At 36.5% G+C, this 57,671-nt stretch carries 51 protein-coding genes and 1 tRNA gene (2 of these 52 running past the window's edge); 40 read left to right on the forward strand and 12 right to left on the reverse strand.

What is annotated here, in order from left to right:
• A protein-coding gene (locus tag JHT90_RS05215) for an SLC13 family permease (protein ID WP_201094893.1) crosses the window boundary here: on the reverse strand, positions 1 to 1,282 show its 5' portion. It extends 563 nt beyond the left edge of the window; 1,282 of the gene's 1,845 nt are visible here — the first part of the coding sequence; its start codon is at positions 1,280 to 1,282; its stop codon lies off the left edge, out of view.
• 284 nt (positions 1,283 to 1,566) lie between these two features.
• Between JHT90_RS05215 and JHT90_RS05220 the strand changes: the two genes are divergently transcribed.
• The 4 genes from JHT90_RS05220 to JHT90_RS05235 all read left to right on the forward strand — a co-directional run bounded on the left by JHT90_RS05220 (position 1,567) and on the right by JHT90_RS05235 (position 7,098).
• The gene (locus tag JHT90_RS05220; protein WP_201094899.1) at positions 1,567 to 2,313 is read left to right on the forward strand and encodes a disulfide isomerase DsbC N-terminal domain-containing protein; all 747 of its coding nucleotides are present in this window, start codon (positions 1,567 to 1,569) and stop codon (positions 2,311 to 2,313) included.
• An 85-nt stretch (positions 2,314 to 2,398) separates the two neighbouring features.
• Positions 2,399 to 2,845 carry a hypothetical protein gene (locus JHT90_RS05225; protein ID WP_201094901.1) on the forward strand — a complete coding sequence of 149 codons (447 nt, stop codon included), beginning with the start codon at positions 2,399 to 2,401 and terminating at the stop codon, positions 2,843 to 2,845.
• A gap of 121 nt (positions 2,846 to 2,966) precedes the next feature.
• A complete protein-coding gene (topA, locus tag JHT90_RS05230) occupies positions 2,967 to 5,576 on the forward strand; it encodes a type I DNA topoisomerase (RefSeq protein WP_201094904.1) in 2,610 nt (869 codons plus the stop codon).
• A gap of 343 nt (positions 5,577 to 5,919) precedes the next feature.
• Complete coding sequence (locus JHT90_RS05235) at positions 5,920 to 7,098, forward strand: type IV pilus assembly protein FimV (RefSeq protein ID WP_201094905.1); 1,179 nt, start codon at positions 5,920 to 5,922, stop codon at positions 7,096 to 7,098.
• A gap of 98 nt (positions 7,099 to 7,196) precedes the next feature.
• On the opposite strand, the gene yhbY is transcribed toward JHT90_RS05235, so the two are convergent.
• Positions 7,197 to 7,514: a ribosome assembly RNA-binding protein YhbY gene (gene yhbY / locus JHT90_RS05240; RefSeq protein WP_201094907.1), complete on the reverse strand. Its 318-nt coding sequence runs from the start codon at positions 7,512 to 7,514 to the stop codon at positions 7,197 to 7,199.
• Positions 7,515 to 7,575: 61 nt separating this feature from the next.
• Here yhbY and rlmE point away from each other — a divergent pair, with 61 nt between their 5' ends.
• The 5 genes from rlmE to JHT90_RS05265 all read left to right on the forward strand — a co-directional run bounded on the left by rlmE (position 7,576) and on the right by JHT90_RS05265 (position 12,736).
• Positions 7,576 to 8,205: a 23S rRNA (uridine(2552)-2'-O)-methyltransferase RlmE gene (gene rlmE, locus JHT90_RS05245; RefSeq protein WP_201094908.1), complete on the forward strand. Its 630-nt coding sequence runs from the start codon at positions 7,576 to 7,578 to the stop codon at positions 8,203 to 8,205.
• Between the two features lie 221 nt (positions 8,206 to 8,426).
• Positions 8,427 to 10,310, forward strand: coding sequence for an ATP-dependent zinc metalloprotease FtsH (gene ftsH, locus JHT90_RS05250; RefSeq protein WP_407926489.1), 1,884 nt, complete (start codon positions 8,427 to 8,429; stop codon positions 10,308 to 10,310).
• Between the two features lie 3 nt (positions 10,311 to 10,313).
• Positions 10,314 to 11,168, forward strand: coding sequence for a dihydropteroate synthase (gene folP, locus JHT90_RS05255; protein WP_201094919.1), 855 nt, complete (start codon positions 10,314 to 10,316; stop codon positions 11,166 to 11,168).
• On the forward strand, positions 11,165 to 12,508 hold the full coding sequence (gene glmM, locus JHT90_RS05260) for a phosphoglucosamine mutase (protein ID WP_201094922.1): 1,344 nt from the start codon (positions 11,165 to 11,167) through the stop codon (positions 12,506 to 12,508). The genes folP and glmM overlap by 4 nt, the downstream gene beginning before the upstream one ends.
• Before the next feature lie 27 nt (positions 12,509 to 12,535).
• Entirely contained in the window at positions 12,536 to 12,736 is a 201-nt protein-coding gene (locus JHT90_RS05265) for a heavy-metal-associated domain-containing protein (protein ID WP_201094923.1), read from the forward strand.
• Positions 12,737 to 12,781: 45 nt separating this feature from the next.
• Here JHT90_RS05265 and JHT90_RS05270 read toward each other — a convergent pair whose 3' ends face one another.
• Positions 12,782 to 13,987, reverse strand: coding sequence for an aminotransferase-like domain-containing protein (locus tag JHT90_RS05270; RefSeq protein ID WP_201094925.1), 1,206 nt, complete (start codon positions 13,985 to 13,987; stop codon positions 12,782 to 12,784).
• A 403-nt stretch (positions 13,988 to 14,390) separates the two neighbouring features.
• Between JHT90_RS05270 and JHT90_RS05275 the strand changes: the two genes are divergently transcribed.
• Positions 14,391 to 14,819, forward strand: coding sequence for a hypothetical protein (locus JHT90_RS05275; RefSeq protein ID WP_201094927.1), 429 nt, complete (start codon positions 14,391 to 14,393; stop codon positions 14,817 to 14,819).
• On the opposite strand, the gene JHT90_RS05280 is transcribed toward JHT90_RS05275, so the two are convergent.
• Positions 14,809 to 16,335 carry an EAL domain-containing protein gene (locus tag JHT90_RS05280; RefSeq protein ID WP_201094929.1) on the reverse strand — a complete coding sequence of 509 codons (1,527 nt, stop codon included), beginning with the start codon at positions 16,333 to 16,335 and terminating at the stop codon, positions 14,809 to 14,811. The two genes, JHT90_RS05275 and JHT90_RS05280, sit on opposite strands and share 11 nt — an antisense overlap.
• A gap of 467 nt (positions 16,336 to 16,802) precedes the next feature.
• Positions 16,803 to 17,351, reverse strand: coding sequence for a type VI secretion system-associated protein TagO (locus JHT90_RS05285; RefSeq protein WP_201094931.1), 549 nt, complete (start codon positions 17,349 to 17,351; stop codon positions 16,803 to 16,805).
• 199 nt (positions 17,352 to 17,550) lie between these two features.
• On the opposite strand from JHT90_RS05285, the gene JHT90_RS05290 reads away from it, so the two are divergent.
• The 11 genes from JHT90_RS05290 (at position 17,551) to JHT90_RS05340 (ending at position 26,557) form a co-directional block, all read left to right on the forward strand.
• On the forward strand, positions 17,551 to 18,984 hold the full coding sequence (locus tag JHT90_RS05290) for an NAD-dependent succinate-semialdehyde dehydrogenase (RefSeq protein WP_201094933.1): 1,434 nt from the start codon (positions 17,551 to 17,553) through the stop codon (positions 18,982 to 18,984).
• A 27-nt stretch (positions 18,985 to 19,011) separates the two neighbouring features.
• Positions 19,012 to 19,461, forward strand: coding sequence for a DUF4124 domain-containing protein (locus tag JHT90_RS05295; RefSeq protein ID WP_201094934.1), 450 nt, complete (start codon positions 19,012 to 19,014; stop codon positions 19,459 to 19,461).
• 91 nt (positions 19,462 to 19,552) lie between these two features.
• A complete protein-coding gene (gene ubiG, locus JHT90_RS05300) occupies positions 19,553 to 20,257 on the forward strand; it encodes a bifunctional 2-polyprenyl-6-hydroxyphenol methylase/3-demethylubiquinol 3-O-methyltransferase UbiG (RefSeq protein WP_201094936.1) in 705 nt (234 codons plus the stop codon).
• A gap of 13 nt (positions 20,258 to 20,270) precedes the next feature.
• Entirely contained in the window at positions 20,271 to 20,942 is a 672-nt protein-coding gene (locus JHT90_RS05305; protein ID WP_201094939.1) for an HAD family hydrolase, read from the forward strand.
• Positions 20,943 to 20,975: 33 nt separating this feature from the next.
• Entirely contained in the window at positions 20,976 to 21,902 is a 927-nt protein-coding gene (metR, locus tag JHT90_RS05310) for a transcriptional regulator MetR (RefSeq protein ID WP_201094941.1), read from the forward strand.
• 3 nt (positions 21,903 to 21,905) lie between these two features.
• Entirely contained in the window at positions 21,906 to 22,925 is a 1,020-nt protein-coding gene (galE, locus tag JHT90_RS05315) for a UDP-glucose 4-epimerase GalE (protein ID WP_201094942.1), read from the forward strand.
• 93 nt (positions 22,926 to 23,018) lie between these two features.
• A complete protein-coding gene (locus JHT90_RS05320; protein ID WP_201094943.1) occupies positions 23,019 to 24,113 on the forward strand; it encodes a glycerol dehydrogenase in 1,095 nt (364 codons plus the stop codon).
• 255 nt (positions 24,114 to 24,368) lie between these two features.
• On the forward strand, positions 24,369 to 25,145 hold the full coding sequence (gene fpr, locus JHT90_RS05325; RefSeq protein ID WP_201094947.1) for a ferredoxin-NADP reductase: 777 nt from the start codon (positions 24,369 to 24,371) through the stop codon (positions 25,143 to 25,145).
• Between the two features lie 81 nt (positions 25,146 to 25,226).
• A complete protein-coding gene (gene tpiA / locus JHT90_RS05330; protein ID WP_201094949.1) occupies positions 25,227 to 25,982 on the forward strand; it encodes a triose-phosphate isomerase in 756 nt (251 codons plus the stop codon).
• 3 nt (positions 25,983 to 25,985) lie between these two features.
• Positions 25,986 to 26,444, forward strand: a complete 459-nt coding sequence (secG, locus tag JHT90_RS05335; RefSeq protein ID WP_201094951.1) for a preprotein translocase subunit SecG — start codon at positions 25,986 to 25,988, stop codon at positions 26,442 to 26,444.
• A 27-nt stretch (positions 26,445 to 26,471) separates the two neighbouring features.
• Positions 26,472 to 26,557 (forward strand) — tRNA-Leu (locus JHT90_RS05340).
• Between the two features lie 54 nt (positions 26,558 to 26,611).
• Here the strand turns inward: JHT90_RS05340 and JHT90_RS05345 are convergent.
• Positions 26,612 to 27,517: a LysR family transcriptional regulator gene (locus JHT90_RS05345; RefSeq protein WP_201094953.1), complete on the reverse strand. Its 906-nt coding sequence runs from the start codon at positions 27,515 to 27,517 to the stop codon at positions 26,612 to 26,614.
• Between the two features lie 235 nt (positions 27,518 to 27,752).
• Between JHT90_RS05345 and JHT90_RS05350 the strand changes: the two genes are divergently transcribed.
• Positions 27,753 to 28,559 (forward strand): SDR family NAD(P)-dependent oxidoreductase, encoded by an 807-nt coding sequence (locus JHT90_RS05350; RefSeq protein WP_407926490.1) that lies wholly within the window; start codon positions 27,753 to 27,755, stop codon positions 28,557 to 28,559.
• A 31-nt stretch (positions 28,560 to 28,590) separates the two neighbouring features.
• Entirely contained in the window at positions 28,591 to 29,112 is a 522-nt protein-coding gene (locus JHT90_RS05355) for an NAD(P)H-dependent oxidoreductase (RefSeq protein ID WP_201094956.1), read from the forward strand.
• Positions 29,113 to 29,322: 210 nt separating this feature from the next.
• On the opposite strand, the gene JHT90_RS05360 is transcribed toward JHT90_RS05355, so the two are convergent.
• Together JHT90_RS05360 and JHT90_RS05365 are read right to left on the reverse strand one after the other, a co-directional pair.
• On the reverse strand, positions 29,323 to 29,811 hold the full coding sequence (locus JHT90_RS05360) for a (R)-mandelonitrile lyase (RefSeq protein WP_201094957.1): 489 nt from the start codon (positions 29,809 to 29,811) through the stop codon (positions 29,323 to 29,325).
• A gap of 32 nt (positions 29,812 to 29,843) precedes the next feature.
• Positions 29,844 to 30,239, reverse strand: coding sequence for a (R)-mandelonitrile lyase (locus JHT90_RS05365; RefSeq protein WP_201094958.1), 396 nt, complete (start codon positions 30,237 to 30,239; stop codon positions 29,844 to 29,846).
• Positions 30,240 to 30,351: 112 nt separating this feature from the next.
• Between JHT90_RS05365 and JHT90_RS05370 the strand changes: the two genes are divergently transcribed.
• The 3 genes from JHT90_RS05370 (at position 30,352) to JHT90_RS05380 (ending at position 33,354) form a co-directional block, all read left to right on the forward strand.
• Positions 30,352 to 31,248: a LysR family transcriptional regulator gene (locus JHT90_RS05370; RefSeq protein ID WP_201094959.1), complete on the forward strand. Its 897-nt coding sequence runs from the start codon at positions 30,352 to 30,354 to the stop codon at positions 31,246 to 31,248.
• A gap of 269 nt (positions 31,249 to 31,517) precedes the next feature.
• Positions 31,518 to 32,576, forward strand: a complete 1,059-nt coding sequence (locus JHT90_RS05375; protein WP_201095776.1) for an NAD(P)-dependent alcohol dehydrogenase — start codon at positions 31,518 to 31,520, stop codon at positions 32,574 to 32,576.
• Between the two features lie 40 nt (positions 32,577 to 32,616).
• Positions 32,617 to 33,354 (forward strand): carboxymuconolactone decarboxylase family protein, encoded by a 738-nt coding sequence (locus JHT90_RS05380; protein ID WP_201094960.1) that lies wholly within the window; start codon positions 32,617 to 32,619, stop codon positions 33,352 to 33,354.
• A gap of 100 nt (positions 33,355 to 33,454) precedes the next feature.
• Here JHT90_RS05380 and JHT90_RS05385 read toward each other — a convergent pair whose 3' ends face one another.
• A complete protein-coding gene (locus tag JHT90_RS05385; RefSeq protein WP_201094961.1) occupies positions 33,455 to 34,384 on the reverse strand; it encodes a LysR substrate-binding domain-containing protein in 930 nt (309 codons plus the stop codon).
• 136 nt (positions 34,385 to 34,520) lie between these two features.
• Between JHT90_RS05385 and JHT90_RS05390 the strand changes: the two genes are divergently transcribed.
• The 3 genes from JHT90_RS05390 (at position 34,521) to JHT90_RS05400 (ending at position 36,475) form a co-directional block, all read left to right on the forward strand.
• Positions 34,521 to 35,267 carry a YqcI/YcgG family protein gene (locus JHT90_RS05390; RefSeq protein ID WP_236254098.1) on the forward strand — a complete coding sequence of 249 codons (747 nt, stop codon included), beginning with the start codon at positions 34,521 to 34,523 and terminating at the stop codon, positions 35,265 to 35,267.
• Between the two features lie 5 nt (positions 35,268 to 35,272).
• Positions 35,273 to 35,917, forward strand: a complete 645-nt coding sequence (locus JHT90_RS05395) for a LysE family translocator (protein ID WP_201094964.1) — start codon at positions 35,273 to 35,275, stop codon at positions 35,915 to 35,917.
• Positions 35,918 to 36,046: 129 nt separating this feature from the next.
• The gene (locus tag JHT90_RS05400; protein ID WP_236254050.1) at positions 36,047 to 36,475 is read left to right on the forward strand and encodes a hypothetical protein; all 429 of its coding nucleotides are present in this window, start codon (positions 36,047 to 36,049) and stop codon (positions 36,473 to 36,475) included.
• On the opposite strand, the gene JHT90_RS05405 is transcribed toward JHT90_RS05400, so the two are convergent.
• On the reverse strand, positions 36,472 to 37,188 hold the full coding sequence (locus JHT90_RS05405; RefSeq protein WP_201094974.1) for a 4'-phosphopantetheinyl transferase family protein: 717 nt from the start codon (positions 37,186 to 37,188) through the stop codon (positions 36,472 to 36,474). The genes JHT90_RS05400 and JHT90_RS05405 overlap by 4 nt on opposite strands.
• Before the next feature lie 159 nt (positions 37,189 to 37,347).
• Here JHT90_RS05405 and bacA point away from each other — a divergent pair, with 159 nt between their 5' ends.
• From bacA to glpK, 11 genes are all read left to right on the forward strand, one after another.
• Positions 37,348 to 37,962, forward strand: coding sequence for a biofilm formation regulator BacA (bacA, locus tag JHT90_RS05410; RefSeq protein WP_201094976.1), 615 nt, complete (start codon positions 37,348 to 37,350; stop codon positions 37,960 to 37,962).
• Positions 37,963 to 37,979: 17 nt separating this feature from the next.
• Positions 37,980 to 38,684 carry a PspA/IM30 family protein gene (locus JHT90_RS05415; RefSeq protein ID WP_201094978.1) on the forward strand — a complete coding sequence of 235 codons (705 nt, stop codon included), beginning with the start codon at positions 37,980 to 37,982 and terminating at the stop codon, positions 38,682 to 38,684.
• Between the two features lie 100 nt (positions 38,685 to 38,784).
• A complete protein-coding gene (locus tag JHT90_RS05420) occupies positions 38,785 to 39,477 on the forward strand; it encodes an OB-fold-containig protein (RefSeq protein WP_201094980.1) in 693 nt (230 codons plus the stop codon).
• Between the two features lie 12 nt (positions 39,478 to 39,489).
• Entirely contained in the window at positions 39,490 to 40,248 is a 759-nt protein-coding gene (locus tag JHT90_RS05425) for an SPFH domain-containing protein (RefSeq protein ID WP_201094983.1), read from the forward strand.
• A gap of 204 nt (positions 40,249 to 40,452) precedes the next feature.
• Positions 40,453 to 42,618 carry a flotillin family protein gene (locus JHT90_RS05430; RefSeq protein WP_236254052.1) on the forward strand — a complete coding sequence of 722 codons (2,166 nt, stop codon included), beginning with the start codon at positions 40,453 to 40,455 and terminating at the stop codon, positions 42,616 to 42,618.
• 124 nt (positions 42,619 to 42,742) lie between these two features.
• The gene (locus JHT90_RS05435; RefSeq protein ID WP_201094986.1) at positions 42,743 to 48,202 is read left to right on the forward strand and encodes a DNA repair ATPase; all 5,460 of its coding nucleotides are present in this window, start codon (positions 42,743 to 42,745) and stop codon (positions 48,200 to 48,202) included.
• Entirely contained in the window at positions 48,192 to 48,764 is a 573-nt protein-coding gene (locus JHT90_RS05440; protein WP_201094994.1) for a rhomboid family intramembrane serine protease, read from the forward strand. The genes JHT90_RS05435 and JHT90_RS05440 overlap by 11 nt, the downstream gene beginning before the upstream one ends.
• A gap of 293 nt (positions 48,765 to 49,057) precedes the next feature.
• A complete protein-coding gene (locus JHT90_RS05445) occupies positions 49,058 to 50,335 on the forward strand; it encodes an ATP-binding protein (protein WP_201094996.1) in 1,278 nt (425 codons plus the stop codon).
• Between the two features lie 10 nt (positions 50,336 to 50,345).
• Positions 50,346 to 50,906, forward strand: coding sequence for a response regulator transcription factor (locus tag JHT90_RS05450; protein WP_201094998.1), 561 nt, complete (start codon positions 50,346 to 50,348; stop codon positions 50,904 to 50,906).
• 2 nt (positions 50,907 to 50,908) lie between these two features.
• The gene (gene ybaK, locus JHT90_RS05455; protein WP_201095007.1) at positions 50,909 to 51,385 is read left to right on the forward strand and encodes a Cys-tRNA(Pro) deacylase; all 477 of its coding nucleotides are present in this window, start codon (positions 50,909 to 50,911) and stop codon (positions 51,383 to 51,385) included.
• Positions 51,385 to 52,872, forward strand: a complete 1,488-nt coding sequence (gene glpK, locus JHT90_RS05460) for a glycerol kinase GlpK (RefSeq protein WP_201095016.1) — start codon at positions 51,385 to 51,387, stop codon at positions 52,870 to 52,872. The genes ybaK and glpK overlap by 1 nt, the downstream gene beginning before the upstream one ends.
• Before the next feature lie 94 nt (positions 52,873 to 52,966).
• Here glpK and JHT90_RS05465 read toward each other — a convergent pair whose 3' ends face one another.
• Positions 52,967 to 56,689 (reverse strand): translocation/assembly module TamB domain-containing protein, encoded by a 3,723-nt coding sequence (locus tag JHT90_RS05465; protein ID WP_201095018.1) that lies wholly within the window; start codon positions 56,687 to 56,689, stop codon positions 52,967 to 52,969.
• Positions 56,686 to 57,671: the 3' portion of an autotransporter assembly complex protein TamA gene (locus tag JHT90_RS05470; RefSeq protein ID WP_201095020.1), read on the reverse strand. The gene runs 730 nt beyond the window's last position; the window shows 986 of its 1,716 coding nt (coding positions 731–1,716); its start codon lies beyond the right edge, outside the window; it ends in the stop codon at positions 56,686 to 56,688. The genes JHT90_RS05465 and JHT90_RS05470 overlap by 4 nt, the downstream gene beginning before the upstream one ends.

A 57,671-nucleotide genomic window follows, 5' to 3' on the forward strand; every position in this document is an offset into this window, starting at 1 on the left:
CAGTAATTAATAGGGTAATAATCGCATAAGGTGCTTTACTTAAGGCAGGTGCGACATTATCAATTTCAGCAGGTAAACTTAACACTAAGAAATCTTGGTTATTAGTTTGTAAGTTTTTAATGGCTTTCCATGTACCTATTACTAATAGGGTATCGCCTAGTTTAAGACTTTCATTGGTAATATCATTTTCTAAAGATTCGCCATTGCGTCGTAATCCAACCACATTGAGACGATAGGTTGAGCGGAATCCTATTTCTAGAATATTTTTACCAATTAACTTTGACTCTGGTGGCAGAGAAACTTCAGCCATACCAATAGAACGTGACTGGTCTGTAAAGTAATCACCTTTAAAGGCTAGTTTAGTGAGCTGAAAAGCATTACAAAAGTCATCCACCGTTTCTTTATAAAAGAAATCTACCAATAAAATATCGCCTATTTTGATTTCTAAGTTAGAAGAGGCGTCTAGTACTTTATGAGTGATACGCTTTTCTCTTTCAACACCAATGATATTAGCGCCAAAACGTGCTCTAAGTTGTAATTCTTCAATGGTTTTGCCTATCATCAGTGAACCTGAGTTGACGCGTAACCTTCTGTTTCTGCCAGAAAGCTTATAATCTTTAATCAAGTCAGTTAAATGGCGTTTACCTGAGTTTGATGAAATTTCGGCATCTTGTGGAGCCATCAGTAAACGACGAGCAAAAAGCATATAGCCAATGCCTACAACTAAAATAATTAAACCAATAGGAGTAAAAGAGAAAAAGCTAAATGCTTTAAATCCCATTTCTTCTAACTTACTGCTCACCACTAGATTAGGTGCGGTAGCTACTAAGGTCAACATGCCACTAATTAAGGCAGCAAAACTAAGTGGCATCATAAGTCGTTTAGGATCGGCTTTCATATGGCTTGCAATACTTAATACAATGGGTATAAAGATAGCTACAATACCTGTGGAGCTCATCACGGAACCAAGTAAAGCAACCGATCCCATTAACAAAACGATTAGCCGAGTTTCGCTGTTTCTAGCTTGTTTAATTAGCCATTCACCCACACTATAAGCAATGCCTGTGCGCACTAGACCTTCGCCAATCACAAAAAAGGCAGCGATTAAGATAACACTACTATCACTGAAGCCTGATAAAGTTTCGTTAACAGTTAAAATACCTGTTAATGGAAAGACGACAATAACTGTTAATGCTACAAAGTCCATCCGTGGTTTATTCATCATAAAAGCAACAATCGCGATTGCTAATAGGCCAAGCACAACAATTAAATCGATATTCATAGTGACAGTATCTGCATCTTGTAACAAAAAATTAGATAAACTAACGGATATTATACTGTTTTCAGTATCTATGGTAGTTTAATTATATTAGGATGCTATTTTTCTGCAGCAAAGCTCATGGTATGTGTGTTTTTGTTTGCAATAAACGCTATTTAGTTGTAAAAGCAACTAGCTGATTTTGATTGAATATGGAATACTTTGCGTTTTTATAAAAATATGCAGTAATCTGAGTTTGAGTTTTAAAGCAAGGTAGCTTGATTTGTTATTGATATGAGGACTAATAAATGATGTTAAAGAAAGTATTATTAGGATTAACAGTTAGCCTAGCTGTTTTTATAAATCTAGCTAATGCAGCAGAGAAAACGGTAGAAAGCAAATTTAAAACAATGTTACCTGATGTTGTTATTAAAGAAGTTGTAAAAAGTCCAATACAAGGTTTTTATCAAATTCAAGTAGATAGTGGTAAAGTTTTTTATATGTCAGAAGATGGTAAATACCTTATTCAAGGATATTTATTTGAATTAAATAATAAAACACCTAAAAATCTCACATTAGAAACTGAAGAGAAATTTGTTGCTAAGTTAATTAATAATATTGATAAATCATCAATGGTTATATTTAAAGCAAAAGATAATCAACCTAAAACACATATTACTATTTTCACAGATACTAGCTGTCCTTATTGCCATCGATTACATGAAGGAGTTCCTGCATTAAACGAAGTTGGGATTGAAGTACGATATTTGGCTTTCCCAAGGGAAGGATTTGCTTCCCGTGGTTTTGAAGAGTTACAAAAAGTATGGTGCTCTGATAATCAACAAGAAGCGATGAATCAACTAATGCAAGAAATTCCTGTGAAAAGTGTTAAAAAGTGTAATACACCTATTGTTGAGCAGTATGTATTAGGTCAAAAAATAGGGATTAGAGGAACACCAGCAATTATTTTAGAAAATGGACATATAATTCCAGGTTATCAACCAACCTCGCAATTGATTAATGAAGCATTAGCCGCAAAACCTGCCACTAAATAGCATTTGTTGTTTTAGAGGTTTGTAATAAGCTATTTAAGTTTTAGTACTATGATTGAAGTGTTTTATAACAGGTTTGGATTATTTTGTGATTAAATGGGTTCGCTTTATTCTCCGTTTGCTGCTATTGGCAATAGCTGTAGGTGCTGGAGTTTTAAGTGTTATATTTTTTTATCAATTTCATACGCTTACGATTGATCAGGTTTCTGAGTTGCTATCATTGCTTTCTCATGAGCCTATTTTAACGATTGCCGTGGGAATTGGTTTATTGTTGTTTGCTTTATCAATATTAGGATTGATTATGTTGCTTCAATACCAAGTGTGGCGTTATCCATTTTCAATTTTTCTAGGCTATATTGCGGGTGCTTTTATTTATTATCAATTTTATTTGATGCACCCGTTTGAAGAAAATATTTTACAGTTAAATGATGATGCTTGGTATTATCCATTTATATTGGCAACAGCATTGCTACTTAGGGCTATCCTTGGATTTAAAATTCCAAGAATAAAAAATCAGGTAGAATCAACTACTTAACTTTAAGTATCCATATGTCTATTTACTATTTATTAGAGAGTGTGGTAACACTATAAATAGTAAAGAATTTTTATTATCACTTTTTAAACTACAGATTAACCTCCAAGGAAATAATAGCTATATGGGTAAGTCACTGGTCATTGTAGAATCTCCAGCTAAGGCTAAAACGATTAATAAATATTTAGGCAATCAATATGTTGTAAAATCAAGTATTGGTCATATTCGTGATTTGCCTACAGGAACTACTAAAGCGACCTCAACAGCGAAAGGTAAGAAAGTAGCAGATAGTACTTTATCGCCTAAAGAACGAGCCAAGCAACAACTATTCAAGCGTATGGGAGTAGATCCAGAACATGGTTGGAAAGCTCATTATGAGATTCTACCTGGCAAAGAGAAGGTAGTAGATGAGTTAAAAAAATTAGCCAAGGAGGCTGATACTATCTACCTAGCAACCGACTTGGATAGAGAAGGAGAAGCAATTGCATGGCATTTAAGAGAAGCCATTGGTGGAGATGATAGCCGTTATAAGCGAGTAGTTTTTAATGAGATTACCCAAAAAGCAATTCAGAGTGCCTTTGCTGAACCAGGTGAATTAGATCTTAACCGTGTAAATGCGCAACAAGCACGTCGTTTTCTAGATCGCGTGGTTGGTTTTATGGTTTCGCCATTATTGTGGCAAAAAATCGCTCGAGGTTTATCTGCGGGGCGAGTCCAATCAGTAGCTGTGCGCTTAATTGTTGAACGAGAAAGAGAAATTCGTGCTTTTGTTCCAGAAGAGTTCTGGCAAATTGCAGCTGATTTGGCAACGGCTAAAAAAGAAAATATCAATTTTGATGTTGTTAAGCAGCATGGCCAAGCATTTCGTCCTGTTAATAAAGAGCAAACTGATAAAGCTTTACAACTTTTAGAAAAAGCAGCGTATAAAGTTGTTAAACGTGAAGATAAGCCTACCATTAGTAAGCCATCAGCACCTTTTATTACTTCTACTTTACAGCAAGCGGCTAGTACTCGTTTAGGTTTTTCGGTTAAGAAAACAATGATGATGGCGCAACGCTTATATGAAGCAGGTTATATTACCTATATGCGTACTGATTCAACTAACTTATCTGCAGATGCTATAGATATGGTGCGTGGCTATATAGATAGTGAGTTTGGTAAAAAATATTTACCTGCTAAGGCCATTACCTATTCTAGTAAAAATAATGCACAAGAGGCACATGAGGCTATTCGTCCTTCTGATGTTAATTTAAGAGCTACTCAATTATCAGCAATGGAGCGAGATGCTGAACGTTTATATGAGTTAATCTGGTGCCAGTTTGTAGCTTGTCAAATGCCACCTGCTGAATATTTATCCACAACAGTTACTGTTGAAGCAGGTGATTTTGAATTAAAAGCCAAAGGCCGTATTCTGAAATTTGATGGTTATACAAAAGTGCTTGCTGCTGTGAGTAAAACAGCAGAAGATCAAGTATTACCTGTGGTTAATGAAGGTGAAATATTAGATTTAATTAAACTTAATCCTTCACAGCACTTTACTAAACCTGCACCTCGTTATTCAGAAGCAAGCTTAGTAAAAGAATTGGAAAAGCGTGGAATTGGTCGTCCTTCTACTTATGCTTCCATTATTTCCACTATTCAAGAGCGTGGTTATGTTACTTTAAATAATCGTCGTTTTTATGCAGAAAAGATGGGCGATATTGTTACTGAGCGATTAACGGAAAGTTTTAATGATTTAATGGATTATAACTTTACGGCCCATATGGAAGAAAATCTTGACCAGATTGCCGAAGGTGATATGCCTTGGAAAAAACTATTGGATAGTTTTTATAAAGGATTTAGTCAAAAATTAGCAAAGGCAGAGCAGACTGATGAAGGCATGCGTGCCAATACACCTACCTTAACACCTTTAATTAAATGTAAAGAATGCGGTCGAGATATGATGATCCGTACCGCTTCAACAGGTGTGTTTTTAGGTTGTTCTGGTTATAACCTTCCACCTAAGGAGCGTTGTAAAGCAACCATTAATTTGATTCCTGGTGATGAAATTGCACAGGATGATGAGGGCGAGTCAGAAGCTCGTGTATTACATAATAAACATCGCTGTACTAAATGTGGTACTGCAATGGATGCTTATCTAATGGATGAGCATCATAAACTGCATATTTGTGGCAATAATCCTGATTGTGATGGTTATCAGATTGAAGAGGGTACCTTTAAGATTAAAGGCTATGAAGGGCCTGTATTAGAATGTGATCGCTGCGGTAGTGAAATGCAGTTAAAAACAGGGCGTTTCGGAAAATTCTTTGCATGTACCAATGAGGACTGTAAAAATACTCGTAAGTTATTGGCAAATGGCCAACCTGCACCACCGAAAATGGATGCAGTACCTATGCCTGAACTTAAGTGTGAAAAAGTGGATGATACTTATGTGTTACGTGATGGTGCCTCAGGATTATTTTTAGCGGCTAGTCAATTTCCTAGAAAACGTGAAACAAGAGCGCCTCTCGTTAAAGAATTGATTCCTCACAAAGCAGAGATTGATCCTAAATACCATTATCTTTGTGATGCACCTATCAAAGATCCAGATGGGAATTTTAGTATAATCCGTTTTAGTAGAAAGACTAAAGAGCAATATGTACAAACAGAAGTAAATGGCAAGCCAACGGGTTGGAAAGCCTTTTATGATGGTAAAAAGTGGCTAGTAACTGATAAAACCACACCGAAAAAGTAATGCTGAAGGTTAGAGAATATATTATTAATATTCTCTAATATTATTATATTTCAGTATTATAGTAGTTGAATAACAATATATTAATAATATAAACTGTTAGTTACACTGATATTATATTGTTTGACTATAAAGAAATTTTTAATAAATGCAGGTAAATTTGGTAACTTAGATCAATAGATGGCCTGTTAATAGTAAGTTTTTCTTTATAACTTGTAATTTTTTGTTGTGGTTGTAAGAAAAGTTATTAGATAATAAGTCAAGTGTTCTATATTTTTAGACACTTGTGTGAGGTTTACACGAATAGAAGTGTTCTATTCAATAGTGAAGGTATTAGGGATTAATCATGGTGCAATTTCATAAATTAGCAGCAGTGGGTTTAGCAGTAACATTATCATCAATGGGCAGTGCGTTTGCATTAGGATTAGGCGAGGTCACTTGGAAGTCCACATTAAATCAACCACTTGATGCTGAGATAGCTCTTTATGACGTACAGAACATAACCAATAAAGAATTGGTTGTAAAAATAGCTTCTCCAGAGGATTTTGCAAAGGCAGGGATTGATAGACCGCACGCATTGAATGATTTGGTTTTTACACCTGTTATTCGTGGTAATAAGAGCGTTATCAAAATTACCTCTAATCAGCCAATTAAAGAACCTTATCTGGATTTCTTATTAAGTGTATCTTGGGCTTCAGGTCAAACCTTGCGTGAATATACCTTGCTTATAGATCCGCCTGCATATGAGCCTGCCAAAGTTGTAACTTCTAAAGTTGTTGCTCAGCAGCAGACTCCAGTTAAGCAAACTCAGACTAAAACAGTATCTAGACCATCTCAAAAAAAAACTAAGCCAACAGTAGCCGCTGCACCAAAAGGTACAGTGAGAGCGCATAGGGGTTCTAGTTTATGGCTATTCGCTGAGAGAACACGTGGTAATGCGTCTGTACATCAAGCGATGCTAGCTATCTATGAAGCGAATCCTGATGCATTTATTGATGGTAAAATGAGTTTATTAAAAGAGGGTGCAGTATTACGTATTCCTTCTAGAGAACAAATGCGTCAAACAGGACGTGCAGAGGCATTATCTCAAGTGTTAGCCAATGTAAATGGTACAGCATCTACTACACAACGACAAATGGTTGCAAGTAAAGTTGATCAACAGCCAGCAACTAATCAACCTGCACAAGATCAGTTAAAGTTATCAGGTGTGACCGAAACAAATACTCCTTCTGGTAACGCTTCTGATAAAGCCATTATTGCTGATTTAAATAATAAGGTAGTACAGTCTGAAGAAGAACTTGATGCCACACGTCGTAAAAATAACGAATTACGTAGTCGCATGTCAGATTTGGAAGCACGTTTAGCTGATATGAAGAAGTTAGTTGAGTTAAAAGATAACCAATTAGCATCATTACAGCAAAATATGTCTAATGCTCAAAAAGTAGTTAATCCTGATGCAGAAGATCAGTCTAATGAAATAATTGAGATTAATGAAGAAGTTGAAGAAAAGACAATCCAACAGTAAATGATAATGTTGTATTGAGATTTAAAAAAGCAATCTAATTAAGATTGCTTTTTTTATGTTATAGATAAATTTAAGTGATGTGGAGACCTTAGGATAAATTATAGGGTATCCTGATAACGCAAAATATTAGAAAGTTTACGGTTAGGTTTAGCAGCTTTTTTATAGATTAGTGCTGTTTTACCAACATTTTGTACTATTTCACAAGCAACCGCTTGGATTATTTCATCAATTAATTGTTTGCGATCTTCTGGTGTAGCTACAGCTAATTTGACTTTTATAAGTTCATGATCATTTAACGCACGCTCTAATTCAGAAATAACTCCTTCTGAAAGACCATTTTTCGCTATAATGACAATAGGTTTTAAATGATGACCAATCGCTTGAAAATGTTTTTTCTGTTGCTGATTGATTGACATGATAAGGTTCTCCACTTAAAAGTGGTATAGTTTACCTGACTTTTTATAAATGAGGTATAGTGTGGCGCGTTCTAAAAGCAGTCAACGTTGGCTTAAAGAGCATTTTGATGATCCTTATGTGAAACAAGCGCAAAAAGATGGATATCGCTCAAGAGCAAGTTATAAATTACTTGATATTCAAGAAAAAGACCGCATATTACGCAATGGTATGACTGTAATTGATTTAGGCGCTGCGCCTGGTGGTTGGTCACAGGTTGTTAGTAGAGTGATTGGTGAAAAAGGCAAATTAATCGCTTCAGATATTTTACCAATGGATAGTATTGCTGATGTAACATTTATTCAAGGTGATTTTACTGAAGATACTGTTTTTCAAGAATTATTGTCTGTAGTAGGTGATGCACCTGTAGATTTGGTAATTTCAGACATGGCACCTAATATGAGTGGGTTGCGTTCTGTGGATCAAGTGAAAGCTATGTTGTTATGTGAGTTGGCGTTTGATTTTGCTGCAAGAGTATTAAAGCCAGGGGGTGATTTTTTAATCAAAATATTTCAGGGTGAAGGCTTTGATAGTTATTTGCAATCAATACGTCAAGCTTTTGATAAGGTACAAATGCGCAAGCCAAGCTCTTCGCGGGATCGTTCTAGGGAACAATATTTATTAGCGAGAGGATTTAAAGGTACTGAAGTTTAATGGATTTCCATGTAAAATCTATAAACATTTATTTAAAGAAATTAAATGCTGTTAGGGGCTATTTATAGTAGACTCAAATAGTAGGAATTGGATACTGTAAATTTGTTATAGAGTTTGAGCTAAATGAAGTATGTAGTTGTTAAAAGAAGGGTGGCTAATTGAATAATACAACCAAAAATATAATATTGTGGGTTGTTGTCGTTGTTGTGTTTGTTTCAATAATGAACAACTTTTCAATATCAAATGATACCCAAGCATTAAATTATTCTGAGTTTGTTAAACAAGTTCAAGATAAAAAAGTGGAAAGTGTTACTGTTGAGGGGTATACCATTTCAGGTAAGCGAAAAGATGGTAGTACTTTTAAAACTGTTCGACCATTGATTCAGGATGATCAGTTAATGGCCGATTTACTCAATAATAATGTCACCGTTATTGGTAAACAGCCAGAACAGCAAAGTATTTGGACACAACTACTGGTTGCTTGTTTCCCTATATTAATTATTATTGCGGTATTTATGTTCTTTATGCGTCAGATGCAAGGGGGTGCTGGCGGTAAAGGTGGCCCAATGAGCTTTGGTCGCAGTAAAGCACGTATGCTATCGCCTGATCAAGTTAAAACGACTTTTGCTGATGTAGCGGGTTGTGATGAGGCCAAAGAAGAAGTGGCAGAAATGGTAGAGTTTTTGCGTGATCCAGGTAAATTCCAACGCTTAGGTGGTCGTATTCCACGTGGTGTATTAATGGTTGGTCCTCCTGGTACAGGTAAAACATTATTGGCTAAAGCCATAGCTGGTGAAGCAAAGGTACCATTCTTTACGATTTCAGGTTCTGATTTCGTAGAAATGTTTGTAGGTGTAGGTGCTAGCCGTGTGCGTGATATGTTTGAACAGGCTAAAAAACATGCACCATGTATTATATTTATTGATGAGATTGATGCAGTTGGTCGTCATCGTGGCTCTGGTATGGGTGGTGGCAATGACGAACGTGAGCAAACATTAAACCAATTATTGGTTGAAATGGATGGTTTCCAAATGAACGATGGGATTATCGTAATTGCGGCTACTAACCGTCCAGATGTACTTGATAAAGCATTATTACGACCAGGTCGTTTTGACCGTCAGGTAGTGGTTGGTTTGCCTGATATTCGTGGTCGTGAGCAAATCCTTAAAGTACATATGCGTAAAACGCCAATTGAACAAGATGTTAAGCCCTCTATTTTAGCGAGAGGCACACCAGGTTTTTCTGGCGCTGATTTAGCCAATTTAGTAAATGAAGCCGCGTTATTTGCTGCACGTTCTAATAAACGTACTATTGGTATGAAAGAATTTGAGTTAGCTAAAGATAAAATCTTGATGGGTTCTGAGCGTAAATCGATGGTGATGCCTGAGGCTGAGCGACGTAATACGGCTTATCATGAGTCTGGACATACCATCGTTGGTCGATTAGTACCAGAACATGATCCTGTCTATAAAGTATCTATTATTCCTCGTGGACGTGCGTTAGGTGTAACTATGTATTTACCAGAGGAAGATACTTATAGCCACTCCAAACGCTCTTTAGAAAGTATGTTAAGCTCGTTATTTGGTGGCCGTATTGCCGAAGAGCTAACCTTAGGATTTGAAGGGGTAACAACAGGTGCATCTAACGATATTATGAAAGCAACCCAAATTGCACGTAATATGGTGACTAAGTGGGGACTATCAGAAAAATTAGGTCCTTTAATGTACGGTGAGGATGAGCAAGAAGTATTTTCTGGTTATCGCGATAGTGCAGCTAATTCAATGTCTGATGAAACCGCTAAAGCAGTGGATGAGGAAGTAAGGAAAATTATTGATTTTTGCTATAACCGTGCCAAACAAATTTTAACGGACAATAGAGATAAATTGGATGCAATGGCTGAAGCATTGCTCAAATATGAAACGTTAGATAGTGATCAAATTGATGATATTATGGAGGGAAGAGAAGTTCGCCCACCTAAAGATTGGGATGCGGATGATCATACACCCTCAGCACCAACTTCAGTTGATAATGATCATAGCAATGAAAGCGTAGAAAACAATAACCAATCTACTTCAACAGGAAATGGTGCAACCAGCGAGCACTAAACGATGAAACCTTCAGTTTCTATTCCCTCTCGGCTACCTTGTGGTAGCCGAGTTGTTGATTTAACCCAGCCACAGGTGATGGGTATTCTTAATGTCACTCCAGATTCTTTTTCAGATGGTGGTACTCACAATAATTTAGTCGCTGCTTTGACACATGCTGAAGCCATGATTCAAGCAGGCGCAAGTATTATTGATGTGGGTGGTGAATCTACAAGGCCAAATGCAGCTATTGTATCTGTACAAGAAGAATTAGATCGAGTTGCGCCTGCTGTTGAAGCAATTAACAAAGAGTTTGATGTGGTTATCTCTGTGGACACATCTACACCTCAAGTAATAACAGAGTCAGCACGTTTAGGCGCAGGAATAATTAATGATGTACGATCATTACAAAGAGAGGGTGCTTTAGAGGCTGCTAAACAAACAGGATTACCTGTTTGTATTATGCATATGCGTGGTGAACCTAGAGATATGCAACAGCAAACCCAGTATGATGATTTGCTTGTTGAGGTTAAAGATTTCTTACGAGAACGTAGCATGATTTGCCAACAGGCGGGTATCAGTAAAGAAAAGATAATTATTGATCCAGGCTTTGGTTTTGCGAAGACATTACAACAAAATTTACTATTATTTCGTCATATGGAACAACTCCTAACATTAGGTCATCCAATGTTAGTAGGTGTATCTAGAAAGTCAATGATTGGTGGTGTATTAGGTAAAGAAGTAACAGAACGTCTTTATGGTAGTTTGGCATTGGCTGCTTTAGCTATAACAAAAGGTGCTCATATTTTGAGAGTGCATGATGTAGCTGAAACAGTGGATATTGTAAAAATGATTAGTGCGGTTGAGAGTGCAGAGTGACTAGAAAATATTTTGGAACAGACGGTGTTCGTGGACGTGTAGGGCAGTTTCCAATTACCCCTGATTTTATGTTGCGATTAGGTTGGGCAACGGGTGTTGCTTTCCGTAAGAAAGGTATTTGCCGTATTTTAGTAGGTAAAGATACCCGTATTTCTGGTTATATGTTTGAATCAGCCTTAGAGGCTGGCTTAGCTTCAGCAGGTGTGAACGTACAACTACTTGGTCCTATGCCTACTCCAGCAGTAGCTTATTTAACACGAACTTTCCATGCGGATGCAGGAATTGTTATCAGTGCTTCCCATAATGGTCATCATGATAATGGTATTAAGTTCTTTTCAAGTAAAGGCACAAAATTGCCAGATGAAACCGAATTGATGATAGAGGAATTATTAGATCGTCCAATGGAAGTAGTGGAGTCTAATTTATTGGGTAAAGCTTCTCGGATTAATGACGCAGCAGGACGTTATATTGAGTTTTGTAAAAGTACAGTGCCAAACCACACTAGTTTTGAAGGAATGAAAATAGTATTAGACTGTGCTAATGGTGCTACATATAAAGTGGCGCCTAATGTATTTAAAGAATTAGGGGCAGATGTAGTCTCTTTATTTGTGCATCCAAATGGTTTGAATATTAATGATAATTGTGGTTCTACTCATCCAGAACATTTAATAGAAGCGGTAAAAAATCATCAAGCTGATATTGGTATAGGATTTGATGGTGATGGTGACCGTGTAGTTATGGTTGATCATTCAGGTGTGTTGGTTGAGGGCGATGAACTGTTATTTCTTATTGCCAGAGATTTAAAAGAACAAGGCAAATTAGAAGGCGGTGTTGTTGGTACGCTTATGAGTAACCTTGGCCTAGAATTGGCACTTAAGTCATTAGATATTCCTTTTGCCCGAGCTAATGTGGGCGATCGTTATGTAATAGCCTCTTTATTAGAAAATGGTTGGCAATTAGGTGGTGAAAACTCAGGTCATATAGTTTGCAGCCATCATACAACAACAGGGGATGGTATTGTTGCAGCGTTACAAGTATTAATGGCATTAAAGCACAGAGGACAAACATTGGCAGAGGCTCGCCAAGCTTTACGTAAATGTCCACAAAAATTAATCAATGTAAGATTAGCTAATATGATTTCTGAGCAAGAACTACATTCGAAGGATGTTCAGCAGTTATCTGATCAGATTGTTAATGCAATGGATGGTAAAGGGCGTGTTTTATTAAGAAAATCAGGTACTGAACCTGTTATTAGAGTGATGGTTGAAGGACAAGATGCACAAGTTGTAGAGGATTCTGCACAACAGTTAGCTGATTTGATTCAAAGTAAATTTGCTTAAATTTAAAACAACCAAGTGAGGTGTGTTATGCAAAGATTTGATGTAAAAGGTATGACTTGTGGTCACTGTGTTAGAGCTGTGACTGAAGCTATTAAGCAATTAGATGACGATGCTGAGGTAGATATTGATTTAGCAGCAGGAAAAATGACAGTGGTAAGTGAATTACCAGCTTCTGAAATTATAAAAGCTGTTTATAATGAAGGCTATGAAGCTTACGAGGCTAAGTAATTAATTATAAAAAAGCCAAGCAGAGTATGCTTGGCTTTTTTATTGCTAAACCATAACAGCGCTTTCGTCAATTATTCCAGCATGTTTTTTTACTAGTTCAGCTAGTATTTTAATACCTTTCTCAATTTTTTCTTCTGGCACTGTTACAAAAGCCAAACGTAGGCATTTTGCCATAGTGCTGTTAGCGAAGAAGGGCTCACCAGGTACAAAAGCGACTTTATTTTGAACCGCTTCAGCCAATAATTCAGTGGCATTGAGTTCTTTAGGTAATTCCACCCAAATAAACATACCACCTTCTGGCCGATTAAATTTCACAGTAGTAGGCATATATTTGGCTAATGCATCTAACATAAAATTACAACGGGTAGCATATAACTCACGAATAGTAGGAATATGCTTGTCTAAAAAGCCATCTTTAATGACTTGATAAGCAACTCGTTGAGTTAGACTAGGGGTGTGTAAATCAGCCGCTTGTTTAAGTTGTACTAATTTATTAATAAGCTCTTCAGGAGCCACAATGTAGCCAAGACGTAATCCAGGCGCTAAAATTTTCGAGAATGAGCCTAAATATACAGTGTTATCAGGTGCAAAACTATAAATACCAGGTAATCTATTACCTTGATAATCTAATTCACCATAAGGGTCATCTTCTACCAGTACTAGGCTATTTCTTTTAGCTATGTCTGCAAGTTTTTTACGACGCTCTAAAGATAAACGACGTCCTGTTGGATTTTGGAAATTAGGAATCAAATATATAAAGCTTGCAGCTTTTGCCATCTCATCGGTTATAGAATCAGGATTTAATCCTTTGTCATCACTATCAATAGAAGTATAGTTAGGCTCATATTGAGTAAAAGACTGTAATCCACCTAAATAGGTAGGAGTTTCTACTAATACTTTGCTGTCTTTATTAATAAGAGCTTTACCAATAAGATCTAATGCTTGCTGAGAACCTGTTACAATAAGTACTTGGCTTGGGCGAATAGTTACCCCGTCTCGAGATACACGTTTAGCTATCCATTCCCTTAATGGGGCATAGCCTTCGGTTGGTCCATACTGTAGAGCACCTACAGCATCACTGCCATTAAGGATGCTATCAATAGCTTGTTTAATTTCTGCTACAGGAAATGTATTAGGTGAGGGTAAGCCACCCGCAAATGAGATAACATCTGGTTGTTCAGTTACTTTAAGAATCTCACGGATAGCGGAGCTTTTAAGAGCCGTAGCTCGATCAGAAAATGTCCATTGCATTATATTTATTAACCTTTAATTAGTCATATCGAATAAACGACGGTAGGCAATACCTAGAGTCAATAATTACAATAAAGTTTCTGAGAAATAATGATGAAGACTTTTAGCAGCAACAATAATTAATAAAAAGCCACTTGTGGTGAGTTTTTAAGTTCCTTTTATTTATTGCTTAGCCTTAATATGAAGCAGACGTTCTATCAATACCTTCGGTAAACTATGTAACTGTGTTATTGTAGCGCAATAAAAAAAAGATGATAAGGGTAAGCTAAAGATTAATTATTAATTTAGGTAGTAATAGTATCTTCATTAATGTTAAGTTAAGTTTATATTTTTAAGATAAGTACTCAAAGTTTATAATAAAAGGTAGATTTTTTAGAAATCACGGAGATGAAAAGGAGTAGGTATGTCTCAATATAGGGATAAATTTTTATCATTATGGTCACAACTACGAATTAGCCAAAGCTTTTGGATCGTTGATGACATTATAAATGAAGAGTTTTGGATAGTAGATATTGATGATATAACCCTTGAAATTAGACCTCAGCAAAATATTAAGATTACCAAACATGCCTTTGTTGCGGTAATCGACTATTTAGTTGAGCATAATCATTTTATAGATAACGCTTGTGAAGTAAGAACAGGTGATACTTATGAGCGAAGTGTGCCGCTGTCTAGGGTTGTACAGGAAGCAAATCCTTACATGACAGAATGCTGCCTTAATTATGTTTTAGCTATTCTTAAGGCTTTAGGTATTGTTGACATAACAGCTACAAGATTAAATCGAGTGTGGTTGGTAGAGCTACCAGACGATGATGTAGAATCTAATGAATAGAATAAGTACTATTATGTTGAGTTAAAACAGAGTAAATTTCAGATATGGGGGCGGGTTTGCTGTATAAAAAGCCTTGTAGATACTTTACCCCATGTTGAATTAAATATTCTTTTTGCTGATGGTTTTCAACACCTTCAGCTATAATATCAACTTTAAGATTATTGGCTAACTCAATAATACTTTTAGTAATATATTGCGAGGAAGGGTTATTTTCTAAGGAACTAATAAAGCTTTTATCTATTTTGAGAATATCAACTTTAAACTTATTTAAATAGGATAGGCTAGAGTGACCTGTTCCAAAGTCATCAATTGAAATTAATACTTTGAGCTCATGTAACAATTCAAAAAGATTATATGTGGTAGCTGTTGGTTCTGCTATATCACGTTCTGTTAGTTCCAGTACTAATGTAATATGTTCCTCTGGAAAAGATCTTAAAAATTCTTCACAATCTAAAGCGAGCTTGATAGTTTGTAGGTGTTTTGGGCTAATGTTAATAGCGACATGAAAGCCTTTAGGAATTAGGGATAGGCAGTTAGTAAAATCTTTTTTTACTTGTTCCAATAAATTTAATGTAAATGGAATAATAAATTTTGATTTTTCTAAGGCAGGAATGAATTGGCAGGGTAAGATTAAGCCCTTTTTAGGATGCTGCCAACGAGTAAGTACTTCTACACCATGCCAGTTTTCTGAATCAGAAGATTTTATCAATTGATAATAGGGAATAAATTGCTTGTTGTGCATAGCGTTTACAATATCATAAACAGGTAATCTTATATAAATTTGTATACCAATATTAACCATTATGAAAAGAAACAGGAGTAAAAATAAAAAGTAACGGTCAAACATATATTGTAGGTAATTACTAAAAGGTAAAACCGAAACGACTTTAAAAGGATATTGAGTTGATTTAGTTTCTATTAAGTCATGTGATTTCTTGATTTTGGGATTGGTTGTAACGATAGCTTTGTAATTTAGCCAATTGTCATCTATTACAAAGAAAGCTCTTTTATTACTTCCTAACAGATAGGAAATGTAGCTTCCATCAATTGTTATTAATACACCCAATTCTCCTTTTTCTTTATGATAGTATAAAAATGATTTATCAGGGGTGATAGTGCTTTTATTAAGTAGTTTTATTTTTTTGTTTTTTTCTGGGGAAATAGGTGTGTAATTCTTCTTAGGATATGACGAACAATAAATAACATTATCTTTGGTTAGATTAACTGTCCTAATAAAAGTATGAGTAACCGTATATTTCAATAATTTAGGTTTTAAAATTTCACAAGATTCATTAGTTGATGTAAGTAATGTGGAGTTTATTTGGTCTATATCTGTGAATAACTGGTTAAGAACTTTTACAGATTCTGTAGAAGCATTTAAAGCTTGATTTTGTAATTTAGAGACTGTGTGAAAATATAAGAGAATTAATACAATAAGAATAGGTAGTAGAGTGATTAACACGCTTATTGAAAAGTGTGAAACGCGTATATTCCATATTGTTAAATATAGTTTCATAGGTTATCAACATATTGCTTATAGTTCTTTGTTTGCATATATTCGATTATTACTTTTTGTCGCAGTATACTATCAAAAAAAGAATCTTTGGAACGAAAAATTGCTATTTTTCTAGTTATTTGCTTTATATTTAACTAAATTCTTGTTATTTAAGAGTATTCTTGAGAACTAATTTATGCTCTCTGGAATATTTTATTTAACTAACACAGTATTAGTTATTAATACTTGTTAGTTCTCTATATTTTTAAAAGTAACAGAAATCATCAATTTAATGGTGAGATTAGACTGTGCTTATAGTTTAGATTTATTCTGTAAATCTTTGTATTTAAATAAATAAGCGGTAATGTTAGCCAAGATCAATGATGATCTATGCAAGTTGAAAGTAAAGAGTGAGTATCTTGCATTCGCTAAACGCAGTAATACTTAGAAGTAGCTTAAAAATTTTATAGCTTTGTATATATGAGTTATTACCAATAACAGGCTTTGCGAATATCTTTCAAAGCCTGAGCACTTCCTGTTAGGTCAAATTTTGCTGTGGCGATACTACCTTGAAAGAAAGTGGTACGTATGGTTAGCTGATTAGATGTAATCAATGCAGGCAGAATGTCGTATGGTTGATAAGCATAAGCTGTTTCAGTATCTTTAAGATAACGCCATTCAGTGTTAGCAAATTGTTGGGCATCCAATTGTAAATAAACAGACATTTTACTACCACGAGGAACATGTTGACCCCAATTAATAGTAACTTCAGTGGTTCCTTGATTGCAGAGAATAGTAAGTGTTATAGGATTACCAAAGCTTGTATCAACCGTGGAAGCAGACAATGAAGCTGAATAAATAATACCTTTATTGGTCGTTTGCGTTTTGCTAATCCATGCACTTTTAGTGGTGTTTGTTTTATCACTAGGCCTGTTAGTTTTTGGTGCTGTTTTATTAGTATCGATAGAAGTATTTTTTTGTTCACAGCTTAGTAATGCAATAAAACTAACTAATAATACTAAGTATTTTATCATCATTATATTCCTAGATATCCGTATAAAATAGTTTAGCACTTTCGCTAGTTATTTAATAATCTTCCACTAATATATAGTAGAACTAGTAATTTATTTCTTATATCTTAAAAAATTAAGTGTATGATTTAAGTGTTTTATTAAATCATTGAAGAACTTATTTGCAAAGAATAATTATAATTAATAACCCGTTTGGAGAAATAGAATGAGTATAGCCGTTCAATTATTTATAAATGGTAAATGGTGTGACGCAAAATCAGGCAAAAAAATTGATATTGTTAATCCAGCAACAGAAGGAGTTATTGGTCAATTAGCCCATGCGGAACAAGCAGATCTAGATTTAGCCTTAAAGGCAGCAGAAAAAGGGCTGCAAGTGTGGAGTGAAACATCTGCTTTTGAGCGTTATAAGTTAATGCGTAAAGCCGCTAATTTATTGCGAGAAAGAGCAACTGAAATAGCCGCAAAAATGACCGAAGAACAAGGTAAGCCAATAGCTCAAGCGAAAGGTGAGGTGTTATCAGGTGCAGATGTAATTGATTGGTTTGCAGAAGAAGGTCGCCGTGCTTATGGACAGATAATTCCAGCACGTGAAGAGGGTGTTTGCCAATTACAAATAAAAGAGCCAGTAGGTGTGGTGGCTGCTTTTACACCTTGGAATTTTCCAATTAATCAAGTGGTACGTAAGCTTTCAGCAGCATTAGCGGCTGGTTGTTCTATTATTGTAAAAGCACCTGAAGAAACGCCTATTTCGCCTGCTGAGTTAATCAAGGCATTTGCTGATGCAGGTATTCCAGATGGCGTTGTTAATTTAGTTTATGGTGTTCCTGCTGATATTTCTAACTATCTAATACCTCATCCATTAGTGCGTAAAATTTCATTTACAGGCTCAACCGCAGTGGGTAAGCAATTAGCTGCTATGGCAGGGCAACATATGAAGTTGGCTACGATGGAGTTAGGAGGCCATGCACCTGTTATCGTTTGTGAGGATGCTGATTTAGAGATAGCTGTTAAACAAATGTGTATTTCTAAATATATGAATGCAGGGCAGGTATGTATATCACCAACCCGTTTTTTAATACATTCCAGTATTTATGAAAAGTTTGTAGAAGGTTTTATTGAGCAAGCACATAAGATTAAAGTAGGTAAGGGAAGTGAGCAAGAGACGAAAATGGGACCCTTGGCTAATGAGCGTCGTATACCAGCTTTAGAGCGTTTAATTAAAGATGCAACTGATAAGGGCGCTAAACTTTTACTAGGTGGTAAGCGCATTGCAGGTAAAGGTTATTTCTTTGAACCAACGGTATTAGGCAATGTACCATTACAAGCAGATATTATGTCAGAAGAACCCTTTGGACCTATTGCATTAATGTGTAGTTTTGATACGATTGATGAAGCTATAAAAGAAGCAAATCGTTTACCTTATGGTCTAGCTGCTTATGCTTATACACAAAGTTTAGCTACAGCGACATTATTGGGTAAAAAAGTACAATCTGGAATGTTAACTATTAATCATACAGGCCTTGATTATCCAGAAGTACACTTTGGTGGAATTAAAGACTCAGGTTATGGTACAGAAGGTGGTAGTGAGGCGATTAATTGTTATTTACAAACAAAATTAGTCACCCAAAAAGCCTTTTAATAATATTTTATTGAGTGCAGGTAAGCAATGAAAAAGTTAACACTGGTGAGTTTATTGTTAGTAGTCGTTAGTACAGTGTATGCTCAACAACTTTATAAGTGGAGAGATGGTCAAGGTAAAGTACATTACACAGATAATCCAGCCGAAGGTAAACAAAAACAAGCCAGTGTTATTGAAAAAGATCAGCTAAAACAGATAATTACTATTCCTGCACAAAGTTCTACAGAAGATATAGCTAATCGTCGTCAACAAGAAGCTTATATGTTGCAGCAACAAAGAGAGGTGGCTGAACAGCGTGAGCAAATGCGTGGGCAGTGTGAAAAGACATATAATTACTTACAGAATATTAAGAAACATCCACCGAGAATGGCAGACATTAACAATGAAGGTAAAAAGTATTTTTATACTGATGAAGAGATTCAAGCGTATATAGAAAAACGTGAATTAGAATATCGACAAAATTGTAGCAATTATTAAAAACAGTGGATGTTATGACGGGTATAAAGGATAATAATTTAATTTTCAGTAATGATGTCCTCTTTATAGGGCTCCTTTGTGAGGGAGTATTATGAGTAACAATAACGTAGACAATGCAGAAATCGCTAAATTTGAGGCATTAGCGAGTCGTTGGTGGGATCGTGAGAGCGAATTCAAGCCACTGCATGATATTAATCCATTAAGAATTAATTGGATTGAAGAACATATCAGTTTAGCAGGTAGAAAAGTTTTAGATGTTGGCTGTGGTGGTGGAATTCTTAGCGAAGGTATGGCTAAGCGTGGCGCTAAAGTGACAGGTATTGATATGGGTGATGCGCCTTTATCAGTAGCAAAATTACACCAGTTAGAATCTCAAGTTGAGGTTGAATACTTTAAGAGTACAGCTGAAGCTTTTGCTGAAGAGCATGCAGGGGAATATGATATTGTTACGTGTTTAGAAATGATAGAACATGTTCCTGATCCTGCCTCGGTGATTAGAGCTTGTCGTAAACTCGTTAAGTCAAATGGGTATATATTCTTATCTACCATTAACCGTAATCCTAAATCCTACTTATTTGCGATAGTGGGTGCTGAATATGTACTTCGCTTGTTACCAAGAGGTACCCATGACTATCAAAAATTTGTTAAGCCTTCTGAATTAGGCTTATGGTGTCGTGAGGCAGGTTTAGCAGTGCAGGATATGATAGGCCTCGTTTATAATCCATTATCAAAAACATATAAACTAGCTGAAGATGTCAGTGTAAATTATATGATTCAAACGCAACGTATAGATTAACGGGCAGTGGTTTATGAGGTTTGAGGCTATATTATTTGATATGGATGGCACAGTATTAGACTCTGCCCCAGACTTTATAGCTATTAGCCAGCAGATGTTAAATAGACATGGCTTACCCGCAGTGGCTGATGAAAAGATTAGGCAGGTGATATCGGGCGGAGCTAAAGCAATGGTGACAGCTGCTTTTGATATGACTGAAGATGATCCACGGTTTGAATCATTGCGTTTAGAGTTTTTAGAACTTTATTTGCAGTCCTGCGCAGTTCATTCTTGTTTATATCAGGGAATTGATAAGCTATTAACGGATATTGAAAAAGCGAATATAAAATGGGGAATTGTTACTAATAAGCCTGTAAGGTTTGCTGAACCTATTTTAGAGCGCTTAGGGTTAACAGAGCGTTGTGCGGTCTTAGTATGCCCAGAGCATGTGGCGTACTGTAAACCCAGTCCAGAACCTTTATTATTAGCGGCTGAACAACTAGCTATCGATCCACAAACTATCTTGTATGTGGGGGATGATAAGCGTGATATTGATTCTGGTAATGCCGCAGGTTGTAAAACATTAGCTGTTTGTTATGGTTATGTACATCCACAGGATAATCCACATCATTGGGGTGCTGGCGCTGTTGTCAACACGGTTGCAGAGTTACAGCAGGTGATTGATAGAGCTATTTGTGGTTGTTAAGCTTATTTTATTTTAAAAATTAGGACTAAAGTTATGTTAGAAGTCCGTCATTTAAAAAGCCTCTATGCTTTACGGGAAACGGATAGTTTAGTAGAAGCAGCAGAGCGTCTACACTTAACGCAATCAGCACTATCCCACCAATTTAAAGAGTTAGAAGATCGCCTTGGTTTACAATTATTTGTTAGAAAATCTAAGCCTGTGCGTTTTAGCAGTGCAGGATTAAGGCTATTATCCTTAGCCGATGAAGTCTTACCTCAATTACGAAGTGCTGAGCGAGATATAGCAAGGCTTTCTGGAGGAACAGCAGGTCGCTTACATATGGCTATTGAGTGCCATAGTTGCTTTCAGTGGCTAATGCCCACCATAGATCAATTCCGTGATGCGTGGCCTGAAGTTGAACTGGATTTGGCTTCAGGGTTTGCTTTTGCTCCTCTGCCTGCACTGGCAAGGGGAGATCTGGATTTAGTGATTACCGCAAATCCAATGCAGTTATCAGGGATTATGTATGTGCCATTGTTTACTTACGAGGCTATGCTAGCAGTAGCTAATCAGCACCCATTGGCCAATAAGTCATTTATCGAACCAATAGATTTAAAAAGTGAGGTATTAATCACTTATCCAGTTGAACACGATAAGTTAGATATCTTTACCCAATTTTTAGATCCTGCTGATATAGAGCCTTTATCAGTAAGAGTCGCTGAAATGACCGTAATGATGGTGCAATTAGTAGCCTCTAATAGAGGGGTATGTTGTTTACCTAATTGGGCTTTACATGAATACAGTAGTCGTGGCTATGTTAAAGCCAAGCGTTTAGGTGAGAAGGGGTTACAGGCAACCCTTTATGCGGGCATAAGAGAAGATATGTTTGATGCACCCTTTATGCAAGACTTTTTACTAACAGCAAAAGATACCTCTTTTTCAACACTAGAAGGGGTCAGCATGGTTAAGCAGGATAATTAAATAATGAGATCAACAGTATTAGTAACTGGGGGCGCAGGTTATATAGGCTCACATACTTGTGTGTTGCTACTAGAAGCAGGTTATTCGGTGGTAGTGGTAGATAATCTTAGTAATAGTAATTATGAAGCAATTAACCGTGTACAAAAAATTACAGGCAAAACTGTTCACTTTATAGAGGGCGATGTTAGAGATATAAGTGTTTTAAATAAAGTGTTTGCACAATATAAGATAGATGCAGTTATTCATTTTGCAGGATTAAAGTCAGTATCTGAGTCCATTCAAAAACCTATTGAATACTATGATAATAATATCAACAGCACGTTAGTATTGTGCCAAGCTATGCGAGAAGCACAGCTAAAAAATTTAGTGTTTAGTTCTTCCGCTACCGTATATGGCGACCCACAAGGTAAACCAGCTTCAGAAGATTTTGCTGTGGGGGGAACCACTAACCCTTATGGCACATCCAAATTAATGTTAGAGCAAATACTAACTGATATCTATCGAGCGGATAATAGTTGGAATATTGCATTATTACGCTATTTTAATCCAGTTGGCGCTCATCCGAGTGGCTTGATTGGTGAAGATCCAACGGGAATTCCTAATAATCTTATGCCTTATATTGCGCAAGTAGCGGTTGGCATGCGACCTTACCTTAATATTTATGGTGACGATTACCCTACCCATGATGGTACAGGAGTAAGGGATTATATTCATGTGATGGATTTAGCTAAAGGTCATGTTAGTGCATTGCAATGGCTACAAACTAAACCTGGGATTAGGCCAATTAATTTAGGAACAGGGGTAGGCTATAGTGTGCTAGATATGTTACATGCTTTTGAAAAGGCTTGTGGCAAAAAATTAGATTATAAAATCATTGAGCGTAGAGCAGGTGATGTAGCTATATGTTATTCTGATTCAAGCCTAGCCAAACAGTTATTAAATTGGCAAACCCAATACAGCCTAGAAGATATGTGTAAGGATACTTGGCATTGGCAATCAAAAAATCCAAATGGCTATCGATAGTTAATGTTAGTTTACTGATTATTAACAATATACCCCTCAATAATTGGTGCTATGTTAGAACCATTAACAGCAATAAAGGCCTGAGAGGGTATTATGATTTCTACTTCAGTTTTTCCTTCACGTTATGTACAAGGTAGAGGCGCTCTAAATTTATTAGGTGAAGAGCTAGCAAGGTTTGGTAAAAAAGCACTGCTTTTGTTAGACCCATTTGTAGACGATAATTTTCATCAGCAAGTTGAAAACGCTTGTGCCTCTCAGGTTAGTTGCACATTTGAGCGATTTGCAGGAGAGTGTTGTGATGAAGAGATTAATCGTTTAATAGATCAGTCAAAAGGTGATATTCCTGATGTTGTAGTTGGAATGGGCGGTGGTAAAACTATAGACACCGCCAAATATCTAGCAGACAGTATAAATCGCCCAGTTGTTATTGTTCCTACCTTAGCTTCTACCGATGCCCCTTGTAGTGGTTTAGCTGTGGTTTATACTGCTACAGGTGAATATAAACGTGCTGTAATATTTAAAGAAAACCCTAGGTTAGTACTGGTGGATAGTCATATTGTGGCACAAGCACCTGCTCGTTTCCTTGTTTCTGGTATGGGGGATGCTTTAGCTACTTGGTTTGAAGCAGAAGATTGTTATATGAGTAATGCAGCTAATATGACAGGGCGTAGAGGCTCATTCACTGCTTATAATTTAGCTAATTTTTGTTATGAAACCTTATTAGAATATGGCGTATTAGCCGTACAAGCAGTTAAAAGACAAGTAGTAACGCCTGCTTTAGAAAGAGTAATAGAAGCTAACACCTTGTTATCTGGACTTGGCTTTGAGAGCGGTGGACTATCAGGAGCCCATGCTATCCATAATGGCTTTACCGCCCTTGAGCCTACTCATCACTACTGGCATGGAGAAAAAGTAGCTTTTGGTACATTAAGTTTATTAATGTTAACTGATAGATCGCCAGAGATAATAGATGAAGCGTATTCTTTCTGTGAAGCAGTGGGTCTACCTACTACATTAGCTGATATTGGTTTGACCAATGTCACTCAAGAAGAATTATTAAAGGTAGCGCAATTAGCTTGTGCAGAGGGGGAAACTATCTTTAATATTGCCACTGAAATCAATCCTCAAACTGTATTAGCAGCAATTTGTGCAGCAGATGAGGAAGGAAGACGTCGCAAAGGTAAATAAGCTGATTGAGTAACTAGCTATACTGGCTAGTTACTCATAACCAAAAATAACAATAAAATGAATACAAATACTAATTGGTTATAAAGGCAGCTAATAAGCTAAGATCAAATTAAACTATATAAATACTTTTCTTCATTACCGAAGTCACTTATAGTGTGCGACCATAGCTAATTTGTTATATTATTGGTAACAATAATTGTTATCAATAGACTAATTTTTATTATTTTTCCTCTGTTAATTGTTAGGAGTTTTTTGATGAGTAAAATGGCCACAGAGCGTGTGCTAAGCGTTCATCATTGGAATGACACGTTATTTAGTTTTAAGACAACGCGTGATCCTGGTTTACGTTTTCAAAATGGCCAATTTGTCATGATCGGTTTAGAAGTAGATGGTAAACCGTTAATGCGTGCTTATAGTATTGCCAGTCCAAATTATGAAGATCATTTAGAGTTTTATAGTATTAAAGTACAAGATGGTCCATTGACTTCTCGTTTACAACATTTAAAAGTAGGTGATGAACTGTTAGTGAGTCGTAAACCTACAGGTACATTAATTACTGGTGACTTATTACCTGGTAAGAATGTCTATTTTCTCAGTACAGGCACAGGCTTAGCACCTTTTATGAGCCTTATTCAAGACCCTGAAGTATATGAGCGTTTTGAAAAAGTAATCTTAGTACATGGTGTACGTAATATCAGTGAATTAGGTTACTACGATTTTATAAGCAAACAATTACCAGAAAATGAATTCTTTGGTGATATGGTTAAAGAAAAGTTAATTTACTATCCTACAGTGACTCGTGAGCCTTTTACTAATAATGGTCGGCTTACTGACTTAATGCGTATTGGTAAATTATTTAAAGATATTGGTTTACCTCCCATTAATCCAGAACATGATCGTGCTATGGTATGTGGTAGTCCTTCGATGCTTGAAGAAACTTGCCAAGTGCTCGATAGTTTTGGATTGAAAATTTCACCACGTATGGGCGATCCTGCTGATTATTTAATTGAACGTGCGTTTGTTGAAAAATAAATTATTATCTTACAGTTTTTACTTGCTACTTTGGGCTAGCTTGGGTAATATTTGCGCCCAACTTAATAGACGAGGTTAAGTATGCGTCGCCTACTAGTAGCAGGTAATTGGAAGATGCATGGTAACAGTGCTAGTGTTAAGGCATTGTTAGCAGGATTAGCAAATCTTACATGGCAACAGCAAGCAGATATTGCTGTGTTTCCTCCAGCACTATTTATTATTGAGGCAGTACAATCACTAAAAGATACACCTATTATCATAGGTGCTCAGGATTGTGCTATTGAGCCACAAGAAACAGCATTAACAGGTGAAATTGCTGCCAGTCAGTTAGTGGATGTGGGATGTCAATTAGTATTAATAGGCCATTCCGAGCGTCGTCTATTATTAGGTGATACAAACTCAATACTTATTAAAAAGTTTAAAGCTGCACAATCGCAGAAATTGAAACCTGTATTATGTATTGGTGAAACACAGCAAGAGCGTGAAAATAATCAAACATTTGCTGTGCTTACTTCACAACTTAATAGTATAATAGACGTTTTAGGTATTGAAGTATTGTCTAATGCTGTTATTGCATATGAGCCAGTTTGGGCTATTGGTACTGGTTTAACAGCAACACCTGAGCAAGCGCAAGAAGTGCATAGTTTTATTAGAGCACATATTGCAAAACAGAATGACTCCATTGCCCAGAAAATACAAATTTTGTATGGTGGAAGTGTTAAGGCGAATAATGCAGAAGCGTTATTTGCAATGCCTGATATTGATGGGGGACTCATTGGTGGTGCCTCTCTTGATGCAGATGAATTTGGTGCGATTTATCGCATAGCAGGAAATTAAATAATGTTATTAGAATCAGTTATTGTTATTGTTCATTTATTAGTTGCTATAGCTGTTATTGTTTTAGTATTACTACAACATGGTAAAGGTGCTGATATGGGTGCATCTTTTGGTAGTGGTGCTTCAAATACAGTTTTTGGTAGCCAAGGTTCTGCTAATTTTTTAAGTAGAACAACAGCTGTATTAGTGGCTGTTTTCTTTATCACTAGTATTGGTTTAGCTTACTACGCTAAATCTAAGTCTTCAGCTAGTTTGTTTGATAAATCTGTTCCTGCAGCTACTCAGCCAGTTAATCAAACACAGCAACCAGCAGTAGAAGATATTCCAACTGTAGATCATGCGCCTGCACCTAGTGCACATGGGACTGTAGAGTTAAACTCAACGCCTAATACAACAGCAGATCAAACAGAAGCAGATAATCAAATTAATCATGAACCTGCGCAACCTACAGAAGGTAACTAAGGACCATTATTAATTTAACCAAACAGTGCTGAGGTGGCGGAATTGGTAGACGCGCTACCTTGAGGTGGTAGTGGCCGTAGGTCGTGTGGGTTCGAGTCCCATCTTCAGCACCACATATAAAGCCTAGTTAATTATTTTAACTAGGCTTTTTTATTTGAAAGTTTATATTAGCCGTTATTTTCATCCCTATAACGTAATGTATCAACTAATAATTTAAATGCTGGAGATGAATGGCGACGATTGGGATAGTAGAGGTGATAACCAGCAAAGTAGGGACACCAGTCTTCTAATACTAGCATTAGTTCCCCTTTATCAACATAGGGTTGCACTATCTCTTGTGGACCATATACTAATCCTACTCCCGCTAGCGCTGCATTAAGACGTGGTGAGGTTTGATTAAAAATAAATTGACCTTTTACTTGTATTTTTTGTTCATGACCCTCTTTTTCAAATTCCCATGCATATATTCTACCTTGGCCGACTAATCGTATCCCTATGCAGTTATGCTCAAGTAAGTCTTGAGGTACGCTAGGAATTGAATATTTAGCAAAGTAGGCTGGTGAGCCTGCTACAACCATGCGCATGGGTGGAGCAATAGGGACAGCAATCATATCTTTCTCAATCAGCTCACCAAGCCTTACCCCCGCATCATATTGTTGTTTAACAATGTCTATGGTGCCATTATCAATGGTCACTTCAACTTTGATATCAGGATATTCTGCAAGAAGTTTTGTTAACTTAGGGCAAATTATAGAGTTAGTAGAATGCTCATCAGCATTAATACGGATAGTTCCAGCAGGTTTATCCCGTAATTCGCTTAAGGCGGCAATTTGGGTTTCAATAGCTTCAAAGTGAGGAGTTAAGGTTTTTAAAAGTTGCTCGCCTGCTTCGGTAGGTGAAACACTACGTGTAGTGCGAGTTAATAGGCGAATATTTAATCTGGTTTCTAATGCCCGTATAGTGTGGCTTAAAGCTGACTGTGAGACTCTTAATTTTGCAGCTGCTCGGGTAAAACTTCGTTCTTTAGCAACAATTAGAAAAGCCAATAGATCGTTGAAATTTTCATGTTGCATTGATGAACTTTCCTCAGGAGTTTTTATTAATTATAGCACCTAATCTTAGGTAGTTATATTTACTATAGTGGAGATTGTCTGCAAATATTCTGCTAAATCATGTTCAATCTAAAAATTAAGCAGTAATTAATATTTTTATAGGTTGGTTAAGCTAAATCATAAAAATAAATAGACCATTATTAATGAATTTTATTAATAAACCCATGCGGGAATAATGGATTATCATTCAATAACTATGGTGCTATATTTTTTCCAAAGCAAATTATGGAGAAATATAACCATGCATATATCATTTGAAAATAAAGTAGCATTAGTGACTGGTGGCGCTTCTGGTATGGGGTTAGCAACAGCTAGAGCATTTGCAAAATCGGGTGCCTCTGTGGTTATTGTAGATATTAATCAGCAGGCAGCAAAACAAGCAGCTGAAGATTTAGTAAAAGCAGGACATTCCGCTATAGGTATAGCGTGTGATGTGGCTGATGAAACACAAGTAAAAACAATGGTAGAACAAATTGTTGCTACATATGGTCGATTAGATGCTGCTTATAATAATGCAGGCATACAAAGCCCCGTAGTAGAAACAGCAGATGCTAATGGTAAAGATTTTGAACGGGTTATGGCGGTTAACTTACGTGGTATTTGGAACTGCATGAAGTACAAGCTTATCCAAATGCGTAAACAAGGTAGCGGCGCCATTGTTAATTGCTCTTCACTAGGTGGGCTTGTGGGAATTGCTAATCGAGCTGTTTATCACGCTTCCAAGCATGGTGTTATCGGATTAACTAAAAGTGCTGCACTTGAATATGCGGCTAGGGGCATCCAAATAAACGCAGTTTGTCCAGGTATTATTGATACACCGATGGTAGAGGATATGCTTGTCACCCAAAAAGAAGCCATGCAGGAACTTATGAAAGAAATTGCAATTAATCGATTAGGCCGTGCAGAGGAAATCGCGGCAACCGTGCTTTGGTTATGTAGCCCAGCAGCCAGTTATATTATTGGTCAGGCCATTGCGGTGGATGGTGGTTATACAGTTAAGTAATTTTATTGCCTTTGGCAAGAGGAAAAAATTTATGGCAAAAGTACTTGTGATAGTTGCTCATCCAGCAATTACTAGCTCTATGGCAAATAGTCGTTGGTTAGCAGAACTTAGAAAATACCCTGAGCATTTTAAGGTTCACGAACTTTATCAAGAGTATCCAGATTTTCAAATTGATGTAGCGAAAGAGCAAGCATTAATAGAGCAACATAGCGCGTTAGTTTTACAATTTCCTATTTATTGGTTTAGCTCACCACCACTGCTTAAAAAATGGATTGATGATGTGTTTAGTTATGGCTGGGCTTATGGGGGTGGTAATAAATTGCAAGCTAAACCTATAGGGCTTGCTGTAACAACAGGTGCTACAGTAGATAGTTATCAAGGTAAAGATAGTTTAGAAGCGATGCTAACGCCTTTTAGGGCAACAATTGACTATGTTGCTGGCAAAGCAATTACTCCTTTTGTGGTATATGGAGTTGGCTATGGTTTAACTGAACAAGGATTGGAACAGAGTGCCAATGACTATGTGCAGTACCTAAACAGCTTATTAAATTAGCTTTAATAGGCCTATCCTTAACTGGCAAGGAGTGTAATGAGTAATCACCAATAAATTATGTGTAATTCTATTAAGATGGTAAGAATTGTTATTGGTGGTGTTTTGTTGTTTAGCAAGCTGAAACTAACAGCGCACCACCATAAACAATCAATAAGATAAACCACTACCCTCAAATAACTTAATAAACTTTTTATTAATTTCTGTTATGGTTTATTGTCTATATTGTTCGTCAGTTACTTTTTCCATCCATTGCACATTTGTACCATTGATATCTTCTACAATAGAAAGATGAGTCATGGAGCTGTTGGGTGTTGCTCCGTGCCAATGTTTAATATTAGGAGGGCACCAAATAACATCACCTTGTTTAATTTCATATACAGTACCATCCCATTGTTGAGTTAAGCCAGCTCCTTCTGTTACCACAAGAAGTTGCCCCTTTGGATGAGTATGCCACGCAGAGCGAGCATTTGCTTCAAAAGTGACATAGGCGACAGATCTTGAGGGATTATCTAGATTAAATAAGGGATTAATATGTACATCACCAGTAAAATATTGTTCAGAGCCTTTTAAAGAAGGTTGTATTCCTTGCTTGGCAATAATTTGTTTGTGTTCGCTGGTGTTGTTATCTGGTAGATCAGCATAACTATTAATGGGAATTAATAAGGTAGTTGCAGTAACTAGTGCTAGCCATCTTTTCATTTTACTTTCCTTCTACATAATTGCTTAAGTTGTTATGTTTGATATTGTTTATTACTAACTTGTTCTAGCCAATCAACTGTTTTGCCATCCATGTATTCTTGAATAGCTATATGGGTCATAGCAGTAGTAGGGCTAGCGCCATGCCAATGTTTTTCTCCAGCAGGTATCCAAACTACATCACCTGGTTGAATTTTTTGAATAGTTTCACCCCAAAGTTGAATTAAACCTAAGCCAGAGGTAACAATTAAGATTTGCCCTATAGGATGAGTATGCCATGCTGTTCTAGCACCTAGTTCAAAGGTGACTACAGCGCCACTAGCACGTGCCTGACCTTCAGGTTGAAAAAGTGGATCAATACGGACGGTGCCAGTAAAGTATTCAGCTAACCCCTCTGTCGAAGCTTGTGAGCCATTTTTTATAACTTTCATGTACTTAACCTTCAGTTTGTTATTTATTAAGGTATTGCATTTAAATTTAGCAGATATAATTGCCTATTATTAGATGGTATAATTTGCATAGACTTATGAGGAAAATTCATCAATGCAACGTGAAAATCTTAATGATATCTTGGTTTTTTTGGTGGTGGCGAGGGAGCGTAGTTTTACTCGAGCAGCCGCCAAGCTTGGTGTTTCACAGTCTGCATTAAGTCATACTATTAGAGGCTTAGAATCGAGGCTTAACATAAGGTTATTAACAAGGACGACACGTAGTGTTTCTCCCACTGAAGCAGGGGAGCATTTACTGCAGACGGTAGGCCCACATTTTGCTGAAATTGAAGCTCAGATGGTGGCTCTTAGTGAGTTACGTGATAAACCTGCAGGAACTATACGTATCAGTGCTGCAGAACATCCTGCTAATGTTGTGGTATGGCCAAAGTTAAAGGACTTTTTACAAGATTACCCTGATATTAACGTTGAGCTTACAGTGGATTATGGAATGATAGATATTGTTAAGCAGCGATATGACGCAGGAGTAAGAACAGGTGAGTTAATAGCTAATGATATGATAGCCGTGCGTATAGGTCCTGATATGCGCATGGCAGTGGTTGCAAACGCTGACTATTTTAAAGAATATGCCATACCAAAGACACCACAAGATCTTATTAATCATAATTGCATTAATTTACGTCTTCCTACCTATGACAGTATATATGCATGGGAGTTTGAAAAAGAGGGTCATAAACAAAGAATACATGTGAAAGGACAGTTAACATTTAATTTAACCTCACAACGATTAGAAGCCGCTCTAGCTGGTTTAGGTTTGGCTTATATACCAGAGGATTTAGCACGCCCCTATATAGTTACAGGGGAACTTATAAGTGTGTTAGATGATTGGTGTCCTTATTTTGCTGGGTATTATTTGTATTATCCAAATCGTCGTCAAGCGTCATCCGCCTTTAAATTATTAGTAGAAGCTTTACGCTATAGAGAGAAATAATAAATCATCTAGCCCAGCATTTTATTTGTTATTTATGAAATTCTTTCATAACGCTATATACAAAACGCTATCTAATAAAATAAAAATAAAACTGTTAAATTGACAACTGCAGAAAACAATACAGATCAATTGCTTACCTCTTAATTTTATTTAGTATTGATCTTTCATATTAGATAGTAGAAGTTTTTAATTTATCAAACCCTTATCAAAAGTTATATTATTTTTGTTTTATAACATAATGATAAACAGTTATTCTTGTGGAGAAAATGATGACAATGAAAGTTCTTGGCTATGCAGCCCATGCAGCAAAATCAGCTTTAGCACCTTATAACTTTGAACGTCGTGAACCACGTTCAGATGATGTAGTGATTGAGATTCTTTATTGTGGGGTTTGTCATTCTGATTTACACCATGTAAATGAGGATTGGATTACAACTTATCCAGTAGTACCTGGACACGAAATTATTGGTCGAGTGGTTAGTGTTGGCAAACAGGTTACAAGTTTTAAAGTAGGAGATCAGGTGGGTGTTGGTTGTATGGTTGATTCTTGTCAGTATTGCAAACCTTGCAAAGCAGGTTTAGAGCAATATTGTGAGGAAGGTAATACGCTTACTTATAATGGCTTTGATCGGCATGATCATATGCCTACTTATGGTGGCTATTCTGAAAAAATTGTTGTATCAGATAAATTTGTTTTAAAAATTCCTGAGGGAATAGACTTGGCAGCGGCAGCACCACTTCTATGTGCTGGTATTACGACGTGGTCGCCATTAAAACATTGGCAGGTTAAAAAAGGTAGCAAGGTGGCAGTTGTTGGGCTTGGTGGACTAGGGCATATGGCATTAAAACTGGCCAAAGGTTTAGGTGCTAATGTTACTTTATTTACTCGTTCTCCAGATAAAGAAGAAGATGCATGGCGCTTAGGTGCAGATAATATTGTTATCTCTACCGATGAAGCACAAATGGCAGCCGTAAATGGTCAATTTGATTTAATTATTGATACTGTTCCTTATGTACATGATATTAATCTTTATATACCAACTTTATCATTGAGTGGCACCATAGTATTGGTAGGTTTTTTAGGCGATTTACAGCCAACATTGAATACCGCTCCTCTTGTTATGGGGCGTAAAGCTGTAGCTGGTTCAGTAATCGGTGGTATAGCTGAAACTCAAGAGATGTTAGATTTTTGTGGTAAGCAGGGTATTACTGCTGATATTGAGTTAATCAATATGCAAGATATCGATAAGGCTTTTAAACGGATGTTAAAAAGTGATGTTAAATATCGTTTTGTTATAGATATGGCTTCTCTAAAGGCTAGTGAGTAGTATTTTATTTAGGCTTTATGGAATAAGGAGAAGAGGGATAATGAAAAAAATTATTTGTTTGTTTACGATAATTTTTATCTCGGTATTTGGTTTTATAAATATTGTTGAGGCGAACACTGTGCAGGATAATAATCAACGTTTATCAGCTAAACAACAAAAGCTTGTACTTATAGCAGCATTAACAGCGACAGGTGATTTATCACAGTTAAAGGTAGCGTTAACAGAAGGTTTGGATACAGGCTTAACTATTAATGAAATTAAAGAAGTTTTAGTACAGATGTATGCTTATGCAGGCTTTCCAAGAAGTTTGAATGGTATTAACACCTTTATGTCTGTAGTTAATGAAAGAAAAGCACAAGGTATTAAAGATAACCAAGGACGTGAAGCTTCTCCTATTACAGCTGAGGGCAGTAAATATGAAAGAGGTAAGAAAGTTCTAGAAAGTTTAACGGGGCAGCAAGATCCTGGTAAAACATCTGGTTTTGGTGCATTTGCTCCAGAAATTGAAACTTTCTTAAAAGAACATTTATTTGCAGATATCTTTGAACGTGATGTGCTTAGTTATAAAGACAGAGAGCTTGCAACTATTGCTGCACTTTCTAGCTTAATAGGCGTGGAGCCTATGTTACAGTCCCATATGAATATGGGGATGAATATAGGTTTGACAGAATCACAGTTGAAAGAAGTATTAGCCATTGTTGAGGTCGCTATTGGTAAGCAACAGGCTGCTACAGGGCTTGAAGTGTTAAATAAAGTATTAGCTAGTCGTACCCATTAAAAATACAGAGTAATTATAAATGATTAAGCCTAATCTATATGAATAGATTAGGCTTTTGATTTAAAGATAAAGTTCTTATGTGGGAAGTTTGCCAAGTTGTTTATGATAGTTCAAAAAAGGTAACACCTTCTGTATAAAGTGTAGGTAATTCACTTATAAGAAAATCTTTTAATAAACATAATGCTTTCTCTTTTGGATTGCCCTTTGGCCAAACCATATAATAACCATCACCTGTAGCAACTGCTTTAGGGAAAGGAAGATATAGGTGTTGTTGAAAAAGCTCTTGAGAAACAAGCATTAAATCGTTGGTGGATATTCCTATTCCTTGCAGTGCTGCGGAAATACCCTGATCTAAAGTATCAAATACTTGTCCTCGTCTAATATCAACTTTATCCAATAGCTTTAATCGATTGAGCCATCTTTTCCAATCTCTACGATCAAAAGAGGGATGTAATAGTTCTAATTGATCTAGGTCATTAATTGTTAACTTTTTTTCCTGAGGATGGTATGAAGGAGAGCAAATGGGAATTAACCATTCATCAAATAATTTAAAACAGTTGTAGTTAGGTCCAAAGTTACCATCTGTTAATAATATTGCACAATCGTAAGGTTCTGAGTAAAAGTCCACCGTATCAATATCCATCCATATACTAGATAGCTGCACAGGGCAGGTAGGATGCTCATTTTTAAATAGGTTAACTGCTTTTAAGAGCCAACGCGCAGTTAGTGTTGAGGGAACTTTAAGCCTTATGGTATTAGGGTTATCTCTAAATAACAGACAAGCGCGTTCAATAATAGCAAAACCAAGCTTTAATTCTTGCGCTAAAGTCTTTCCTTGGTCTGTGAGCGTTAGCTTAGGGCCGTTACGTTCAAATAAATTATAGCCAAGAATATCTTCAAGTGTCCTTATGTGTCTACTAATAGCACTTTGTGTTAAAGACAGTTCATTAGCAGCCTGCGTAAAAGAACAATATCTAGCGGCAGCTTCAAATGCACGGAGAGCATAAAGAGGAGGAATGGATTTAGTCATATTTATTAATCATGATTAAAAGTCATAGTAAGCCATAAATTTTTGCGTTTTTCAATAGGCAAATAAATCAGCATCATTTCACGCGAATAGGAAAAAAGTCTAATTGCTTTTGCGTGAGGTGGAAATCGTGGATTCTATGTACAAATACATGATTAAACGTAATGAGTTATGTGGTGATAGCTTTTTACAAAGTCCCTTTTTTAGGGTATGGATGCTTAGAGCATTGGGGCAATTTGAAGATGCAATGGAAAATGATAATTTTCCATGTTTGTTTGGTAAAAAGTCTATTAAACTAAAACAGTTTTATTTATTTTTCTCTTCTATTAATAGACCTAGAGAAGATTTGATTAACTGTTTTCATGAATACACAGAATTTGTAAAAGATATTCCAGCAAGGGATAGGATATATAGTCCTTTAGTTATTTTCTTTGAAAGAAACGCCTTTAGTAGTTTAGCTGATGAACACAATTATGCATGGAATGTTTTACAAGAGTTACACGATCAAGATCAAGCGCCATGGCCGTTAGATGTATCTCACGATACAGAAGACGAAAATTGGTCATTTTGTTTTAATAGTGTTCCTTTATTCGTTAATATCAGCTGCCCTAAACATGAAGTGATGAAAAGCAGAAATTTAGGTGAGCATATTGTTTTAGTGATTAATCCTAGAGAAAACTTTGATGAGGTTGCTAGCGCTGCTTCTAGAGGTGGTAAGACAGTTAGAGAAAAAATAAGAAAAAGAATCAGTGTCTATAATAATGGGGTGACTCCATCAACATTAGGTTTCTATGGAGAGAAAGAAAATTATGAGTGGCGTCAATATCAATTAGAAGAAGAAGGTGGACTTGAGCTTAAGAAGTGTCCATTGCATATTAGGAAATAGTAGCAATGGACATAAGCTTATTAACCATTTATGTGATTACAACATTGATGTTAATTGCAACACCTGGCCCAGTCGTTTTTTTAGTAGTTAATACTGCTTTAAAATCAGGGCCATATAGAGCTTTTGGTACAATATTGGGTACTAATTGGGCTTCTTTGGTATTAATTTTTGTTGCTGTATTTATTATTTCAACGAGCCTTGTAATTAGTCCCAAATTATTTCATATCATTAGTCTATTTGGGTGTTTGTTTATTGGCTATATTGCTATTTCATCTATTAGAGAGGCTTTAGAAATAAAATCTCTTGCTACAACTGAAGACAATATAGTCAGTAAAACTGAGAAGTCTTATAAGAAGGGGGGCTTGCTAAGTGGTTTTTTAGTGGGACTTTCTAACCCTAAAGATATTATTTTCTTTGTATCTTTTTTTCCGCAATTTATAAAAATAACAGATTCATTTAATAAAAGTATTTTCTTATTAACGTTATTATGGGTATTGTTAGATTTTATAATCTTGGGTATCTATATACTATTTATAAGGAAATTAGCCACTGATAGTATCAAGAATATTATTGTACTGATTTCTGGTGTTGTGTTGCTAGTTATTGCAAGTACGGGATTTATATATAGTTTAGCTGAGCTTATAATGTAGATAATTATATGAATTATCTACATTTTTTTATTAAAGAGAATTAATTTTATTCTCCTATTGTTTAATATTTTTGTTATAAAAAGTAACATATTATTAGCACTATCAATAAAACTATATTGGGAGTAATAAATGAACAGTATAAGATCCTTGAAAATTCTAAATTTCATGGCTTTTGCTTTATTGTTGCTTGCAATAATTTTCGCATTGCTCTGGTTAGTTTCTTTTATATCATTTGATAGCAAATTTGTATGGGCTTGTGCCTTTGTAAGTATAACTAATATAGTGGCTATTTCCTTATTAAAATATTGGAAGCCTTCTATTGCTGAAGAGCTTGGAATCGGTTTATTTATTGTCGTAGCACTATTATCCAGTGCTTTGTATGACTGGGCTTTTTTTGCATTCTTCTGTGTTTATTGCTGGTTTATTATTCGTTTAATTAATTGGCAAATGGGTTTAATGGAACAATATCATGTTTCTACTATTATCCCAATGACTTTAATCTTATTAATAAGTGGCGGGGTTGGCTATTGGGCAACTGTTAAGATAATAGGTTTTTAGTATCTTTTGTTGTCTACTGCTATTAAGCTCCAAACGAAGTTATCTTTTACGCAATATTGGCCTGTAATTAATGTCCCTTTTTGCCATTTGTCAGACAAATCAATCAGTAGTTTAAGGGTAACTTCACCCCTTGTATTCCAATCAATAATTTCGGCATGTTTAAAATAAAAGCGTTTCAAGGTGATCGGATACAATGCCTTATATAGGCTTTCTTTCATTGAAAATGCAAGTGTTGTAAATAGGCTAATATCATTATCTATTAATTTCTGTTCATTTTGATTAACAATAGTAGCTAACAGTTTTTTACTGCGCTGTTCAGAAATCAAATATTCAATATCTAATCCTAGACTTTGCCAATGTGTTTTTAACGCTACAATGGCAGCAGCTGTATGGTGACTATGAGTAATGCTGCCACAACTTAACGAGGGCCACTGCGGGCTTTTATCTGCATTTGTTAGCGGATAGCCTGTGATATTTAAGTTTTTTAAGGCTTCTCTAGCACAAAGCCTACCTATTAAATACTCAGTATTACGTTTTTTTGCGGCGCTAACTAACACTGCTGGCTGTTCGATATTGTGCTGTTTAAACGCTGTATCTGTAAAGTGCTGTTGATTAAATTGACAGTGACATAAACATACATTCTCCAATCCAGAAGGGAAAACCCATTGTTTGGAAAAAGATGAATAAAAGGTAGGAATATTGAGTAGATTCATTGTATTATTTTGCAGTGTTAATAAAAACTTTGCTAGCCCATCTTAGTTTTTATTATCGATTCTATTGATTAACTTAGTGTTTTAACTACTTAAATTATTTCATAAATTTTTACATGTAAGAGTATTGCAAATATTACATGTGAGTGATATAGTAACGCCATGGATACAAAAACATCAGCACATTATCAACGACTATACCGTCAACGTTTGCGTGAGCAAGGGTTGGTAAAAAAAGAAGTTTGGATACTGCCAGAGCATGCACGCATGTTACTGAACGTTGAAAAACAGTTACGTCAACCAGCAGGAATGACTCAATCATTATCACAGGAGAGTAATATGACAGCAGCTGTTTCAATGTGGACTAGTAATAAATTATTTGATGCTTTATCTGCCGTGGAATTGTTTAAAAATGGTGGGGCTAGTGTCGAATTAGTACAAGGAACAGACCCAAGTTTACACATTATCATGCACGAGTTTGGTGATTTGCCCGTATTTATCAGTGTGGTGGGTGAGCAAATCATCGTAGAAAGTATTTTGTGGCCAACAGATGCAGTAAAAGATGTTAATGCCTTTAATGAAGAAGTATTAAGAACACATAAGTTTTTCCCATTATCAACCATTGGTATCGAAAAACTTGCTGAAAATGACTTTTACATCATGTTTGGGGCACTAAGTTCTGAATCAAGTCTTTCAAATGTCATGTTTGAAATCGAAATATTGTCAGATAATGTAATTAAAGCAACGGAAGCTTTTGAAGATTATTTAAAGGTTTAACTTAGGAGGAATGAAAGATGGGTGTGTGGAGCAAATTAATTACGGCATTACGGGGTGGTGCTCATGAAGCAGGTGAAGCCATTATTGATACACAAGCATTACGTATTTTAGATCAAGAAATTCGTGATGCAGATGTTGAGCTGCGCAAATCTAAGGAAGCTTTAGCTGACATCATGGCTAAGCAAAAATTAGCAGTAGAGCGTGTTAAGAAAACCCAAGCTAAAATTGAGGAATATGAAGGTTATGCCTTTAAAGCACTGGAAGCAAATGATGAAAAACTAGCCCATGAAGTAGCAGAAAAAATTGCTAATTTAGAGGCTGCGTTTGAATCTGAACGTGAAGCAGAAAGTGCATATTCTAAAAGCGCAACTGATTTACGTAAGGCGATCACTCAGTCAGAAGCTAATATTAAACGTTTGAAACAACAAGTTGATACTGTTAAAGCGACAGAAAGTGTCCAAAAAGCACAAGCTACTGTAGCTAGTCGTTATTCAGGTTCACAAAATAAAATGCATACTGCATTAGAGTCTTTAGAGCGTATTAAAAAGAAACAAGCTGAGCGCAGTGCAAGAATGGAAGCTGCTAGTGAAATAGAAAGTATGGAAACAGATGATGCATTAGATAGCAAACTTCGTGAAGCTGGTTTTCTAGCTAAAGAAGGTAGTGCAAATGATGTACTAGAAAGATTGAAGAAAAAGCAACAAGCTAAAACCTCATCTTAAATTTAGGGAAAAAGAAGCCACTTACATGAATTAAATCTATGTAAGTGGCTATTGCTAGGATAGAATAGTTGAGCTATTTATTGGGGAGGCTCAGTTAATAATGGAACTTTTTTTTAGTACAATCTCTTCTTTTCCTACAATTATTTATACTTTTCTAATATTTGTAGCTGTTATTTTCTGGGGAATTGCTGCCTTAGGTCTATTAGATATTGATGTTTTGGATTTCGGTGGTGTAGATACAGATGTTGGTGGAATAGATGGCTCCAACAGCCATTTAGATGTTACTCATACAAGTGATATTCAGGGAGGTTGGTTCGCTGGTCTTCTAATGAAGTTAGGTTTGGACTTAGTTCCTTTAACTATTATTTTAACTGTCTTCTTTTTTATTGGTTGGGCACTTTGTTATTTTGCTCAATTACTTATTTTTAGTATACCGCTTGGTATATTACGAATTCCTGTTGGTATAGTTATATTTTTAGCCTCTATTTTTCCTGCTGCCTACTTAACAGGATGGACATGCAAACCTTTACGTAAAGTTTTTAAAAAATTAAATGAAGAGCAAAATGCAACCTCAGCCGCATCACTTATTGGACAAGTTGCTATTGTTAGATCAGGCAAAGTAACAGAAACCTTTGGGGAGGCTCTTTATGATGACAAAGGGGCTGGGCTTCATTTAAGAGTTAGAGCAGATGAATCATTAGGCTTACAAAGAAATGATAGAGTGGTATTAATTGAATACTTAGAAAATGGTGCTTATAAAGTAGTTAGTGAAGATGAGTTTAATGGCTTGTAATAGGGGAATAAAGTGACCACCTTGGTTTTAGTCATATTAGTTAGTATTGTTCTCTTTGTAGTGGGTATTATTGTTTTCTTTAAGCTATTTTATACTCAAGTACCACAAAACTCAGCACTTATTGTAAATAATCAAAAAGTGTATTTTTCTAATGCAGTAACAATGCCTACCGATAAAAAACAGTTAATGGAGATTTTACCTGTACAAATCAAAACAACCTATTTGGATAGTAGTGGATTGTTTTGTAAGGAAAAACTGCTATTAGATGTCATTATTACGTATAACTTATGTGTTAATTTCTCTACTGAATCAGTATTAAAGGCTGCTAAAACAGTAGGAGTAGCTGATGTAGCAAATTCATCAGCAGTAAGTAAAGCATTAACCCCTATTATTACGAGCATTGTGAGAAAACTAGTACAGCAACTTCCTTTAGAAGTGCTACAGAAAGATCAGGGAAAAGTACGTAAAGCAATTATAGCCCAACTGACTAATCAGCTTGATGGTTATAATCTGGAATATATAAATATTGATAAAGTAGAGTTAACTTCTTTGGATAAGTTAGAGCAAACCAACCAAAAGCTATATGAACAACAACAAGAGGCTCGGTTAGAGTGGGACATTGAACAGAAAAAAATATTGGAAAGACGGTTAAAGCTAATTGTTGAACATCAGCAAGATTTATCTAGAAAAATAAAACAAATGATAGACAGTTATCAAGCAATTATTAGAAAGAAAATTAAATTCTTTTTAAATAGGGAACTACTTAAATAATATATTAATAAAAGATTATTGTTATGTATTAAATTTAATAGGTAAAACCAGATATTTCTACAGAATATGGCTACTTGAACAATTTAAACAACAAGTTTTTTGAAGTAAAAAATATTTTTAAGGAATAATTAATAAATAATTAAAGTTAGTTAGTTAAAGTAAATGCAAGGGTTTTAATATTATTTTATTAGGAGTAGGAGAGTTATGTCAGGTTTAGTTATGCTTGCTATGTTAGCAGGAGGAGTTGTAGGGCTTATTCTAATGTTGGTACTTATAATAAAGTCTTTTTATATTAAGGTACCACAGGGAACAGCATTAATTGTTAATAATTTGTCAGCAATACCTAAAGTAACGTTCACTGGTGCATTAGTTTATCCAGTGATTTATAAAAAGGAATTTATGAAAATTTCTTTGATTACTTTAGATATTGATCGTCGTGGTACTGAGGGGTTAATTTGTAAAGATAATATCCGTGCTGATATTACAGTAGCTTTTTATTTAAAAGTAAATGCTACTCAAGAAGATGTGTTAAAAGTAGCTAAATCAGTAGGTGCTGACCGTGCTTCAGATCATACCGCAGTAGCTACCTTATTTAATGCTAAATTCTCTGAAGCATTAAAAACAGTAGGTAAGAAATTTAATTTTGAAGAGTTATTTGCTGATCGTAAGCGTTTCCGTGATGAAATTATGCAAGCAATAGGTGAAGATCTTAATGGTTACTCACTAGAAGATGCGGCTATTGACTATCTGGATCAAACGCCTATTGAACACTTAAAAAATACTAATATTATGGATGCAGAAGGTATCCGTAAGATTGTAGAAAGAACCTCTTCTGAAATTGTTAAAACTAATGAATTAGATCGTGATAAAGATTTAGCAATTACTAAGAAAAATGTTGAAACTCAAGAAGCAACTTTAGCATTAGAACGTCAAAGAGCGGATGCTGAAAATAGACAAAAACGTGAAATTGAAACGACTAAAGCACGTGAAGAAGCTGAAACTCAAAAAGTTCAAGCAGAAGAACGTATTAAAGCAGAAGTTGCTCAAAAACAAGCTGAACAAGAAATTGGTAAAGCAGATATTAATACGCAACGTGAGTTAGAAGTTACAGAATTAAATAAAAAACGTGTATTAGTTGAACAAGAAGAAGGTGTAACTCAAGCTCAACAAGAAGCCATTGTTAAGCGTGAGCGTGAAGTTGAATTACAACGTATTGATAAAGAAAAGGCATTAGAAGCAGAGCGTACAGCGATTGCTAATATTATTCGTGATCGTGTGGCGGTTGAGCGTACTGTAGCTAAAGAAGAAGAAGCGATTAAAGAAGTGCGTGAAGTATCAGAAGCTGATCGTTCTAAACAAGTAAGTATTATTGAAGCTCAAGCAGACGCAGAACGTGATTTAGTACGTCAAGTGAAGCAAGCTGAAGCTGATGCAGAAACCTCTAAGCATAAAGCTGTTGAAATTAATAATATGGCTCAAGCTGAATTAGAAGCGGCTGCTAAAAAAGCAGAGTCACAAAAGCGTTTGGCAGAAGGTGTTCAAGCAGAGCGTGCAGCACCAGGTTTAGCAGATGCAAGAGTGCGTGAAGTACAAGCTTCTGTTCGTGAAAAAGAAGGTTTGGTTGAAGCAAAACTAACTGCTGAAAGAGGTATCGCAGAAGCTAAAGCAGTAGAAGAAAAAGGTTTAGCAGAAGCACGTGTGATTGAGTTTAAAGCCGATGCTAATGAGAAACAAGGACTTGCCGAAGCTAAAGTACAAATGGAACTTATGCTTTCTGAAGCAAAAGGCAAAGAAGAGCAAGGTTTTGTTGAAGCTCGTGTTACTGAGGCTGCAGCCGTTGCTAAGGAAAAAGAAGGCTTGGTAGAAGCTAAAGTAATGGAAGAAAAACTAGCTGCCCAAGCACGTGGTGAAGAACAAGTAGGTATCGTGAAGGCGAAAGTAAGCCGTGATGTAGGTGATGCAGAAGCTGAAGTACTATTAAAACGTATGAGAGCTGAAGCAACAGGTCTTGCTGAGAAATTTACTTCGCTTAATGCACTTTCTGATAGCGCTCGTGCGCATGAAGAGTTCCGTTTACAATTGGAAAAAACCTTCGAACAAGCTATTACTGCAATTGCAGCTAATAAAGAAATCGCTAAAGAGCAAGCAGAGGTATTGGCTGCTGGTCTGGCTAAAACTAAGATTGATGTTGTGGGTGGTGAAGGTGAATTCTTTGAGAAATTCTCTAAAGCATTGGCTGTGGGTAAATCACTTGATGGCTTTGTAAATAGTAGCTCAGTGGCGCAAGGAGCAATCCAGCAGTTATTAGCTGCCACTGCCGAACGAGTAGCAAGCACAGGCACGAAAAGCACACCAAAAACTGATGATTAATGGAATAAATTAACTCCAAGGATGGAGTAAGCTTAAATAATCTGGCTGACTTAATAGTTAACAGGCCATTGTAGTAATAATTAAGGCGGCCTAGGTCGCCTTGTTAATTAGAATGGGGCATTAAATGGTTGATTCCCAAGCAGTAGCACAAGAGCAAGACTTATTAGATAAAGCAGTTGCTGAAGGTGGTGCTTATGAAGTATTGAATAAGCGCTTACAAGATCAAGGTCAGCAATTACGCAAGCAAATAGAAGTTATTAATCAAAAGCGTTTAGAAGAATTTAAACGTAGTGACATGGAAGTGATTGGGCGAATTCGTATTCGCACCGAAAATAATAGTGTTGCTCGTGATATTGTACGTGCAGGTGATTGGTTACTGTTTGGATACAATGTATTTTTAGGCCTTAAAAAAGAAACTCGTGTAGAAGATGTTTTTTCACTGTATAAATTGATTGAGGTGGAAGAAGGCTTTGATGTTGAGCACGTAGAATTAGACGGAACTTTTTTAAAAGAACCGAATTTTGTACGGGATTATACAGAGCTCTATGCATACTATAAGGATGCTCGTTTATTACAACTGACCCAAAATAATGGCAAGTTATTAGCGAGCTTCCAAATGGGTGATAAGATAACGGATATTCGCGTTTTCCGTTGGGCACTGTCTGCTGATCATAAGCAAATTAGTTATATTGATAACCGTGGTGAACGTGATATTGCGTTACCTGCGCCATATGATTTTGAGTGGCAAAAAACTAACCGCGAAATGCGAGTAAATGGTAAATTTCCCCATATTAATATTTTAGATACTGTGTTTGTAGAAACTACAGGTGGTGATCTCACCATTAAAGTAGAAAATAACACAACCACTGGATTAGGTATCTATAGCGAACCTGTAACAGACAAAACACAGTCAGTTGATGATGCCTCTATTGAATATGCTCAATTAGGTAGTTTAATTTTATTAAAAATATTACCTTATAGAGAAGAGGTATGGCGTTATTTAGTTTATAACACCATTACGCAAAATGTAGAGCGTATAGATGCGATTGGCCAGTCTTGTGTGCAATTGCCAGAAGATCACGGCATTATATTCCCTGGTGGTTATTACCTACAAAATGGTGAATATAAAAAGTTTGATCAGTCGATGGAGGGAATGCGGTTTAAGCGTTCTGTAAAATCTCCCAATGGCGAAGATGTACTTTATATTTTTTATGAGCCAAGCGAAGGGCGTAGTGTATTATTTACCTATAATATGATTGAAAGACGCCTTCAAAATCCTATTTTGGGGCATGGTTATGCACGTTTTGATGATGGCAAAATGGTTATTTTTGCCAGTGAAGGTAATGAGCCTATTCGTGTACATCCTATGCAAATCTGGCAAACACCTTATTTATCAGAAGAATTTGCAGCAAGACAACCTACCCGTAATACATTTTGGGGACGTATAGGTAACCCTGAGCTAGTAAGGGGCATTTCTGATCTTTATAGTTTAGGCCGAGACATTGATAGTAAATCAGTGTCCGTTAATCACTATAATTTAATTCGTGAAAATATCCGTAAATTATTAGATAGCTATAGTTGGTTAACAGATAAGCATTGTGGCGATATTGTCCATTCTGTTAGGGAAATTGCTGCAACCAGTGAGGCTGTTTTAGATGAATATGAAAAAGTAGAAAGTATTCGTCGCCAATCTGCTGAAACACTCGCGCAAGCAGAAAAACAACAAAAAGCATTAATTACTTCTTTACGACCTGATAGTTGGGAAACTATTCAAGAGTATGTAGATGCACTGCATGCCATTACCAAACAGTTAGGCCACTTATTAACAATACGTGACTACCGTTATATGGATGTCGCACGTGTTGAAGCTTTAGAAGAGCAATTAAAAAAATCACAGCAACATATTTCAGAAGCTACAGGTGTATTTTTATCAACTGCAGAAGCACTAGAGCCATTTTCAGAGAAATTAGAAGCTTTAGACGCGGAGGCGCAAACTGCCACAACCGTTGTGCAGTTGGAAGAACCATTGGCTGGCCTGAAAGGGCTAGGTGATGATCTGGATACGCTCTCTCAGTTAATGAGTACATTAAAAATTGATGATGCCAATCAACGTACTTTAATTGTTGAAGCTATTTCAGCCATTTATGGCCGCTTAAATCAAGCTAGAGCAAGGTCTGAACAACGTCGTAAATCATTACGTAGCAACGAATCAGTGGCTCAATTTGGTGCTCAGTTTACACTGTTCACCCAATCCATTACCAATGCGTTATCGTTAGCTACTGATCCTGAGCGTTGTGATGATCAGTTATCTCGTTTATTAGTACAGTTAGAAGAGTTAGAGAGCCAGTTTAGTGATAACGAAGAGTTTTTAACAGATATTCTGGCTAAACGTGAAGAGTTATTAGAAACATTTGATACCCATAAACAAGCTTTATTGGATGAAAGGCAACGTAAAGCACAGTCTTTACAAGATGCTGCGCTGCGTATTTTAGAGAGTATGAAGCGTCGCACAGAGCGTTTTACGACTCAGGAAGAGTTAAATGCATTCTTTGCAGGTGATCCGTTAGCTTTAAAATTACGTGAGTTATCAGAAAAATTAAGGGAATTAAAAGACAGCGTAAGGGCAGATGACCTTGATGCGCGTTTAAAATCCACGAAAGATCAAGCTGTTCGTAGTTTAAGAGATAAGTCTGAAATCTTTGAGGCGGGTGGTAATATTATTAAACTAGGGCCTCGCCACCGCTTTAGTGTTAATACCCAAGAGCTTGATTTAACTATTATGCCACGGGGCGATCAACTTTATACACATTTAACAGGTACAGATTATTTTGAGTCCTTAGGAACTACCGAGTTAGATGAGTTACGTGACTACTGGCAATATACTACCGATTCAGAGTCACCCAATTTATATCGTGGTGAGTATTTAGCTGGACTTATTTTACAGGCAGCAGAGCAAAACAAAGAGGGTTTAAGTATTGATCTGTTAGAGCAACAGTTAAGAGATCCTGCCCAATTAGAAAAAACAGTACGTGAATTTGCAGCTCCTCGTTATCGTGATGGTTATGAGCGTGGTATTCATGATCATGATGCTTGTTTATTGTTAGCTAAATTAATTCCAATGCATCGCAGTGTAGGATTATTACGCTATCCTCCTTTAGCACGCGGCTTTGCCACTCTATTTTGGGGACGTTGGAAAGAAAATATTGAAGCTGAAAAGTGGCCTGAACGTGCACATACTGCAATGAATATGGCACAGTTATTTGGCAGTCAGCAAGCATTAAAAGATTTACAGCTAGAAATTACGCAAGCAATGGATAGTTATTTAGAGGTTCATGCCCTACCTGTTGATAAGCAAGAGCGCTCAATGGCTGCTGAATATTTAGTAGCGGTGCTTTCTGCTGGCGTAAATATTGAGTTTACTTTTACTCGCTACGCTAAACAGTTGATGGAAACGTTACAAAAACGTTTAGAAGAAGCACATATGTGGCTTGGTTATCAACAGTCTTTAGCTAATTTACAAGGCCGTACTTTAGCCCGCTGGGAATTAGCAGAGCGATGGTTTACAGCACTTTGTCAGACTAATGATAATAATTTAGTGATTGAAACCGATGATGACTTAGCAGCTTTACAAAGTTATATCCCAGAGGCTGTAGCACTCAGTTTATTAGATAATGCAGTAATCTGGCGTTTTACGGAAATGGATTTGCGTTTTTCTATAGAAGGACTGATGGGAGAGCATACACGTATCCAAAATACCAAAATGATTCTAGGTATTGATGATTTTTATGAGCGTTTTGCTTATCAACAACAAGTATTTGTGCCTAATTTCAAACGATATCAAGAATATCGCCAAGAAGTTATTAATCGTGAAAGAAATGCGCTCCGTTTAGAAGAGTTTAAACCTAAGCCTTTGAGTTCATTTGTTCGTAACCGTTTAATCAATGATATTTATTTAAGTGTGATTGGTGATAACTTAGCTAAGCAAATGGGTACAGTAGGTGAAAATAAGCGTACCGACTTAATGGGTTTGTTAATGCTTATTTCCCCTCCTGGTTATGGTAAAACTACCTTGATGGAATATGTGGCTAATCGCTTGGGGTTAATCTTTATGAAGATTAACGGCCCTGCAATTGGTCATGAAGTTACCTCAGTTGACCCTGCGCAAGCACCTAATGCTACGGCTAGACAGGAATTAGAAAAGCTCAATCTAGCTTTAGAAATGGGTAATAATGTGATGTTGTATGTGGATGACATACAACATACCAACCCTGAATTTTTGCAAAAGTTTATTTCACTTTGTGATGGTACACGTCGTATTGAAGGTGTATGGAAAGAAAAAACTAAAACTTATGATATGCGTGGTAAAAAATTCTGTGTCATTATGGCAGGCAACCCTTATACAGAGTCAGGTGAAGTCTTTAAAATACCTGATATGTTAGCTAACCGTGCCGATATCTATAATTTAGGTGATGTATTGGGTGGTATGGAAGATGTTTTCCGTCTTAGCTATATTGAAAACTGCTTAACCTCCAATCCAGTACTAGCACCTTTAGCTACTCGTGATATGGCAGACCTTTACCGTTTTATTGACAAAGCAGAGGGCAAACCTTTCTCAAGTAATGAGCTAAGTTACGATTACAGTACAGCAGAGGTTAACGAGATTGTTGCTACTTTACAGCACTTAATGAGTGCTCGTGACTTAGTCTATAGAGTGAACTTACAGTATATAGCTAGTGCAGCGCAAGCAGATAAATATCGTATTGAGCCGCCATTCAAGTTACAAGGAAGTTATCGTAATATGAATAAGCTAGCGGAAAAAATTACAGCGGTAATGAATCAGCAAGAGCTAATGCAATTGCTTGAAGACCATTATCAAGGTGAAGCACAGCTTTTAACAACAGGTGCTGAAGAAAACCTACTTAAACTAGCTGAAATACGCGGTAATATGACTGAACAGCAACAACAGCGTTGGGAACAAATTAAACGTGATTTCTTGCGTAATAAGTCAATGGGTGGTGATGATAATATTGGTAACCGAGTGGTTGCACAGCTAGTTGATTTGTCAGAAGGTGTTAAAAATATTGCAACACGCCCTGAACCAGAACGCGCACCATGGGATAATGTAATAGGGCAGTTTGCTGAATTAGTCGCTGCCTTAAAACAAAAACCAGAGCCAGCCCCTTGGGATAAAATGCTTTCTGGTATAGCCCATATAGCTGAGGTAATGGATAAAGACCCTGAACCTGCACCATGGGATAAAGTAACAAAACCATTGGCGAAAATTAGTGAGGCTTTACAAGATAAGCCAGAAACTAATATTCAAGTGGTAAATCAACCTGTGCCGGGTTTAGATGCAGTATTAACCACATTAGCTGAAACACTTGAATATAGCTTTATGCCTATGTTAAAAACCATGGATAGAAAGCTAGATTTAGACTTACGTAATCATCAGCGCATGCAAGATATTATTACCGAGTTAAAACTACTAGGGCAGCACGTAGGTATGCATCCTAAACAATCAATTGAGACAAAAGTGACAGCAGGCAAACCTACAACAAGTTCTTATCAAGAAGATGCTGAGTAAGCAAATAAGAATAGTACTGGCTATCACTGTATTAATGGTAATTATTCATATCATTAATATGGTCTTAGCTGGAGGTCTAGCAAGTTATGGTGTTGTTCCTCGTCAACTAGACAAATTATGGGGTATTTTTACTTCACCATGGATTCATAGTGGTGTATTACACTTGCTAGGTAATTTATCTTGTTTTGTGGTGTTGGCATGGCTTTGTATGCTGCGTTCCATACGCTATTTTATGCTTGCCAGCCTTTTTATTATTGTAGTGGGGGGCTTATTATTATGGGTAGTGGGAAGAACAGCTTCTCATATTGGTGCTAGTGGTTGGATATTCGGCTTATGGGGATTACTATTAGGGAATGCTTATTTTGATAGAACTATAAAAAATATCCTAATTTGTATCCTAGTCATGCTTTTATATGGTGGTTTTATTTTTGGCTTATTACCAAGTGCAGAGGTATCTTTCGAAGGGCATATTACAGGTATGTTAAGTGGTATTTTATTTGCTTGGCTTACAGTAAATAATAAATCTTTAAAGGCTGCTTTAGCAGTTAAACAGAGTAGGTAGTTTGTTTTTCTATTAATAAAGTAATTACATTTTTGCCTTATCTAGTAATATGATTTTCTGCCATTTCATCATAACTTTTGTAGTGTTTTAACTACATTTTAGTAACTTATTTAGTACTCATTAATATTTCTCCGTATAATAGGATAGCTTTAATTGTGATAAGCCTTGAGTTGATTGGTATATCTAACGATTAGGTTAGTTATATAAACGTCTTAGGTATGAGTTAAATTAAACTACCAATTCTGTTTTTATTGGGAAGAAATTGGTAGCTGTTATGTTTTATAAGAGATTTTATGTTAGTTCCAGCAAAATGGTTTTTCGCTAGTCGACTTAATTTATGGGGACTGGTTTCAATACGTGTATTAGTACTGTCTTTACAGATTATTTCAGTAGCTATTTGCTATATTTATAAGCTATTTGATTTACCGTGGGATGTGCTTATTTTTTCTTTTGTTGGTTCAGCTATTTTATGTATTTTAACGGTAATTCGATTAACTTATATTTCATGGCCTGTTTCTGATATTGAATACACTATACAACTTTCTTACGATTTAACCATTCACTGTCTACTCTTATATTGTACTGGAGGAGCTACTAATCCTTTTGTATCTTACTTTTTAGTACCCATTACCATTGCCGCGGCTACTTTGCCTTGGTTTTATACACTTTGTTTAGTGGGATATGCCATTTTAGGCTATAGTTTATTGTGGATTTGGAATATCCCATTACAAATTCAAAGTGTTTGGGCGGGCGATACTGAAACACTATTAATTAATTTACATTTAGTGGGCATGTGGTTAAGCTTCACCTTCTCTACGGTATTGATTGGCTTTTTTGTAAGTCAAATGGCTATTGCTTTACGTCAGCAAGACCAAAAAATAGCAGAATGGCGTGAAGAAGGATTACATGATCAGCAGTTACTGGCTGTAGCTGCGCAAGCAGCAGGTGCTGCACATGAATTAGGTACACCCTTATCGACGATGAATGTATTATTAAAAGATTTACAAGATACTTATACTGATAAGGCATTGCAGGATGATTTAGCATTATTACAAAGCCAAGTTCAGCTATGTAAGGGAAGTTTGCAACAATTAGTTCGAGCAGCAGAAGCTGAACGACTGCATGATATAAAGCTACAAACGGTTGCCAGTTGGTTACATACTATATTACAACGTTGGCATTTAATGAGGCCAGAAGTGAGCTATCATTATCAATGTTTAGGCAAAAATGATGAGCCGATGTTTAAACCTCATACGATATTGAGTCAGGCACTACTAAATATTCTAAATAATGCAGCAGATGCTTGCCCTGAGGAGATTGATATTGAGTTAGCATGGACTAAAAGTGATTTTACTATTAGTATTCATGATAAAGGATCAGGTATACCTTCGTTTATGGAAGATGGCTTGGCTAAGCCCTTCGTTTCTACGAAAGAAAAAGGATTTGGTTTAGGTTTATACTTAAGTCAGGTAAGTGTTATTCGTGCAGGTGGTAGTTTGAAGTTGTATAATCATAAAGAACAGGGGACAATAGCGATCTTGCAATTACCACGCATAAAAAATCAATCATAAGAGAGTTATTATGACAGAAGAAGTTTTATTTGATGGGGAAGAGCAACCACATTTGTTATTGGTGGATGACGATGAGACCTTTACTCATATTATGGCGCGAGTATTGGCTCGTAAAGGTTTACGTGTTTCAATTGCTAGCACTTCTGATGAAGCGTTAAAAATAGCCAACGAAGATACACCAGAATATGCTGTTGTTGATTTAAAAATGAATGGTGAGTCTGGCCTAGTATTGCTACCTAAGTTGTTAGAAGTTGATGCGGAAATGCGTGTTGTGATTTTAACAGGCTATTCTAGTATTGCTACAGCAGTTGAAGCAATTAAAAGAGGTGCTTGTAATTACTTATGTAAGCCAGCCGATGTAGATGACGTATTAGCAGCCTTATTGGCTAAGCATGTGGATGTTGATAAGTTAATTCCAGATAGTCCTATGTCTGTGGATCGTTTAGAGTGGGAACATATTCAGCGCGTGCTAAGTGAGTACGATGGCAATATTTCTGCGACTGCCAGAGCATTAGGTATGCATCGTCGTACATTACAACGTAAGCTACAAAAACGACCAGTAAGACGTTAATAATGACACCTGCTATTGCATTATTAAAGAAACAAAAGGTAACCCATCAAGTGGTTACTTATGAGCATGATCCACAAGCTGATTCTTATGGTTTAGAAGCAGCAGAAAAATTGGGTGTACCAGCAGACAATATTTTTAAAACATTGTTGGTAACCAATGATAAAAAAGAACTTTTTGTGGGCATTGTGCCTGTTTTAAAGAAGCTTGATTTAAAAGAAATAGCACATGCTGTAGGCGCTAAAAAAGTAGAAATGGCAAACCCAGATGTTGCACAAAGAGTAACTGGTTATTTAGTAGGTGGTATAAGTCCGTTAGGGCAAAAGAAACGTTTAGTTACTGTGATAGATGACTCAGCAGAAGAGTTAGATATTATCTATGTAAGTGGTGGCCGTAGAGGGTTAGATATAGCATTGGCACCAAAAGATTTAGCTGAGCTATTAAAAGCTCAATTTGCGCCCATTGGTAAAGGTAAAGAGTAATGTCCCGCTATATTTTAGCGATTGATCAGGGAACGACCAGTAGCCGTGTTATTATCTTCAATCAATTAGGACAGCCCGTTACTACAGCACAGCAAAATATTACTCAGTCTTTTCCTAATGATGGCTGGGTAGAACACGATCCACAAGAAATATGGCAAACCACACTAGCCCTATGTAAACAAGCGTTACAGCAAGCAAATCTTAGCAGTGATGCTATTGTTGGTATTGGTATTACTAACCAGCGTGAAACAACCATTGTTTGGGATGCTACCACAGGCGAGGCTATTTATCCTGCTGTAGTCTGGCAAGATCGCCGTACTGCGGATTATTGCAGTGAGTTAAAAGAGCAGGGTTATGAACAGCAAATAATGGCTGCTACAGGTTTGTTAATAGACCCTTATTTTTCTGCAACTAAATTACGCTGGATATTAGATAATGTGGCTGATGCCAGAGCAAGAGCAAATAAAGGTGAGTTGCGCTTTGGTACAGTGGATAGTTATCTACTGTGGCATTTGACGGGGGGAGAGTCACACTATACAGATGCAACTAATGCTGCCCGTACTATGTTGTTTAATATCCATACTCAACAATGGGATAAACAATTATTAGCGTTGTTTAATATTCCTGAGACATTGTTACCTGAAGTATTAGACTGTGCCGCAGAATTTGGCAATACCCAACAAGATTTATTTGCTACCTGTATTCCGATTTTAGGGATTGCAGGCGATCAGCAAGCTGCTTTAATTGGCCAAGCCTGTTTTAAAGAGGGCATGGTTAAAAGCACTTATGGTACTGGTTGTTTTATGATTAAAAACACGGGGGATGATCCAGTTGCCTCCACTAATCGTTTACTGACTACCATTGCCTACCGTTTACAAGGTAAAGCGACTTATGCGGTAGAGGGTAGTATCTTTGTGGCTGGCGCTACGGTGCAATGGTTACGCGATGGTTTACAGTTATTTGATAATGCCGCAGAAGCTGAGTTAATAGCACAAGCTACGCCTGATACACGAGGTGTATATTTGGTTCCTGCTTTTACAGGGTTAGGTGCACCTTATTGGGATCCTAAAGCAAGAGGGGCTATTTTTGGTTTAACGCGAGATACAGGCATTCAAGAGATTGTTACTGCTGGACTGGAATCAGTGTGTTATCAAACCTGTGATTTATTATTAGCTATGCAGCAAGACAGTATTAGCCCATTAACTACTCTACGAGTAGACGGTGGTATGGTGGTTAATAACTGGTTAATGCAATTTTTGGCTGATATATTGGATATTACCGTAGAACGTCCTGATGTAAGTGAAACGACTGCGCTTGGTGTGGCTTGGTTAGTGGGTTTACAAGCAGGGATATATAACAGTTTAGATGAGATAACTAGCTATTGGCATTTACAACGACGTTTTGACCCCGTTATGCCTGCTGAAAAACGCCAACAACTCTATCATGGATGGTTAGAGGCCATTAAACGAGTACGCACAGGCGTATAGCTACTATGCTTTAATTTTCCTATGCTGTCTTGTTGTATTGGTTGTGTGTTTGGCAAGTTGCCTTATCTACCATTAAACAGCAAAAGTTAAATAATTATTTAAAACTTTTCTTATAGAAAATATCTAATGAACTTGCTGCACCGCTAGCTGCTTCTAAATAGACTGTTTTAGTCAATTTATAGCGGAACATCAAGGTATTAAGTGAGTTAAAAATATTTACTCCATAGTGAATACTTAAATCCTCTGTAATTTTACCACTTGCGGTAACGCTAGTATCATCCCCAGAACCTTCTGTATCCAGTTGAAAGTCTTGTATACCCACTTTACTTGCAACCTTGGCAACTGATTCTGAAGAGCCAGCTACTCCCATAGCAAGCGCTGCTTGTGCAAGTACATTATTATCTCCTGACGACATAGGGCGACCAAATATAATATAAGATAAAGCTTGGTCTTGATTCATGGGGGGATTGGAGAATACTTTAGCTATTGGCGCACTGGTTGGGCCTGTGACTCGTATACCTGCAGTTACATCACCCACTTCTCGGATAGCTTCAATATCTAGAGTGGGTTCAGTGAGAGAGCCTGTAAATAAAATTCGCGCTTTACTAATTTTTAGACGTTGTCCATAAGCACGGTAGATACCATCATTTAAATTAACCGAGCCTTGTGTAAATAAATCTCTGGTAATTTTTAGGTTACCAGTAATATTAGAGGTTAGACCAAAACCTTGAAAACTCAGGCGATCACTACCAATAAGCACTTCAACATCCATATTTAAGCGAATAGGTACTTTCGTTTCCGTGGGTTGGTTACTAGTCACAATGACTGCATCTGAGGAAACAGTGACGGTAGAAGGGGGTAGATCCCTTACTTTAATAGCACCTCTAGGAATTTCAACAGTACCAGTAACATTTAAGGTTTCCGTATCCATTTGTAATTTTAGATTAGCACCTGCTTCCAAATTGGCATAAGGAGCTACAATTACAGGCAAATTATTGGCTTGCACAGCCATATTTACATTAAGGCCATTACCCCAATTAACATTGCCTGCAAGTTTTGCGTTACCTTGTTTACCACTGCGCCATGAACCATCTAGTTTAAGACTTTCGCCTTCAATTAGTGCAGTTACTTGTAGTTGTTCTAAACTAACAGGTATATCACCTAACACAGTACCATTATTTAGAGCTACTTTTCCTGAAATATAAGGTTTCTCTAAGAATCCTGTGATTTTACCTTGTCCATTAATTTTACCTTCTAGTTGATTAATATCAGGAGCAAAGGGTTGCAAGATACTTATATCAAGGCCATTAATAGTGAAATCACCTGCTATGGGTTTGTTGGCTGCTAATGGATTGATGGTAAGTTGGCTTTGTAAGCTACCTAGGCTACCACCTAGAAAGTCTAAATTTGTAGTAATTTTGTTAGGTGTTAAATTAGCTAATAATGATAATTTTTGATAGGGAAGATCATGCCAACTTTCTTCTGAGTTTTCTCTCAGTTGGAAAGTACCACTATTTGCGTTTATTTCAACATTGCCCGTAGGCCCTGATTGTGGGAGTTTTAATGCAATGGTAGCTGAAAGAATACCTTTCCAATTGAAGTTTTCGGGATACCAAGGTTTTAAACTATCTAAAGGAAAATTAGCTAATTTATAGTTAATTTGTGTATCAGGCAGTATTTTTTGTTGCTCAATAGCACAAAGGGTTGCTTGGCCATTTTTTAAACAATGGCTATTGAGGGTGAATGTACCTGTGGCACTGTAATTTAGTTTTGTTGGATTTTGTAACTGCCAGTCTTGACCTTGCGAGGCTAGCTGTAATTTATTGATATCAACAATCCAATTATGTTGCTTATCTTGCTGGCTTTTTATAGCAGTTATTAGTTTAACCAAGCCATCTGTTAACTGTAAGGTTAATTGTTGATTATTGATATTACCATTGCCTTCTACCATTAAATTACCTAATTGGGTAGTACCAGACCTTATATGATTAGCTTGTAATTTTACAGTAGCTTGTTGTTGAGCATTTAAATTAGCATTCAATTGTAATTGGTTAATGCGTTGTTGTTGATAAGCTAGTTTTTGTCCCGTTAAATTAACAGTGCCTTGGGGTTGTTGTAAGCTGCCTGTTAATTGAACTTTACCCCTTAAATTACCTGCTAATTCTGGTAAAAGTTGATTGAGTGAAGGCATATTAATATCTAAATCAGCTTGGATATTTTTATTAAGTTCAGCATGGCCTGTAATTTGATTGCTGCCTACTTTTACCAATAACTCAGGTACTTTCCATATTTGTTGTTTAGCTATAACTTGGGTTTTAATTTGGGCAGGTTGATTACGTAAAGTTCCTGTAATATCAATTTTACTCTCTGTTTCAATGGTACTATTTACGATTGTACCTGTACTGTGAATATTACCATTTAATAATCCTACTAAATCTGGTACCCAATAGTTTGGATTAATTGCTTTTAAATTAAGATCAGCTAGCCATGTAATGGTAGGGTCAAATGTTACTTTTGCTGTACCCATGATATTGCCATTATCTGGTGTATCTACTTGCATTGTTGCAACGGTAATCTGCTTTAAATCGCCTTGTATCTTAGAGGTCACAGCAAAGTTACCAGCAGGCCCCGTTAAAGCTGCTTTAAGATCAGCTTGATAGTTATCGTTTTGATACTGTAGGTTTGCTAATAATGTACTTAGGTCAACTGGAGGAGGGGAATCCATTGGATACAACTGTAGCCAAGGAAAATGTTGGTAGTCAATAGTCGCTTTCGCTTGTAGGTTAGGCTGAAAATTGGCTTGACCAGTAATTTTTACAAACTGTTGTTCGTTGGTATTGAGAGTAAGGGTTTGCAGTTCTGCTTGTTTATCTGTTACTAAGGCTTGTAAGGTTAAGTTTACTGGCGTTGTTTGCCCTGCAAGTGTTGCTTGGCTTGTAATATTAAATCCGTTTGCCAAATCGCCTTTAGCATTGAGATTTAACTGCTTAATAGTTAGGGTTTTGGGTAAGTCCGCAACGTTACTAGGATAGAAATCCTTTATATTTATAGTTATATCAGCAGGTAAATCTTTTTCTAAAACATGGGCAGAACCATTGATATTGGCTTGTAAATAGCCATTACTTTCAATGGTTATATTTAATTGTTTTTGTAGTTCACCTTGAGCATTCAGTTTAATTTGCCAAGGTGTTTCAAGTAATTGATCTAATTGTATCTGGCCAGTAATATTTAATGGCCAATTGTCCGCTAATTGAATATCACCTTGTACAGCCACCTTTGCTTTTGCTAAAGGGCTATATAAGGTTAATGATTCAAAACTAACGCTAGCACTACTCCAATGGGTATTGGTTAATAACAGTTGGCTGATGATTTGTTGCTTATAAAGTATTAACTTATCCAGTTGAATAGATTTGATATCAATACTTACAGGTAAGTTGATAGTAGGTAATTGTAGAGGGTCATTATTGGTTGTTTCCTCTGTAGTATCTTTATTATCAAGTAATTCAATATTTACTTGTTCAACACTAAGTTTATCTATACAGACATTAGCTTTAATCAAACAACTGGCATACCAATCGAGCATAGGATGACTAATAGTGATTTTAATCCCATCATTTTGCCAGATTAATTCTTCTGCTGACCAACCCCCACTCAGTGTTCCTTGTGGGTTAGTAACCGTTAAGCCAGGTACAATATTCAGTAAATAACCACTTCCTTTCTCTGTTTTAACAGCAAATGTAAGGGCGACAATAAGCAGTAGGATTAGAATAATTAGAATAATAAAAAAGTATTTAGCTATTTTCAGGGTTAGCTTCATAATTCAGGCCCCATAGAGAAGTGGAGTCTAATCGAGTTATCTTCTACACCGTGTGCAATATCCACGCGGATAGGGCCAACAGGTGATACCCAGCGTATACCAACGCCTACCCCTGTTTTTAAACCCATTGCCCACGAATCACCTGCATTACCTTTATCAATAAAGGTGGCCGCGCGCCATTTTTCGGCAAACTGGTATTGATACTCCATACTACCTGCAATCATATAACGACCACCTATTTTTTTGCGGTCATCATCTCTGGGGGAGAGTGTTTGATAGTCATAACCACGTACACTTTGGTCACCACCTGCATAAAAACGTAAGGAGGGCGGTATTTTTTCATAGTTTGGGCTATCAATTCCGCCTACTTCAATACGGCTTAAAAAACGATGTTTATTAGCAAAGGTGTAAAGACCTTTTGCTGATCCTGTATAGCGGATAAAATCAGCAGCAGATAAAATACCTTCTTTGCCGCCGCTTAGACCAAACTGCAACCGATAACCTTTAGAGGGATCGATACTGTTGTCAGATCTTAGATAAGAGTAATTAAAGCCAGGCATTAAGAACATACGGTTGGCTTCATCTTCACCGACTTTATAAGTTTCATTTTGCCAACGTAAAAACAGTGTACGCATCCAGCCGCTATCTAGTTTTTTATTACGTTCCACGCCTAAGGTTAATAAGGTACTCTCAGTATCTACAATGTCTTCATGTTGTAAACCAGCTGTAAAACGTACATTATCAGTTAATGGGTCTTCCATGGGGATTTGATACCATGTGGTAATATTCTGCCTTGGTCCTGAAATTTCTGTATTAAAACCTAGCTTGTGGCCTCGACTGTTAATCCATGGGCGTTCCCAACCAAATTGAGCCCTTGGACCAATATCTGTAGAGAAGCCAAGCCCCATACTTAATACTTTTGATTTTGTTGCTTTAACTTCGGCTGTTACAGGTAGTTCTGTATGCTCTTTATCTGTAGGAA

It is taken from the genome of Entomomonas asaccharolytica, from assembly GCF_016653615.1.
GTDB lineage: Bacteria > Pseudomonadota > Gammaproteobacteria > Pseudomonadales > Pseudomonadaceae > Entomomonas > Entomomonas asaccharolytica.

Excerpts from the sequence above, each read along its gene's own strand:
- JHT90_RS05220 (WP_201094899.1), top strand. The coding sequence starts at position 1,567 with ATGATGTTAAAGAAAGTATTATTAGGATTAACAGTTAGCCTAGCTGTT.
- topA (WP_201094904.1), top strand. The coding sequence starts at position 2,967 with ATGGGTAAGTCACTGGTCATTGTAGAATCTCCAGCTAAGGCTAAAACG.
- JHT90_RS05235 (WP_201094905.1), top strand. The coding sequence starts at position 5,920 with ATGGTGCAATTTCATAAATTAGCAGCAGTGGGTTTAGCAGTAACATTA.
- yhbY (WP_201094907.1), bottom strand. The coding sequence starts at position 7,514 with ATGTCAATCAATCAGCAACAGAAAAAACATTTTCAAGCGATTGGTCAT.
- ftsH (WP_407926489.1), top strand. The coding sequence starts at position 8,427 with ATGAACAACTTTTCAATATCAAATGATACCCAAGCATTAAATTATTCT.
- folP (WP_201094919.1), top strand. The coding sequence starts at position 10,314 with ATGAAACCTTCAGTTTCTATTCCCTCTCGGCTACCTTGTGGTAGCCGA.
- JHT90_RS05265 (WP_201094923.1), top strand. The coding sequence starts at position 12,536 with ATGCAAAGATTTGATGTAAAAGGTATGACTTGTGGTCACTGTGTTAGA.
- JHT90_RS05270 (WP_201094925.1), bottom strand. The coding sequence starts at position 13,987 with ATGCAATGGACATTTTCTGATCGAGCTACGGCTCTTAAAAGCTCCGCT.
- JHT90_RS05275 (WP_201094927.1), top strand. The coding sequence starts at position 14,391 with ATGTCTCAATATAGGGATAAATTTTTATCATTATGGTCACAACTACGA.
- JHT90_RS05280 (WP_201094929.1), bottom strand. The coding sequence starts at position 16,335 with ATGAAACTATATTTAACAATATGGAATATACGCGTTTCACACTTTTCA.
- JHT90_RS05285 (WP_201094931.1), bottom strand. The coding sequence starts at position 17,351 with ATGATGATAAAATACTTAGTATTATTAGTTAGTTTTATTGCATTACTA.
- JHT90_RS05290 (WP_201094933.1), top strand. The coding sequence starts at position 17,551 with ATGAGTATAGCCGTTCAATTATTTATAAATGGTAAATGGTGTGACGCA.
- JHT90_RS05295 (WP_201094934.1), top strand. The coding sequence starts at position 19,012 with ATGAAAAAGTTAACACTGGTGAGTTTATTGTTAGTAGTCGTTAGTACA.
- ubiG (WP_201094936.1), top strand. The coding sequence starts at position 19,553 with ATGAGTAACAATAACGTAGACAATGCAGAAATCGCTAAATTTGAGGCA.
- JHT90_RS05305 (WP_201094939.1), top strand. The coding sequence starts at position 20,271 with ATGAGGTTTGAGGCTATATTATTTGATATGGATGGCACAGTATTAGAC.
- metR (WP_201094941.1), top strand. The coding sequence starts at position 20,976 with ATGTTAGAAGTCCGTCATTTAAAAAGCCTCTATGCTTTACGGGAAACG.
- galE (WP_201094942.1), top strand. The coding sequence starts at position 21,906 with ATGAGATCAACAGTATTAGTAACTGGGGGCGCAGGTTATATAGGCTCA.
- JHT90_RS05320 (WP_201094943.1), top strand. The coding sequence starts at position 23,019 with ATGATTTCTACTTCAGTTTTTCCTTCACGTTATGTACAAGGTAGAGGC.
- fpr (WP_201094947.1), top strand. The coding sequence starts at position 24,369 with ATGAGTAAAATGGCCACAGAGCGTGTGCTAAGCGTTCATCATTGGAAT.
- tpiA (WP_201094949.1), top strand. The coding sequence starts at position 25,227 with ATGCGTCGCCTACTAGTAGCAGGTAATTGGAAGATGCATGGTAACAGT.
- secG (WP_201094951.1), top strand. The coding sequence starts at position 25,986 with ATGTTATTAGAATCAGTTATTGTTATTGTTCATTTATTAGTTGCTATA.
- JHT90_RS05345 (WP_201094953.1), bottom strand. The coding sequence starts at position 27,517 with ATGCAACATGAAAATTTCAACGATCTATTGGCTTTTCTAATTGTTGCT.
- JHT90_RS05350 (WP_407926490.1), top strand. The coding sequence starts at position 27,753 with ATGGTGCTATATTTTTTCCAAAGCAAATTATGGAGAAATATAACCATG.
- JHT90_RS05355 (WP_201094956.1), top strand. The coding sequence starts at position 28,591 with ATGGCAAAAGTACTTGTGATAGTTGCTCATCCAGCAATTACTAGCTCT.
- JHT90_RS05360 (WP_201094957.1), bottom strand. The coding sequence starts at position 29,811 with ATGAAAAGATGGCTAGCACTAGTTACTGCAACTACCTTATTAATTCCC.
- JHT90_RS05365 (WP_201094958.1), bottom strand. The coding sequence starts at position 30,239 with ATGAAAGTTATAAAAAATGGCTCACAAGCTTCGACAGAGGGGTTAGCT.
- JHT90_RS05370 (WP_201094959.1), top strand. The coding sequence starts at position 30,352 with ATGCAACGTGAAAATCTTAATGATATCTTGGTTTTTTTGGTGGTGGCG.
- JHT90_RS05375 (WP_201095776.1), top strand. The coding sequence starts at position 31,518 with ATGACAATGAAAGTTCTTGGCTATGCAGCCCATGCAGCAAAATCAGCT.
- JHT90_RS05380 (WP_201094960.1), top strand. The coding sequence starts at position 32,617 with ATGAAAAAAATTATTTGTTTGTTTACGATAATTTTTATCTCGGTATTT.
- JHT90_RS05385 (WP_201094961.1), bottom strand. The coding sequence starts at position 34,384 with ATGACTAAATCCATTCCTCCTCTTTATGCTCTCCGTGCATTTGAAGCT.
- JHT90_RS05390 (WP_236254098.1), top strand. The coding sequence starts at position 34,521 with ATGTACAAATACATGATTAAACGTAATGAGTTATGTGGTGATAGCTTT.
- JHT90_RS05395 (WP_201094964.1), top strand. The coding sequence starts at position 35,273 with ATGGACATAAGCTTATTAACCATTTATGTGATTACAACATTGATGTTA.
- JHT90_RS05400 (WP_236254050.1), top strand. The coding sequence starts at position 36,047 with ATGAACAGTATAAGATCCTTGAAAATTCTAAATTTCATGGCTTTTGCT.
- JHT90_RS05405 (WP_201094974.1), bottom strand. The coding sequence starts at position 37,188 with ATGAATCTACTCAATATTCCTACCTTTTATTCATCTTTTTCCAAACAA.
- bacA (WP_201094976.1), top strand. The coding sequence starts at position 37,348 with ATGGATACAAAAACATCAGCACATTATCAACGACTATACCGTCAACGT.
- JHT90_RS05415 (WP_201094978.1), top strand. The coding sequence starts at position 37,980 with ATGGGTGTGTGGAGCAAATTAATTACGGCATTACGGGGTGGTGCTCAT.
- JHT90_RS05420 (WP_201094980.1), top strand. The coding sequence starts at position 38,785 with ATGGAACTTTTTTTTAGTACAATCTCTTCTTTTCCTACAATTATTTAT.
- JHT90_RS05430 (WP_236254052.1), top strand. The coding sequence starts at position 40,453 with ATGTCAGGTTTAGTTATGCTTGCTATGTTAGCAGGAGGAGTTGTAGGG.
- JHT90_RS05435 (WP_201094986.1), top strand. The coding sequence starts at position 42,743 with ATGGTTGATTCCCAAGCAGTAGCACAAGAGCAAGACTTATTAGATAAA.
- JHT90_RS05440 (WP_201094994.1), top strand. The coding sequence starts at position 48,192 with ATGCTGAGTAAGCAAATAAGAATAGTACTGGCTATCACTGTATTAATG.
- JHT90_RS05445 (WP_201094996.1), top strand. The coding sequence starts at position 49,058 with ATGTTAGTTCCAGCAAAATGGTTTTTCGCTAGTCGACTTAATTTATGG.
- JHT90_RS05450 (WP_201094998.1), top strand. The coding sequence starts at position 50,346 with ATGACAGAAGAAGTTTTATTTGATGGGGAAGAGCAACCACATTTGTTA.
- ybaK (WP_201095007.1), top strand. The coding sequence starts at position 50,909 with ATGACACCTGCTATTGCATTATTAAAGAAACAAAAGGTAACCCATCAA.
- glpK (WP_201095016.1), top strand. The coding sequence starts at position 51,385 with ATGTCCCGCTATATTTTAGCGATTGATCAGGGAACGACCAGTAGCCGT.
- JHT90_RS05465 (WP_201095018.1), bottom strand. The coding sequence starts at position 56,689 with ATGAAGCTAACCCTGAAAATAGCTAAATACTTTTTTATTATTCTAATT.